Origin of the sequence: Corynebacterium sp., from assembly GCF_043426755.1 — a bacterium.
GTDB lineage: Bacteria > Actinomycetota > Actinomycetes > Mycobacteriales > Mycobacteriaceae > Corynebacterium.
The window spans coordinates 1-56,435 of sequence record NZ_JBHWRP010000087.1; the positions used below are offsets into that span (position 1 = coordinate 1).

Sequence of the window (56,435 nt, forward strand, 5' to 3'; positions counted from 1 at the left end):
ACCTCGCGGTAGCGGCTGGGATCTGCCTGGGAAGCAAACTTCGCGTCCTTGGACTTGTCGACGAGCACCGAGCGCACGCCTTCCACGAAGTCCGGTTCGCGACGAGACACCTCCCCCAAAGCGCGCTCATTGTCCAGGGACTCGGAGAGCGTCTTGGTGGAGTTAGCGTCGAAAAGCTCGGCTGCTGCCACCATCATCGACGGCGACGCCTGCGCTGTCAGCTCTTCCACCATGGTCTTCAAGTCACCCGAGAGGTTCGCTGAGATCTCCGGCCAGGAGCCGACGAAGGCTTCGTCGATATCCGCGTAAATCTTCGGCAGCTCGGCGTGGTCGGGCTCGATGGCGGCCTCTTCGATGGCCTGTGGGCCACGCTCGATGATCGCTTCGAGCAGCCCGTCGAAGGATTCCACCTGGTGGGTGGCAAGGCCTGTGGCCATCATGTCGCCGGCGGTGAGCCGGTAGCCCGTGATCGCCAGGAATTTACCCAGCGCGGTCGACGGGTGGCCGGGCAGGTTCTGGAACGTGTGGGACATGCCCACGTCCGTAATATAACCAATGTTCATCTCTGGCATGGACGCCCACGTGTCCGCGGTGATCACGCGGTGGGAGCCGTGTGCGGACACACCGAGACCCCCGCCCATGACAACGCCGTTCATCAAGGCGATATAGGGCTTCGGGTATTCGGCAATCTTCTGGTTCATGGAATATTCGGCAGCCATGAAGCGGTCGACGTCCTCGTGGTTTCCGGCCAGAATCGTGTCGCGGGCCCAACGAACGTCGCCACCGGAGCAGAAGTGCTTGCCTTCGGTGCGGATGACTACTTGCTGGATCCCGTCGTCGTCACGCCACTGCTCGAGTGCCTCGGCGATGATCGCGATCATTTCGGGGCTCAGGCTGTTGAGCGCTTTGGGACGATCTAAAGTAAGCACTCCGGTAGACTTTTCAACGGTAACAATCACTGGTTGGTTCATATCAGCCAGTGTTCCACATCACAAGAAAGTTGGCTATGAGTTCCCCTCGACTGGTGGCATTGGACATGGACGGCACGCTGCTCGACGAAGAAGGTCGCATCCCCGACGAGTTCTGGGACCTTCTGGGACGGGCCAAGCAACAAGGAGTGACAATTGCCCCGGCTTCTGGACGCCAGCTGGCCACCCTGCGGGACATGTTCGAGCTGACCAATGAGCGCCCCGATACATTTATCGCCGAGAATGGCACCGTTGTCTGGCACAAGGGTGAGATCGTCTCTGAGAAGCCGATGCGCAAAGACATCGTGACCGCGATCGTGGACGCGCTTGAAAACGTCGACTTCCCTGTCCACATCGTCCTGTGCAAGGCACAAGCCTCCTATACCGACGAGAACCTGCCCGCTGACGTGACTGCCGAAGTGGACAAGTACTATCACGCGAATCAGCATGTGGCGAGCCTGCGAGATGTCGTCGATACGCACGTCGTGAAAATCGCACTGTATGTGGAGACTGACGCCGAGCGCGATGCCCTACCCGTCGTGCGTGAGGTGGCACAGGACTACACCCTGGCGGTAAGTTCCAAGCACTGGCTGGACGTCATGGCGCCGGGTGCAAACAAGGGTGTTGCTCTGCTGGATCTTGCTAAGGCCTTGGGCGTGAAGCAGGAGGATACCGCGGCGATCGGCGATTACTTGAATGACTACGAGCTCCTTGAGGCCGCCGGCACCGCCGTGGCCATGGAGAACGCTCATCCTGATTTGAAGGCGATTGCCGACGAAATCACGGCCTCCAACATCGATCATGGCGCACTGAAAACGCTGCGAAAGTGGTTGAGCTGACCTGTCTGTGATTGATTTTTCCGCCCCAGCAGACGAGGTCGCCCCGCAGCTCTTGGGATGCTTCCTCACCCATGCCGGCGTGACCATCCGCATTACTGAGGTTGAGGCTTATCTTGGTGCTGACGACGAAGCGTCCCACACCTACCGGGGCAAAACCGACCGCAATGCCTCCATGTTTGGCCCGCCCGGACGTATGTACGTCTACATTTCCTACGGGATCCACAGGGCGGGCAATATCGTGTGCGCGCCGGAGGGCATTGGACAGGGGTGCCTGCTTCGCGCTGGTGAAGTTGTCGCCGGTGAAGAGGCTGCGCGCACGCGCCGTGGTGGGACTGACTTCCATAACCTGGCGCGGGGGCCGGGCAACCTTGGATCAGCGCTCGGCCTTGATCTTTCTGACAACGGGCAGGCCGTGACGGGGCCCGTCATCACGCTGCAGCCACGGGAAACCGAACCGGAATGGGTCCGAGGGCCACGCATCGGAATCAGCAAGAATGCGGACGCGCCCCTGCGCTTTTGGATCCCATTCGACCCCTCAGTGTCAGGCCGCCGTGGGTATCCGCAGGGGCATCGTCGTTAAGCTTTCTTCTTCTTTTTCTTGCCGTTTTTGGACTTCTCCAGCTGGGCGGCATGGTCGGGGACGTAGCGGAACTCCCCGCGCGGTGGGCGCTGGTAGTCGCCGGCCTCTGGACGCTCCGGAATCTCCGGTAGGGGGCGCTCGATCTTCTCGTGCGGAATCGTGGACAGCAGGTGCGAGATCACGTTGATCCGTGAACGCTTCTTGTCCTCCGACTCCACGGTGTACCACGGCGCGGAAGGAATGTCGGTGTGGATGAACATCTCATCCTTCGCGCGGGAGTACTCCTCCCAGCGGGTGATCGATTGCAGGTCCATCGGCGACAGCTTCCAACGACGCAGCGGATCCTCCAAGCGGGACTGGAAGCGGGCATACTGCTCTTCATCCGACACGGAGAACCAGTATTTGCGCAGCATAATGCCGTCTTCGACGAGGAGGCGCTCAAAAATTGGTGCCTGGTGGAGGAAACGGCGATACTCCTGCGACGTGCAGAAGCCCATCACGCGTTCGACGCCAGCGCGGTTGTACCAGGAGCGGTCGAAGATGACGATCTCGCCGGCCGTCGGCAGCTTTTCAACATAACGCTGGAAGTACCACTGGCCCTGCTCACGTTCGCTAGGCTTAGGCAAAGCCTCAACGCGACAGGTGCGCGGGTTCAGATACTGCGTGATGCGCTTGATCGCCGATCCTTTACCAGCGGCGTCGCGGCCCTCCATGATGATGACCACGCGCGCGCCGGTTTCGACGACCCACTGCTGCATATCCACCAACTCTGCCTGCAGCCTCTTGAGTTCGTCCTCATAGGCCTGCTTGGACAGTTTTGGCGGCTTTTTCGTCTTATCAGATCCCATAAAAAATACGGTACCTGAGCTGCTAAACGAATGGAAAGTGGGGTTACTTGACTTGGAACTCTGCCATCTCGTCCCACTCGGTCTTGCCCTCGATCAGGGTGTTGATGATCTGTGGGGTCTCAGTGAGCAAGGTGGGGAACAAATCCTGAGCAGCCTTGAAGTGCTCCGAGTTCACGTGGGCCTCAGCGGCGTCGTCCTTGAAGCCCTCGACCAAGATGTACTCATTGGGGTCATCGGTATTGCGGAACCAGTCGAAGAACAGGCAGCCATCTTCCGCGCGGGAAGCCTCAGTGAAGTCAGCAACTTTCTCGCGGAAGTCCTCGACGTGCTCTGGAAGTGGACGGAAACGAACGTTAATCAAAATCATGCCACCAATTGTACGCGTGGTGGCGGATTCTGTCTGCGCAGGTCAAGAGCTTGATGTCAATTCAGCGGCGAAGAGTACGGGGGTAAACGTGACCCCCAAGACAAAGTTTGCTTTTCATTGATCCAGATCACATATACACTTTGCCCTACCCGAATTGTTCAACAATATTCTGGAAAGTGAAACGAGATGAGCGCGACAATCGACTTAAATGCCGACCTCGGCGAGTCCACTGCAGGCAATCCCGTTGCAGATGACGCTGCCATGTTAGAAATGGTCTCAAGCGCCAACGTCGCTACAGGATTCCACGCCGGCGACCCTCACTCAATTGCAGGGACCTTACGCCAAGCAGCCAAAGCAGGTGTGGTCATCGGCGCGCATCCTGCATACCACGACTTAGTAGGGTTCGGTCGCCGTTTTATCGACTACACACCCAGCGAGCTTGCCGACGAAATCACTTACCAAATTGGGGCCCTCGACGCTCTCGCCCGCTCAGCTGGCACCCGGGTCAGCTACGTCAAACCGCACGGCGCGTTGTACAACGCCATTGTGCACAACGCAGAGCATGCTCAAGCGGTTGTCGACGGGGTCCGTTCTTTCGGGGACCTCCCTCTCCTCTTCCTACCCGGCGGGAAGGCCGTCGAACTCGCAGAACAGGCAGGATTGCGTGTCATCCGTGAAGCTTTCGCCGACCGCGGTTATAACCCGGATGGAACCCTTGTCAGCCGGCGCGAACCAAATGCAGTCCTGCACGATGCCGAGCAGGTTGCACAGCGCGTGTTCCAAGTGGCCGACTCTGGGTCAGTTACAGCCGTCGATGGCACCGTGCTGCATGTCGATGCCGAGTCAGTATGTATGCACGGTGATTCACCAGGCTCCGTTGCGTTGATGCGAACTGTTGTGGAGCGTCTCAACAATGAGGGAATTACTGTAAGGAGCTTCCTGTGATCCAGACTGTTGGCTCTAGAGCACTCATTGTCGATTTACCGGATTTGGACACTGTCATGAACTGGCACGCGTCCCTCGTAGCCGACCCCCTACCCCACCAAACCGATGTGATTGCCGCGGCCAGAACCGTACTGATCACATTCGATTCGCCCAGTGCTACGCGGCAGGCAATGAAAACACTCGAGTCTTTTAGCGCAGAGGATGCCGAAAAGAATGCTCCGCGCGACATTGTGATCGACGTTCTCTACGACGGTGAAGATCTCGATGATGTCGCCGACGTATTGGGAATCTCGCGCGAGGCTGTCATTGACTGGCACACGTCCACCACCTGGGTCGCAGCATTCGGTGGCTTCGCGCCAGGTTTCACCTATTGCGTCGCAGAAGACGATGCGGATGCTCGCTCCATCCCACGCAGAAGCTCTCCGCGCACGGAAGTTCCAGCGGGCTCAGTCGGTTTAGCGGGGGAATTTTCCGCTGTATATCCGCGGCCCTCTCCCGGCGGATGGCAGCTGCTTGGTAGGACTACTGACCCCTTATGGGATTCAGCGGCTACCCCACCTGCCTTGGTGATGCCCGGTGACCGCGTTCGCTACAACCCAGTGTCCACGTTGGACACTTCGCACGCACCGAGCAGGTTCACCATGGACCGTCCGCCTCGGCGTCCGCTTTTCACAATCGATGACATCGGGCTACAGACGCTGTATCAGGATCTTGGGCGCCAAGGCAATGGCAATCTCGGTGTGACTACTTCCGGTTCTGCTGATCGCGCCGCTGCACGCACGGCCAATGCTGCAGTCGGCAACAAACGCAACGCCACCCTCCTCGAAAACATTGGCGGCATGCAGCTGACTGCACTGGCTGAAGCAGTCATCTGCATCACTGGTGCCGAAGCAGAAGTAACTGTCAACGATCGTGGTGTGCCTCTGGCCACGCCACTAATCATTCCGGCCGGCGCAACCGTCACAGTTGGTCCCGCCACCCTGGGAATGCGCAACTACCTCGCAGTTCGAGGCGGACTGATCGCAGATACTGAGCTGGACTCAGCCGCGACCGATCTGCTCTCTGGGCTGGGGCCGGCACCGCTACAGCCAGGAGACACCGTAGCAGCATCGCTGTCGCGCCCCGATTCTGCGAACGCTTTGCTGAGTAACCCACTACGTGTGGAGAAAAAGGACGGGGTCACTCACGGCACCCTGCGCGTCATTCCAGGTCCACGCGATGCATGGTTTGGAGACGGCCTGCAGAAATTCCTTGAGACCACATGGACCGTGACCGCCGAATCTAATCGAGTGGGGCTGCGTCTCACCGGCCCAGAGCCGATCCAACGCACCCGTGACGGCGAACTTCCAAGCGAAGGAATGGTCGCAGGTTCGATTCAAATCCCTCCGAATGGTCAACCCGTGGTTTTCCTGCGTGACCATGCTGTCACCGGCGGATATCCCGTGATCGCCACTGTGCTCCACGAAGACGTGGATATCGCGGCCCAACTTCCACCTGAATCCCAGGTAACTTTCGAACTATATTCCGAAGGGAATGAATAAATGACTTTGAACACTGTCCTCATCGCCAACCGTGGCGAAATCGCCGTCCGTATTGCTCGTTCAGCACGCGACCTTGGTATTCGTTCCATTGCGGTGTATTCGGAAGCAGACACCGGCGCGCTGCACACGCAAGTAGCCGACGAAGCATATCTGCTTCCTGGAAAAACGTCGGCTGAAACGTACATGAATATTCCGGCTTTGCTAGACATCGCCCACCGGACTGGTGCTGATTGTCTCCACCCCGGCTATGGATTCCTCTCGGAAAATGCCGACTTCGCGCGTACCGTCCAACAGGCCGGACTCACCTGGATCGGCCCTTCCCCCGAGGCGATTGAACTTCTAGGCGACAAAATCGCCGCTCGCCGGGTCGCTACTGAGGCTGGTGCCCCGCTCGCGCCCGGTACCCCGGATCCGATCAGCGACTGGGAAGAAGCTCGCGCTTTCGCTGAAGAACATGGGATGCCGATTGCCATTAAAGCGGCTTTCGGAGGAGGCGGACGCGGACTTAAAGTTGTCACGGATGAAGCAGATATCGAGGGCGCGTTTGCCTCTGCTGGCCGCGAAGCCAAAGAAGCTTTTGGGCGTGCCGAGTGCTACGTAGAAAAGTTTCTCACCCACCCGCGCCACGTCGAAGCCCAGGTTATTGCGGATAATCATGGCAATGTCGCGGTGCTGGGGACCCGTGACTGCTCGACGCAACGTCGCTTCCAGAAGTTGATTGAAGAAGCTCCGGCTCCATTTCTGACGGAGGAGCAGCACACATCCATCATCGAGGGTGCACGGGAGATTTGCCGCAGTGCAGGATATACGTCGGCTGGTACCGTCGAGTACATCGTTTCAGAAGATGGAACGGTATCTTTCCTCGAGGTCAATACCCGCGTTCAAGTAGAGCACCCCGTCACTGAAGTGGTGACCGGTGTCGATATCATCGCTGAACAGTTCCGCGTAGCAGCTGGACAGCCCCTGAGTTTCACTGGCGATCCTCAGCTGAATGGCCACGCCTTCGAATTCCGTATTAACGCTGAAGATGTCACGAACGGTTTCGCTCCGTGCCCTGGCACGATCACCAACTTCGACGTACCTACCGGCCCAGGCATTCGCATCGATTCCGGTGTTCGGACCGGGTCGACAATCCCTGCCTACTACGACTCACTCATGGCGAAGCTCATTGTTTGGGCACCGGACCGCGATGCTGCTTTAAGACGAGCCCGCCAGGCGCTATCCGAGTTCCGTATCCAAGGGGTGCGCACAGTCCTGCCATTCCACAAAGACATGGTCGATGCACCTGAACTCAACGGCGATTCACTTGATATCTATACCGATTGGGTGGACCACAACTACCAGCCGGGAACCAACCATGAGGTCAGCGACATTGAACTGATCTATGCTGAGCGGACCTCATTCGCAATTGAGATCGACGGAAAGCTCCACGAAATCGGTATACCGACAGAATTGCTCAGCCTGGGTGGCGGCAACGGCGGCGCAATGGGCTCAGCAGAAGACAGCTCCGCTGGCGCAGGCGCTGTAACCTCCAAGTACGAAGCCACCATTGTGAAATGGCTGGTTAACGATGGCGAGAACGTTGATAAGGGAGATCCCCTCGCGACCATCGAAGCGATGAAGATGGAATCAACGTTGAAAGCTCCTCGGTCTGGGCAAGTGTCTTTGGCTGTGAAAGAAGGAGAAAGGGTGCAGGCGAACGCTGTGATCGCCACGATCTCGTAGACTAGCTCTCATGCTTGTCCACGCGGTCCTAGCCGAATTAAGGTACGCCATTTCCCGGGGCGAATTTCGCCCAGGGGAAAAACTCAATGAGGTGGCCGTTGCCAGCCACTTTGATGTCTCTCGCAATACGCTGCGAGAGGCATTCGCAGTGCTGTCTGCCGAAGGCCTGGCCCAGCGAATCCCCAACCGTGGCGTGTTTATTGCGGAACCAACACCAGCTTTCGTCGATGACCTCTACAGATCGCGAGCAGCATTGGAACCGGCTGCACTGCGATGGGGTGAGTTCCTGGACTTTTCGTCGTTACGCGCCACCGTCGATCATGCTGCACAGGTTCGTGATGCAGGGAACTTCGATGAGGTAGCTCTTGCTAACCAGCAGTTTCACCGACTCATTGTTGCTGGCATGGGCAGCGACACCCTCAGCAGCACTATGGACCAGTTGCTAGCACGCATGAGACTGGCCTTCCTCACAATCCAAGCAATGGTTCCTGATTTCCATAGCCCCTACGTGGACCACAACCGCGAACTGGTGAATTTGCTGGAGAACGACGAACACGCCGTTGCCGCGGATACTCTTCATGAGAATCTCGGGCATACGGCGCGGAGGCTAAAGGTACTTCTTGAACGTCAAAGCTAAGGGACTTGGTAGTCGATATCCCGCTTGTCTGTGACCAACATTTTGCCTGGCGCATGGCAGATCGCTAGTTCAGGTTTTGAAGCCATGACTACGGCCTGTGGTGTCACCCCGCAAGCCCAAAACACCGGAATCGTGCCTGCAGGAATATCTACTGCTTCACCGAAATCAGGGCGAGACAGGTCCTTAATCCCGATCTCTGCGGGATCACCAATATGAATAGGTGCCCCGTGTACCGAGGGATAACGCGATGTGATTCGAACGGCATCAGCGATCTGGTTCGCTGGTAGCGGTCGCATCGAAACTACAAGCGGCCCAGAGAAACATCCTGCTGGGGTAGTTGGAATCGATGTGATGTACATCGGTACGTTGCGGCCTTGCTCGATGTGAGCAACGGGGATTCCGTTGTCAATCAGCGCGGATTCGAATGTGAAGGAGCACCCGATCAGGAACCCCACCATGTCGTCGCCCCAGTATTGGGTCACGTCGGTTGTTTCCTCGACGAGCTCACCGTCGCGATAGACACGGTACTCGGGGATGTCAGTGCGGATATCCCCGCCAGGCAGAAGTTCAGAATCGGTCTGCCCTGCCTCAAGCACCCCGAGGATGGGGCATGGTTTCGGATTACGCTGGGCAAACAGAAGGAAGTCGAATGCGTATTTGGAAGGAATAGCGATGAGGTTCGCTTGGGCAAAACCGGCCGCGTAACCTGCGGTGGTTGTGACATTTTCGTGGCGAAACTTCTTGCGTGCTTTTCGTGGACTGAGTGCAGAATTCATCGTTTTAACCCCACAAAGCCGCAAGTCCGGAGATAGAGCGCACGCCGAGGAAGATTGTCAGAACAAGGACGATCAGTCCGGCGACCAGCAGCCACGTCGGGTACTTGTAGCCCTTCATCAAGTCGCGGCGACGGAATGCAACCCACATCACCATTGCGAAACCGACTGGCAAGATGAGTCCGTTGAAGGCGCCGGCGAAGATGAGCAATGCCTGCGGAGCAACGCCCAAGACCAAGTAGGCGATGGTGCACACCACGATGAACGCGACAGTGGCAATGTTGCGAACCCTTTGAGGAGTTTGCTGCGTGGTGACGAAGGAGATTGATGTGTACGAAGCGCCGATGACCGAAGACAAGCCCGCTGCCCACAGGACCAGCCCGAAGGCGCGCATGCCGAACTCACCAGCAGCATGGTAGAAAGCGTCTGCAACCGTGTTGTCTTGGGACAAAGTCACGCCAGTAGCAACCACACCAAGTACCGCAAGGAACAACAGGACACGCATGACACCTGTGATCAGGATGCCCATGACCGAGGTCGTCGAAATGTTCTTGACGTTCTCAACCCCGGAAATCCCCGAATCGATCAGGCGGTGCGCGCCAGCGAACGTGATGTAGCCGCCGACAGTGCCACCGATCAATGTTGTGATCACGAGGAAGTCAATCTCCTCTGGGAGCACCGTCTGTTTCAGAGCTTCGCCAACCGGGGGTTGGGACACGATGGCGACATACAACATCAACAGAATCATGATCGCGCCGAGTGCAACGACGATCCGGTCGAGCGCGATGCCCGCCCGTCGCGACAGGAAAACAAACACGGCAATAGCCGCTGAAAGCGTCCCGCCGATTTTAGGATCGACGCCAACCATGGCGTTCATGCCAAGGCCTGTGCCGGCAATGTTTCCGATATTAAAGACTAGGCCGCCAATAAAGACGAGGGCCGCGAGGAACCACCCCAGGCCCGGAAGTACTTGGTTTGCCAGTTCATTAGCGCGAAGACCAGATACGCCGATTACTCGCCACACATTGAGCTGGATAGCGATGTCGACGATGATCGAAATCAAGATGGCGAAAGCGAAAGCTGCGCCCATTTGAACGGTGAAGACACCGGTCTGGGTAAGAAAGCCTGGCCCAATCGAACTGGTAGCCATAAGGAACATGGCACCAGCCATTGCGCCGATGCCACGAGGTGGCTGCGCTGGTACGTCGGCCGCGGTGGAGCCGGAGGAGGCTGGTGTCGTGCTCTGATTGCGTGGATCACCAGTAGATGTATCGGATCTCACAGTTGCACCCCTTTCGTAATGTCGGTCAAACTCAAATGTGATGTGGCTCATTGTAGATTTCGTTCAACAATCCGTAAAGAATGTGTTGAACAATCCTCCGGCACCGCTACCCCCGTACGGTTTCATCACACCAAGCATTCCGCCATGGCGAAGTGAGTCTTAGCTCACTTAAGCAGGCGTTTTCGCTTCTGGCCTCCCCCAGAGAGCCCGCTTTTCGACGACGCACTACACACTTTTCGGGGGCAATCGCGCCGTCCTATCCACCGAGAGCGCGCGCCTGCTCCATCTGCGACTGCACCCGCTCAATGTCGGCACGGTCGAACCTGCCCGGTTCCGCGACGGCGGCAAAGCCAGGCACCATCGAATCCCCGTAGTTGTGGCCGTGGCCATCCAGCACGTTTTGGGAGACGGGAAGATCTGCCGAAAGCTGGAGGAATGTCACGATCGGCACCCAGCGCATGGCCGGCAACCTGTCATAACCTGGTTCTTCGATCAACCAGTCGGGCTCGCGTGCGATGAGTTCTGGGCTCCACCACGTCACCGGATCTGACGGGTGCTGCACGTAAAGCATGCGGGTTGGGCCCCACTCGTCGCCGTCATCCAGGTACCGCAGAATATCCTCGTTGCGGTTGGCGAAACGCACCACCATGCCACCGGAATACTCGGGTTGCACCTCGCGCGTATCCGGGTCACGGCGTTCGGTAAACACCGACCACAGTGGGTTGAAGTTCGGCGGTCCGGCCAGAAAAATCCCGTCGACCGAATTCATAATGTCGCGCATCCCCGAAAACGCAGACTCCACACCAGTGGAGCCGAGTGACTCACCGTAGAGGTAGAGCTTGGGCCGCGAATCCTCATCTAGCGTGTTCCACCAGTCGACGATCGGCGTGATGAAATCTCGGCCCGCGGTCTGCACCACCTCTCCCCCGGCGAGGAAGTGATAGGCCGATGGCACCGCGGAATACTGTTCGGAAATGACCGCTGTGTCACCGCCGTAGAGCAGTTCAAAAGCCTGGGCCGTAGCAGGGTTCACCCACCCGGTGCCGGTTGTCATGATCAGCAAGATCGCCTCACGTTCGACTGCGTTGGTGCGTTCCAGTTCGTCGATGATCACTTCAGCACGGTCCCGGTCTGTCGGTGCCGTAGCCAAGCCGGCGTAGAGGCGAATCGGTTCGACAGCCGGCTGTTCCGTCACTTCTTCCAGTTCGGCCGCGCTGGCACCCTCGTTGAGGAAACGGGACCCGTAGGCGCCCACATCTTCCCACTCCACCAGCGAGTCGGGCGAACCAGAACGTTCCGGTTGCGCAGGTTGGACGCGACCTTGCTCAGGATTGGCGTTGCGCGGTTCAAAGATCTTCTCGCCGGCCGCCACGAGTGTTCCGGGGATGGCCGTCTCCACGGCCCAGACCACCACCAAAAGCACCGCTACCCAGGACACACCCATCCGCAGCCGGTGATGGGCGGAGTCAGGAAACAACCTGCCAACCCATTGGGCGCCTCGTCGTATAGCCCTCCCCAGCCCGACGACGAGCAGTGCCATCACCACGCCCACCGGCGTAATCGCCAGAATCAACACAGTGGGCTGGATGTCCGCACCCGTCAGCTCCGCAAGCTCACCCTGCCAATTAATAGACAACACGGTCGTGATGATCATCCACACCACGACGATCGCCGCGACCACAGCGTCAATGATCGTGCGACGCCGCTGCGGGATGACGATGGGCCGCCAACGCGCGATCCGCACCACTAGCCAGTGCACCGCCACACCTACCCCGTAGCCGCAGCCCGCCGCCAGCCCAGAGACGACCCCCTGGTAGAACCAATCCCGCAGAAGCAGCGACGGGGTCAGCCCCAGGGTGAAAAAGATCGCGGCAAAAACAAGGCCCCACGGATGCAGCCGCGCCATTTAGCCCTCGAGCTTCTCTCCGAGCTCGAGCCACTCCATTTCGAGCTCCTCGTGTTCGGAACGCACGTCGTTAAGCTCCTCGTTCACCTGAGCCAACTTCGCAAAATCGGGGCCGTCGGAAGCAGAAATCGTCGCCAGTTCCTGCTCAAAGGTGGCGATCTTCTCCTGCAGCTTGCCCATCTTGCGCTCTGCCGCGTTCATCTGTTTGCGCAGTTCGCGCTCTTCCTGCGAGCTCAGCCCGCTAGGGGTTTCGACTGGCTCGGGCGCTTCCTCGCTGTATTCGCCCAGGTCCAGCACTCCGCCGGAGCCTTCCATCGCTTCACGACGAGCCAGGTACTCCCCAATCCCGCCGGGCAGGTTTGTCAGCTTCCCGTCACCAAAGAGGGCGTAGGTGTGGTCGGCGATGCGCTCGAGCAGGTAACGGTCGTGCGAAATCACCACCAGCGTGCCGGGCCAGTTATCCAACAGGTCTTCGAGCTCCTGCAGAGTATCGATGTCCAAATCGTTGGTCGGCTCGTCGAGAAGCAGCAGGTTCGGCTCCCCCATCAACACGCGCGTCAACTGCAGGCGGCGCCGCTCCCCGCCGGAGAGATCGCCGACGGGCGTGCGCTGGCGTTTCGGCGAGAAACCAAGGCGCTCCGCAAGCTGGGAGGCCGAGACTTCTTTGTTGCCTAGCATGACGTAATTGGCCACGTCTTCCACCGCGTCGAGGACACGGCGGGTGGGGTCAAGATCATCGAGTTCCTGCTTCAGCCAGCCGATGCGCACCGTCTGGCCTTCGATTCTTTTGCCGGCGGCCAGCGGATAGTCGCCGGCGATCGCGCGCAGCAGGGTCGTTTTGCCCGACCCGTTCACGCCGACCAGACCGATACGCTCGCCAGGGGCCAGCCGCCATGTGAGGTGGTCGACCAACACGCGTCCGTCGGGGGCGTCGATACGCGCGTCCTCCAGCTCCACGACGACGCGGCCCTGGCGTTGGCGCGAAAAGCTCATCAGCTCGACCTTGTCGCGCGGGGATGGAACGTCTGCGATCAACGCCTCAGCGGCTTCGATGCGGTAGCGCGGCTTCGAGGTACGAGCCGGCGCTCCGCGGCGCAGCCAGGCCAGCTCCTTGCGCGCAAGGTTCTGGCGGCGTTGTTCGATGGCATCGGCCTGCCGGGCGCGCTCGGCACGCGCGAAGGTCCAGTCATTATAACCACCTTCGTAAACGTCGACCTGGCCGTCGTGCACTTCCCAGGTCAGTGTGGCCACCGTGTCGAGGAACCAGCGATCGTGCGTGACGACGACAACCGCTATCTTGCGCGACAGAAGATGCTCCGCCAGCCACTGCACGCCTTCGACGTCGAGGTGGTTCGTCGGCTCGTCCAACACCACTAGGTCGAGATCTTGCACCAGAGCCGCGGCGAGGTTGACGCGGCGTCGCTCTCCACCTGACAGGTTGCCCACCGTGGAATCCAGACCTAGGTCCACTACTCCGGTTCCGGCAAGCACCTCGCGCACTTTGGCGTTGGAGGCCCACTCAAAGGTTTGCAGCCCGAGCGGCTCCACGACCACTTCCCCGATGGTCAGATCGTCGGCAAGATCAAAGCGCTGGGTGACCACGGCCATGCGCAGGTCCGAGTTGTGGGACACACGGCCCTCGTCGGGTTCTTCGATGCCCGTCAACACTTCGAGCAGGGTGGTTTTTCCGCCGCCATTGAGCCCGACTACGCCGATGCGGTCGCCAGTCTGCACCCCGAGGGATACCTTATCCAGCAGGGTTTTCAGACCCCACGTCTTGGACACATTTTCCAGGTTGATCAGATTTGCCATGATGGGTTCTTATTCTAGGTCACGGCCACGCTGCACCACATGGGCGCCACCGGCCGGCGATTGTGCGACGAAACCTTCAGAGGCAGGGGCATCGTCGGCACGCACTAGCGTATCGACGACCGCCTGTGCCTGCTCCTCGCTCTCGCACAACACGGCCAAGGTGGGGCCTGACCCCGATACGACGGCGGCCAACACGCCCAGCCTGCCAACTTCGTTCAGGGTGCGGCGCAGACTCGCGTGCATCGCCAGAGCCGCCGGCTGCAGGTCATTATGCAGTGCCGCGGCGACGTCGGCTGAGTCCCCGCCGATCAGCGCCTGACCGATCTCCTCGGTATTGAGGCGCGGGACCAGGGTGACATCGTCGTGACGCAGATCATCGAGGCGCTCGAAAACCCTACCCGTCGACAGCCCCTCGCTTTGGGCCAGGAATGCCCACCAGTACTGGCCACGCCCCATCATCGGGGCCAGCGCGTCCCCGCGGCCCGTGCCAAGCGCCGTCCCGCCCATGAGGCAAAACGGCACGTCCGCGCCTAGGCCGGCGGCAATTTCGTAGAGGTGATTGTCTTCGAGGCCGCGCACTCCGTGCACATCGAGAAACTCGTTCGTGGCCACCAAAGCGGCGGCGGCATCGGCCGATCCCCCGGCCATGCCACCTGCGACGAAGACGGTCTTGTCCACGCTGATGCGCACTTTCGGCAGGGTCGGCTGGTGCTCGCCGAACATCGCTTGGTGCTTATCGACGACCGCCTGCACTGCCCTCCACGCCAGATTGCCGGGCCCGTCGATGTTTTCCTCGGGGGAGTTGACGTGGAAGGTGGTCTCCATCGACTCCACTACGTTGGCGGGATCGGTCTGCTCGAAGGTGGGTGAGACGTGAAGGGTGACGGTCTCGGGCCTGTTGACTGACTGGAAGACGGTGACAAGCTCGTGATAACCGTCGTCACGTGCGTTGCCCACGCCGAGGTGCAGGTTGACCTTGCCGTAGGCGAGGGCGGTGAAAGTCATGGGGACGATGGGGGCCTGCATCTAGGACACCTCCGCCAAACGCACGTAGTCAGAGACATGGAGCTTTTCGCCACGCAGCTGTGGGTCGATGTCGGCTGCGCGCAGCGCCTCCTCGGCCGCGGCGGCAGAACCATACACACCCGCCAGGCAGGCGCGTAGCGTCTTGCGCCGCTGGGCGAAGGCGGCATCGACCAGGGGAAAAACCTGAGAGCGGATCTCGCGTGGGTAGGGGTCGCTGACGTCGATGCGGACCAGGCCGGATTCGATATTGGGGGCAGGCCAGAACACATTCTTGCCGATCACACCGACACGGCTCACGTCCCCAAAGAAGGAGGCTTTCACGCTGGGCACACCATAAATCTTTGAACCGGGTTCAGCAGCTAAGCGGTCGGCGACCTCGAGTTGGACCATGACGAGGACCCGACGGATCGTCGGAAAGCATTCCAAGAGGTGGAGCAGCACCGGCACCGACACGTTATAAGGCAGGTTGGCCACCAAGGCGGTGGGTGCTTCGGGCAGGTGTTCGTCGGAAAGCGTCAAAGCGTCCGTGTTGATGACGTCGAGGCGGTCGGCGAAGTCGGGGGCGCGCTCGGCGACGGTGCGGGGCAGGCGGTCGGCGAGGCGCGGATCTATCTCGACGGCGAGGACGCGCCGCACGGAGTCGATCAGCCCCAATGTTAAAGACCCCAAACCGGGTCCGACCTCGATGACGACGTCGTCAGCTGCGAGGCCGGCCGCCGCAACGATGCGGCGAACCGTGTTGGGGTCGTGGACGAAGTTCTGGCCGAGCTTCTTCGTCGGGGTGACATCCAGTTCTTCTGCCAGGGCCCGGATTTCTACCGGGCCGAGCAAGTGGGAGTCAGCAGTGGTCATAAACCACGAGTCTAGCCGGTGACTAGCGGATGCCCAGCTTCGCGGTGCAGGCAGGCCATGCGCCCCAGCCCTGGGAGGCCTGGGTCTTCTCTGCGATGGCGATCTGCTGCTCACGTGTTGCCTGGTCCGCGGTTGGCGCGTACGCCGTGCCGCCGTAGGCAGCCCAGGTGGACTGGGAGAACTGCAGACCACCGTGGTAGCCGTTACCGGTGTTAATGGACCAGTTGCCGCCGGACTCACACTGAGCCAGCGAATCCCAGACCGAGCCGCCGGCCACAGCTGGTGCCGCGGCACCTGTGTTTCCGCCGCCCGTGTTGCTTCCACCGGCGTTACCGGAGGTGGTCACCGCTACCGCAGGGGTGACGGTGTGCTGCGGGGCCTTGGTGCCACGCGCGATGGTGGCAGGTTTTGCTGCGCGCACCTCTTCCGCGGCCAGCTGCTCTTCGGATTCGACCTGGCCGTTGACATAGGTGACGCGGTTGACCACACGCTTCTCGCCGGCCTTGCCTTCCTCGCGGACCTCTTCGGTGCCCTGCTCCAGGTTGGCGTCCTCGACGTAGTTGACGGGTGCATCGACAGGAACGATCTCCACGTTGTCGCGCACGTCAACGCGATCGATGCGGATCTCCTGGTTCGGGGTGACCGGCGAATCCAGCGAAGGGGTGACGCGGTCAAAGGAGTCAACGGTGACACCGCGGGCCGCGAGCAACTCGCCCACGGTCTTCTTAGCGATCGAGGTGTAGGTGGTCTGGCCACCATCATTGATCGCGACGATCTTCGGGGTGGTCACGTCCAGGGTCATGCCCTCGGTGACAGGTGCGTTCGGGTCCGCATTGTAGGACGACCCCGGGTTGACTGCCTCCAGCTCCTCCACCAGCGCCTGAACAGTCGAGGCGGTAGAGGTGACGTTCTGCTCTTCGCCATCGACGATGACGGCGACAGGCTTGGAGGTCTTTACGGTGATGACGTCACCGTTGGCGAGCTTCTCCGACGGAGCCGGGTACACCAGATCCTCAGTGCCGACGGTGACACCCGCGGCCTCGAGAGCGCCACCTACATCACCGGAGAAGGTCGACAGCGACTGCTGCTGACCGTTGATATCGACGGTGACGTCCTTCTGCGAAGCGCCCGCTACGGCCACGCCGCCGACGACGAGGCCGCCCAAGACGGTGCCGGTGGCAACCTTCATGGGAAGGGAAGTGGACTTGTTAATCCGCTGAGCTGACATAAATACTCGGTGTCCTCACAGTATTGGAAGTATCGGAATGACTTTCGATAACGATACGGTAACACAAGCGTTTTTACCAGAACGTTATTCGGCGGCGCGCCACACTATTCACACCTATAACGCCTGTCCCTGCGGAAACGTGATGCCTGCACAAACTCGGAAGTGATATTCATCACATATTTGCTGTCTGAAAAACGCGATCGAAAGTTCCACGTACCTCGTCGGCAAGCTCTGTCACCTCCACGCCACGTGCCTGCGCCACGCACAGCGCCGTGTGCCCCACCAAGGCCGGCTCATTGCGCGAACCCCGGAAAGGCTCCGGCGTCATGTATGGCGCATCCGTCTCGATGAGCAACTGTCCGGCCGGGGCCTCGGCGGCGGCCTGACGCAACTCCTCGTTGCGCTTAAACGTGACGTTGCCGGCAAAGGACAGGACGTACCCGCGCTCGATCGCTTCGCGTGCCACCTCGATCGGCGAGGAGAAACAATGCAGCATCACTTCACGTGGGCGTGGCGCATCGGCCAAAATTCGCATCATGTCCGCATCACCTTCGCGGTTGTGGATCATCAACGCCTTCCCCGAATCCACCGCCAGCTGAATATGCCAACGAAAGGCCTCTTTCTGCACCTCAAGCGGGGCCGTGCGGTCCGGGTCATGCTGCAACCAATACGTATCGATGCCCGTCTCCCCTACCGCCACGCACCGCGGATCCTGCGCCATCTCTGTCAAACGGGCGCGGGCATCGTCGTCAAGCTCATGCGCACGCGTCGGGTGAATCGCACACGCAGCGAATACGCGCTCGTTGAAATGCGCTGCCTGCAGCGCCAACTCCGCCTCCGCCAGCCCATCACCGACGGTGCACAGCCGCTCCACACCAGCATCCACCGCGCGGGACACGATCGCATCCACCTCATCCTTGGTGCGCGCCTTCGCGCTGGCCAGGTGCGTGTGCGCGTCGATCAGGCCGGACAGGCCGGGCGCGGGAACGGGCGTGGGACGTGGCTTCTTCTTAGACATGAGGCTTATTGTAACGGCCGCCGTAGGATGGGCTCCATGAGCTTTTCGCCTATCGACGACGCCACCCGCACCCAAATCACTGCCGACCTCGCCGAAGCCGCCGTGCGCGGCATCAACGGCGCGACTGACGACATCGTGGCCAGCTTCGAGCGCGACCTCGGCCACTACTTAGGTCTCCACCCCGACCTGCAGCGTGAGTTCCCCCGCGGCGAGACCGCCCGCATCTACGGCACCGCGCTCGGCGAGGCTTTGTGCCGCGAGCTCGACTTAAGCTGGCAGATGCTTGCCGACGACTATGGCACCGACCTTGTCGTCGCCGACGACGCTGGCGAGCACTACGCAGCCCCGCTGGTGGTCGTCATGTCGCGTTTCGACGACGAGGAAACTGGCAAACTCACCGCGTTCGTGAAGCAGTTTCGGGCACGCTAAAGCTTTAGGCCCCACCCGCCGCGATCGCTAAAGGCATCACCTCGGTCGAAAATTGTTGCGCCAGGTCCGCGCCGGCCACCGTAACGGACCAGCCCGTATCCACAACATCGGTCACCAACAGCACCGGCCCTGCGGACACATGCACTTCGCTGTAGCTGAAATGGTCATGCAACGCGTTCACCCGGAAGGCTGAATTGTGGGCGGTGACTTCCTCGCCACGCGTGCCGACGACACCGCCGAACTGCATCTTCCCCACCTCGGCCACCGCTTGGGCAACTGCCAGCACCATGTCGTGGCGCGCGGGATCCTCGCTGCCTAAGGCAACAACAGTGCTCGGGCGGGTCTCCCACTCCCAATCGGCGAGCACGGCGACAACGCGGCGTAGCCAGTCATCATTGTGCCAATCGCTGCTGGGCCGCCAGGCGTTGTGCGCAAGCAGTTCCGCTAGCGCTGGGCCGCGGGCGACATCGTTGAGCCGACCCAGTGCGCGCCCAGGAAGCACCCCGTGAATCTTGCCCTTGCGCGCTGACCCGGTCGGCCACATCTTGCGCTGGGTCAGGCGCACACCGGGGCTACGCAGGCGCTCGTCGACATGCTGCGCCACCGTCGGATCCACTGCCGTGGAATAGGGCTTCCCGGTGCAGTTATCGCAGCGCCCGCAGGTCTCGCCAGGTTCCACGGTCGGATCATCAAGCTGGTTACGCAAGAAGACCATTCGGCAGGAGTCTGTCCGTTGATACTCGATCATCGCATCTTGCTCCGCCTGGCGGGCAGTAGCCAGACCTCCGTAGCGGGCGCGGTCATACTCCCACTCCACGCCCGTGGACACCCACCCGCCACGCACACGGCGGACTGCCCCGTCAACGTCCAGCACCTTTAGGGCTTGATCAATCCGCGAGCGCGAGAGGTCCACCACGTTTTCAAGCTTTGGGGTTGAGGTGGGGTTTTCGTCGTCAAGCGCGCCGATGAGCTGGTACACGGTGGACTCATCCGGCATAGAGACTGAGGCGAAGTAGTCCCAAATCTCCTTGTCCTCGGGGCCAGGTAGCAGGATTACCTCCGCGTGATCGGTACCGCGGCCCGCACGCCCGACCTGCTGGTAGTAGCTGATGGGGCTGCTCGGCGCGCCCATGTGCACCACAAAACCAAGATCTGGTTTGTCGAAACCCATGCCCAAAGCGCTGGTGGCGACGAGTGCTTTGAGCTCATTGTTGATCAGTGCCTGTTCGAGCCCTTCGCGTTCTTCCGATTCGGTGCGCCCGGTGTAGGAGGCCACGTTCCAGCCGACGGTCTCCAACGCCTCTGCCAGGTCCTCGGCGGCTGACACGGTGAGGCAGTAAATGATGCCTGAACCGGGCAAAGCCTCCAATTGCGAAGCAATCCAGGCAGCGCGCTGGGTGGAATCGGGAAGTTGAACCACGCTCAGTGCCAACGACTCTCGGTCCAGCCCGCCGCGCAACACACCGGTGCCTTGGCCTAGTTGGGCGGTCACATCGTTGACCACGCGGTCATTGGCCGTGGCCGTGGTGGCTAACACCGGGGTGTTGGCGGGAAGCTCGTCGAGAAGCGTGCGGATCCTGCGATAATCCGGGCGGAAATCGTGTCCCCAATCCGAAATACAGTGTGCCTCATCGACCACGACCATGCCCACGGTCCGCGCCAGCTGCGGCAGGACCTGGTCGCGGAAGTCTGGGCTGTTGAGGCGCTCTGGGCTGATCAACAACACATCGACTTCGCCGCTGGTGACTTGTTGCTGGATCTGTTCCCACTGCGTCATGTTCGCCGAATTAATCGTGGCCGCGCGGATCCCCGCGCGGCTTGCGGCGGCGACCTGGTTGCGCATCAAGGCCAGCAGCGGCGAAATGATCACGGAGGCCCCTGCCCCGCGTGCTCGCAGCAGTTTCGCTGCGATGAAGTAGACGGCTGATTTGCCCCAGCCTGTGCGCTGTACGACGAGCATTCGGCGGTGCTGGTTGACCAGTGCGTCGATGGCGGCCCACTGGTCGTCGCGTAGCGTGGCGTGTTCCCCCGCGATCAGTTTCAGTAACTGATCGGCTTCACTGCGTGTGGCCTGTTGTGTGATCCCCTGAGTTGTCATGATGCCCACGCTAGCAAGTGGGTCGGACATCGGTTGTGCGTTAGTTCTGAGCAGCTAATTCGTCGTCGATATACACGTTGCGGGACGCGGCGATTCCCGTGATGCCAAGCAGCAAACCGAGGACGATGAGGACGACCAAGATGGGTTGGAAGGAACCGGTGAAGTCATAGGCAATGCCGATCAGCAGGGGCACGACAGCGGCGACAATATAGCCGTAGGGCTGGACGAACCCAGAGAGTTTCGCCGTGACGAAAGGTGAACGGGTGCGGGCCGGAATCAACGCGATGGCCAATGGGAAACACCAGCCGCCTACGCCGAGGATCGTGGCCCACAGTAACGGTGCCGCCGTTGGGGCTAACAGCAAGGCTAGGTAGCCACCAGCGCACAGTGCACCGAAGGTGAGCACCCACGGGGTCAGAGTGCGCGACCGCTCGATGACGGTAGGCATGAGCAAACCGCCGACCACGCCGGCGAAACCGATGATGGACAAGGCAGTAGCTGCGACAGCTTCGCTGACACCTGCGTCGATCAAGATGGCGGGCAGCCAGCCCATCTGCACATAGCCGTTCATGGACTGCAGCCCGAAGAACAGCATCAAGGCAACTGCCGTCTTGGAGCGCCACAGGCTGCCGCTCAGCTCACCTTCCGCTGCAGAGGCGTTGGGGATATCCACCTTGGTGAAAGCACCGACATAGAGCCACACCAGGACCTGCAGGATGGCCGGGATCGCCCACACCACCAGGGAGCCCTGCCACGTGTCGGTGATCATCGTCGACAAGGGGCCGACTGCGCCGGACAGACCGAGGACCGCGGAGTAAATCGTCGTTAAGGCGACGATGTGGCGGCCGCCGTACATCTTGATCCACGCCGGTAGCAGCACGTTCGCCACCGCGATACCGGCAACTACACCGACGGTGCAGACGATGAACAGGCTGATCGTTGGCGAAAACGGCCGGGCGGCGATACCTACTGCGGTCAAGATCGCGCCGGACAGGACGGTCGGCGTCACGCCAATCTTGCGCGCCAAGGGCACAGCACCCAGGCCCATAATGCAGAAGAAAGCACCCGGCAGCGCGGTAATGATCCCGGCCAGCGAGGCTGGCGCATCATAATCGGCAAGCACCGAGTCGAGTACAGCACCGACCGATGAGATCCCGGCACGCAGGTTGATCGCGGCGGTCAGCACCGCCACAAACAACGCAATAACAGGCATTTATTGCACCGGAGCCCATTCTGGGCCGGTCTGCCCCAACTCCGGTTCCAGCTTGGCAATGAGCGGCTTTGGCTTCGCCAGCTCGGTGCCCGGCTCCACGTCAATGCGCTTCCACACAGCTTGCTGCTGGGTGTAGTCACCGGTGATGACGGGATAGGTTTGACCCTTCTCGGGGAGGCCCACACCGACGAGATCGAAGTCCGCGTCATCGACCACTTCGCGGATTTCTGGGGTGGCGGCCCACTGGCCAGTACGTCCCAGGGTTTCGTGGACGGCCTGCGCAGTGTGTGGCAAGAACGGGGTGAGCATGGTGTTGCAGTCGCTGACAACCTGGAGGGCGGTCCAGAGCACGGTCGCTAGGCGCTCACGCTGGGACTCGTCCTTGGCCAGCTTCCACGGCTCCATCTCGGCGATATAGGCGTTCGCCTCGCCGACGACGTGCATCACCTTGGAAATCGCGTTCTTGAACTTCGCCAGTTCCAGATCGGCTCCGGCCTCGTCGAAAGTCTTCGCGGCCAGTTCAAGGATGGCGGTGTCTTCGTCGGCAAGCTGCGCTGGCTGCGGAACCTCGCCGAAGTTCTTGTGTGCCATGGACACGGTGCGGTTGACCAGGTTGCCCCAGCCATTGGCCAGCTCGTTATTCACGCGGCGGACGAACTCTTCCCAAGTAAAGTCCGCGTCATTGTTTTCAGGCCCTGCTACGGCGATGAAATAACGCAGCGGATCTGGGCCAAACTCCTTGAGGAAGTCCTTGACATAGATGACCACGCCTTTCGACGAGGAAAACTTGGAACCAGACATGGTGAGGAACTCCGAAGAGACCACCTCGGTGGGCAAGTTGAGCTCACCAAGAGCGTGCTGCTCGCCGCCCTTGGAGCCCTTACCGGCGTAGCCCAGAAGTTCGGCAGGCCAGATCTGGGAGTGGAAGGTGATGTTGTCCTTACCCATGAAATAGAAGCCCTCGGTGGCGGGGTCCTGCCAGAAGGTTTTCCAGGCGTCCGGGTTGCCGGTGCGCGCTGCCCACTCGATGGAGGCAGACAGGTAGCCGATGACTGCGTCGAACCACACGTAGAGCTTCTTCGATGGGTTGTCCTCCCACCCCTCCACGGGGATAGGGATGCCCCAGTCGATGTCACGAGTCATGGCGCGTGGGCGCATATCCTCCAGCAGGTTCAGCGAGAACTGCAAGACGTTCGGGCGCCAGTCCTCGCGGCCTTCGAGCCAGGACTTCAGCGCATCGTGGAGCGCTGGCAGGTCCAACATGAAGTGCTCGGTCTCGATGAACTTCGGAGTTTCGCCGTTGATCTTGGAGACAGGGTTGATCAGGTCGATCGGGTCCAGCTGGTTACCGCAGTTATCGCACTGGTCGCCGCGCGCACCGTCCGCCTTACAGATGGGACAGGTGCCCTCAATATAGCGGTCCGGAAGAGTACGCCCAGTCGACGGTGAGACCGCCCCCTGAGTTGTCTCCTTGATCATATAACCGTTGGTGTGCAGGCCTTTGAACAGTTCCTGCACTACGGCGTAATGGTTACGCGTGGTCGTGCGTGTAAACAGGTCATAAGACAGTCCCAGGCCCGCCAGATCCTCAACGATCTGACGGTTGTACTTGTCCGCCAGCTCCTTGACCGTAACGCCTTCCTTGTCCGCCTGGACCAGAAGCGGGGTTCCGTGTTCGTCGGTGCCGGAGACCATCAGCACGGTATTGCCGCGCATTCGCTGGTAGCGGGCGAAAACATCCGACGGCACGCCGAAGCCGGCGACGTGGCCAATGTGGCGCGGGCCGTTGGCATAAGGCCACGCTACACACACAAGAATATTCTGGGAGGTGGTTTCAGTCATGGTCTCTAGCATAAGTTATGCCTCTAATCCGGGTGGATTAGAGGCATAGTCGATCGTCGTAAAGCGTTACTTCTGCTGGTTTAGCACGTTTCGACGACGATTCTTCTGCTGCTCTCGATACGTCTTCTCGCGGTGCAGACGGCGTTCGATCGCCAGTTTCTGGGCGAACTCCTTCTGCTCGCGGGCATCGAGGTAGATGACATCGTTACGCAAATCCTTGACGATGGCGAACATCAGCAGAATGAGGATCACCAAGAATGGGCTGGCTGCCACGATGGTAACGGACTGCAAGGCGTTCAAAGCGTCGTCGCCACCTGCGATGAGCAAGGTCATGCCGACGAGCGCGGTACCAAGACCCCACAGAGCGGAGAGCCATGGCTTCGCGTCTGCCACGCCGTTCTGCGTCATGGAACCCATCACCGTGGAGGCCGAGTCGGCCGAAGTGATGAAGAAAGTACCCAGCAAGATGATGGCGAAGATCGACATGATTCCGCCCAGTGGCAGGTTCTGCAGCAAGTTGAACAGCTGCTCCTCGCTGGAGCCGCTGCCGTAGATCGACTGGCCGTTCTGCTCCATCCAGATTGCGGTGCCACCGAAGATGGCAAACCACACGGTCGACAGGCCAGCTGGCACGAGCAGGATGCCCAGGCAGAATTCGCGGATGGTACGGCCGCGGGAAATGCGTGCCAGGAACATACCGACGAATGGCGACCAGGAGATCCACCATGCCCAGTAGAAGATCGTCCAGCCACCGAGCCACTCACCGGCGGTACCGTCAGCGGATGCAGCGGTGCGCGATGCCATCTCGGCGAACTGGGCGACATAGGAACCCAGGGAGGTCGGCAGCATGTTGAGCAGGTTCACGGTTGGGCCAACGATGAACACAAAGATTGCCAGAGCGGCCGCGATCACCATGTTGAAGTTCGACAGGTACTGAATGCCCTTGCCCACGCCCGACATTGCCGAGAGGAGGAAGGCCAAGGTCAGCACTGCGACGATGCCAACGATCAGGGCATTCGAAGAGCCCTCGATCCAGCCAGCGGCCTCCAGGCCAGCAGTAATCTGCAGTGCACCCAAGCCAAGGGAACACGCGGTACCGAAGATGGTGGCAAACACGGCCAAGCCATCGATGACCTTACCTAGCCAGCCATCAGCGCGACGCTGACCAATCAAGGGGACGAACGCACTGGAGAGCAACTGCTTGCGGCCTAGACGGTAGGACGAGTAGGCAATGGCCAAGCCAATAATGGCGTAGACGGCCCACGGGTGAAGCGTCCAGTGGAACATGGACTGCGCCATCGCGGTGCCGACCTCTTGCGGTTGATGGGCCGGTACGCCCTCGCGGTAGAACGCCAATGGTTCCGAAGCGCCGTAGAACATCAAACCGATGCCCATGCCGGCGGCGAACATCATGGCAATCCAGGATGAGGTGCGGAACTCGGGTTGCCCGTCAACCGGGCCGAGGCGGATCGATCCGAAACGCGATAACGCGATAATCAGAACAAAGATGACGAAGATGGTGCCGAAGAGCACGAACGCCCAACCGAAGTTGTCCATAACAAAGGAGAAGGAGGCGTTAGCAAAATTGGAGAAGCTCTCCTGCGCCGTCAGGCCCCAGATAACCACGGCCGCGACGATGGCGACCAAGGGGATGACGATTGCCCAGTCAATGGGTGCATCCTTGCGCTCGGAGAGCATTTCAACTGGCTCTTCCGGCTCGGCGACAGGCGTCGAGCCGTCTTCAATCATGGCAGCCAGCTGGCTGGTCGCGGACGCCGAATCGAGGTGGTCTTTCACCGTCTCGTAATCAGTGTTGCCGCGATCAGACTTGCTACCGGGAAAAGTTTCGGACACAAGCCCCGACTCGTTGTCGGGGCCTGTGTCTGCGGAACGATCAGCAGAAAGATCATGGTCATGAGTGGACATGGCTAAACAGAGTGGTCCACCTTGCCAGCTCTTTCAAAGTAATTCGGCAGTTTCTATCCATTTCAATCAACCTGCCATCAGCACCGTTACACTTTCGTTACATTGCATATATGCAGCTCACCACCACTGCCCGCCCGGAGAAAGTAACGAAAGTATAACTTCTTTCTTTTTCGTGGGGCATCTCATGTTATTTAATGCCGCCTAGCGCTTCTGCGCACGGTTTTTACGTGCAGCTTTCTCCTTCATGTGCTGCTCATGGCGTGCGGCCAGCTCTTCACGCCGCTGGAGATCACGCACCGCCCGACGCTCACGGGCCAACTTGGTCGCAAACATTTGCTGGTCCTGATAGTCCTGGTAAATCAAGTCCTTGCGCATGTCCATCAGGGTGGACACCATCAGGCCAAGCATGATCACAATGAACGGGCTAGTGGCCACGATGGTCACGTTTTGTAGATTGCTCAGTGAGTCAGAGCTAGGCAGCAGCAAGATCAGCGCTACCACAGCAGTGAGCAGACCCCACAATGCGCTGAGTAGTGGGCTCGCGTCGGAACGCCCGTTCTGGCTCATGGACCCCATCACCGTCGCTGCAGAGTCCGCCGAGGTGACGAAGAAGGTGCCAAGCAGCACCACAGCAAGAACGGCGAAAATAGTCCCACCAGGCAGCTCATAGAGCAGGTTGAACAGCATGTTCTCGGCAGAGCCATCGCCCCACACGGACCGGCCCTGCTGTTCAAACACGATGGCAGTGCCACCCATGATGGAGAACCACACCACCGACACCGCGGAAGGCACGACCAGCACACCAAGGCAGAATTCGCGCACGGTGCGGCCACGAGAAATACGCGCAAGGAACATGCCGACGAATGGTGACCAGGAGGACCACCACACCCAATAGAAGATGGTCCAACCACTGAGCCACTCCCCCGCTGTGCCGTCGGCGCTCATCGCGTTGCGGCCGGCCATTTCGAAGAACTGATCAAAGTAGGCAGCAAATGAACCGGGGATCAGGTTGAGAATCGACACGGTCGGTCCGACGACGAAGACGAAGATGGCCAGGATTGCCGCCAAGATGATATTGAAGTTCGACAAGTACTGGATACCTTTACCCACGCCCGAAATAGCGGATGCCAAGAAGGCGATAGTGAGTACACCGATGATGGCGACCAGCAACCAGTTGGTGGTTTCGTCGACAAGCCCGATGGCCTGCAACCCAGCGCTGATCTGCATAGAGCCCACGCCCAAGGATGCTGCGGTGCCGAAAATCGTGGCGAACACCGCGAACATGTCGATCAGTCGGCCCGGCCAACCGTTGGCCGCGCGCTGCCCGATTAACGGGACGAACACGCTGGACAATAGTTGCTTGCGCCCCAACCGGTAGGTCGAGTACCCAATGGCTAAGCCCACAATGCCGTATAGGGCCCATGGGTGCAGCGTCCAGTGGAACATGGCGTTGGCCATAGCCGCGCCCACCTCGTTCGGCTCGCGCCCAGGCACGCCTTCACGGTAGAAGCTCAGCGGTTCCAGCGCGCCGTAGAACATCAGACCGATGCCCATGCCGGCCGCAAACATCATGGCAATCCATGAAATGGTGCGGAACTCGGGGCGTTCATCGTCGCCACCCAGCCGGATCCCGCCGAAGCGTGAGATAGACACACCAAGGATGAACACCACATACAAGGTGCCACACAGCACGAACGCCCAGCCGAAATTATTCAGCAAAAACTCCATCGAGCTCGATGCGAACGTGGCGAACTGGTCCTGAGCCAGTAGGCCCCAGAGCACCACCGCAGCGACGAGGGCGACCACGGGGATGACAATCCACCAGTTGATCGGTGCGCTCTTGTTCTCAAATTCCAGAACGGGGCGCTGCTCTGAGAAGTCCAAGTCTGCGCCGGACTGTTGGGTTTCCAGCATGTCCACCAGCTCTTCGGTGGCCGTGCGGTTTTCCAATTGTTCGTCGACGGTGAGGTATTCCTCCTCGGCATAAGGGCCGGAGTACACCTCTGATTCTTTCTTTTCTTGATTGGTCACGGTGCAAGCGTAGAGAAACCTGTGTGCGAACCCATCATGGTCAGCGGCTCTTCAGCGGCCTTGAGACCTAGAATTCTCTTTTCGACGAGAAGGAAAGTCCAGATGAACAAACGAATATTCAACTACACAACGATCAGGTAACAACTCCCGCGAAAGTGGCTCAGATTACTCCTTGGGACGCGCGGCCAACGCCTCGTCGTAAAGCTCACTGACCTTCACGCCATGCGCGTGCGCAATCTCCTTCGCCGCATCCTTCAAACGCGTGCCACGAGCTTCCAGCGCAAGAACCTGGGCGACCAAGTCTGCCGGCTCGGCGCTCGCTCCCTCCCCGCCTTCGATCACCACCGTGATCTCGCCGCGCACGCCCTCCTGCGACCACTGCGCCAGCTCCGGCAGCGTGCCGCGGCGCACTTCCTCATAAGTCTTCGTCAGCTCACGGCACACGGCCGCGCGACGCTGATCCCCCAGCACCTCCGCCGCATGTTCCAGAGTGGCGGCAAGCCGGTGCGGTGACTCGAAGAAACACACAGCCCGCCGCTCGGCGATAAGGGATTCCAACCACGTCTGGCGGGCACCATGCTTGCGCGGGGCGAAGCCATCGAAGATGAAGTGGCCCACGTTCAAACCCGACAGCGCCAACGCCGTCGGCACCGCGGACGGCCCCGGAAAACAGGTCACGGGCACCCCGGCATCGTGGGCGGCAGCGACCAGCGAATGGCCCGGATCAGACACCACAGGCATGCCTGCGTCAGAAACGACCAGGACTAACGACGAGCGACCCGCCGCAATGAGCTCGTCGACACGCTTGTCCTCATTGTGATCAAAATTGGATACCACCCGGCCCTGCATCTCCACGCCCAGCGCCGCCGCGAGCGAACGCACTCGGCGCGTGTCCTCTGCCGCGACTACCGCTGCACGCTCGAGGGCGGCGACAAGGCGCGGGGAGGCATCATCGACATTGCCTAGCGGGGTTGCCGCGATCACGATGCCGTGGGAGGGAAGTTCAACCGAGGTATCCATGTAGCCCAGCTTTCCACACTGCGCCGGGTTTCAGCACGTTGCACGCAATGTCGGGACCACCGGCTAGTATTTAGCGCGTGAGTAGCACCGTCCGCGCATCGTCCGCCCGCCCCCAGGGCAGTGGGGCCATTGCCACGCCACGCCCCGGCACTCCGATCACGGTTCCGTGGTCGCGCTCTGACACGTGGGCGACGCTGTCTGTGGCGGTCCTTGCGCTGGTGACTCGGTTTCTTGGGTTGAACTCAACCACCGCCAGCGGGACACCGATCTTCGACGAGAAACACTACGTGCCGCAAGCCTGGGACATGGTGCGCAGCTGGTTTAACCCAGTGCTCGGCGGTATCGAGGTCAACCCCGGCTACGGGCTGGTTGTCCACCCGCCGCTGGGGAAGGAACTGCTCGCATTGGGCGAGATGCTTTTCGGATACACCCCGCTGGGCTGGCGTTTCATGACCGCGCTCAGCGGCACCGCCGTCGTCGTTTTCACCATGCTGCTCGCGCGCCGGTTGACCCAGTCGTGGCAGGTCGGACTCTTCGCCGGCCTGATCGCCGTCTGTGATGGTGTCCTGCTGGTCACCTCTAAGTTCGGCATGCTCGATATCTTCCAGGTCCTCTTCATCATCGCAGCATCCTGGACCTTGGCCGGAGACATGCGCCAGGTGCACACGCGTTTCGACGAGGCGTTCCACGACGGTCGCTTCATCGAAGCAGGGCCTTTCGGCCCGCGAGTGGGTTTCCGGTGGTGGCGCTTTGCCACTGGTGTGCTGCTGGGGCTCGCGCTGTCCGTGAAGTGGTCCGGCCTGTACTACATCGCCTTTTTCGGCCTACTCAGCGTGTTTTGGGACCTCTACCTGCGTCATCGCTACGGGGCGCGCCGGCCAGTCGTCGGAACGCTGATTCGCGATGTGCCAGCCGCGCTCGCCTCGATCGTTCTGGTCCCTGCACTGCTGTATATCTGGTCCTGGCGCGCGTGGTTCGCCTCAGAGACATCTGTGTACCGGCATGCGGCCAGCGACGGAACAATCCCGGATGACTCGCCTCTGCATTTGCTTCCGGATGCCTGGGCGGGATGGTTCCACTACCACTTTTCCGTGCTGGAATTTCACTCCGAGCTCACGAGCTCGGGTGGGCACTCGCACCCGTGGGACTCGAAGCCGTGGTCCTGGCTGGTCGCGGCACGGCCCATTTTGTACTTCTCGTCGACGGACATTTCGTGTGGCGATACCACCTGCCGTCGGATGATCTTCTTGTTCGGCACCCCGGCCATTTGGTGGCTCACCGTCCCCGTGTTGCTCTGGGCAGTCTGGGTGTGGGTGATCCGCCGCGAACTGCGCGTGATCCTGCCACTGGTTGCGTTTGCTGCAGGTTTCGTTCCGTGGCTGATCGCTTTCGATCGCCAGATGTACTTCTTCTACGCCACCGGGCTTGTGCCGTTCACGATCGTGCTGATCGCTATGGCGTTGGGCTACATGACGCGGCGCGGCAAGGTCATCCAGCTGCCCTGGGTCCGACAGATCGCTGGAATGCCGTTGAGGTGGGGGCACCTCGCGGTGGTCACATATCTCGCCGTGGTGGCGGGAATGTTCCTCTACTTCTCCCCCATCCTGTACGGCTACATGATCCCCGAATCCATCTACCAGCAGATCATGTGGTTGCCGAGCTGGCAGTAACGTCCCGGGTACGGCACGTTGGCCAACGTTTATGTCGGTTGGGCGTTCAAACTGTGCCACATGCGCCTGAACTCGTTGCCACGGTCCGCGAACCACGTGGCACCGAGCAGCACACAACTGATAAATAGGGAGCCCATTTCGCCCCAGTTCTCGGCGGTGCCCAACACGAGGTAGTCGCGCACCGCGAAACCCAGCGTGAAAGCGAAGACAGTTCCGGCGATCATGGTGACCCCCGGGATTTGTGAAGGCTTCCACGCGCACAGGAACAGCGCCAACGCAAAGCCGAAACGCGCACTGGCAGCTTGAAGCAACAGTGCCCCAGTTTGCGGGTCTGCGCCCACGTCCAAAGCCACATCGGCGCTAGTCGTTCCCAGCAGCGGGCCCGATTGTGCCACGGTCAACATCGCCCACACCAGGAATAGCGCGCCCATGACGACCAGCCCGATCCGACCGATCGACAACATCACCTGCCGGCGGCGCGCAAACCGACGCCACTCCGGTTCCACCCCTGCCAGTATGGAGTCGCTGAGGTCTTTCGGAGGGGCCATTCCCCCATCAACATCTACAAACGCAAGAGTGCGGGACAGCGACAATGCTTTATCCCAGTAGGCCTTGCAGTCCTCGCAGCTTGCCAGGTGTGCGTCGATCACCGCATCGTCGAGACCGGTGGGTTCGCCGTCGATACGCGCCGACAGCGCCTGCTGGATCTGTACGTGATCAACCACGGTTCAGCACCTCGTCCAAGCTGATGCGTCCAGCACCAAACACGACGATCACCAGCAAAGTCACCACCAATACCAGCGGATACTCCACACCGCCATCATGGACGAAAAACCCTTGGTCCAAATGGACAAAGTAGGCCGCAGCAGCCACAAGCAAGGCCAAAATTCCTGCCATGAGCGTGGTCAGCAGCCCAATCAACAGCAGCGCCCCAGCAATCAATTCGACAGAGCCCGTCAGATACGCCGACAGTTTCGGCTGTGGGATCCCCCGGCGCGCAAAATCTGCTGCGACCGCGCCCATGCCTTCGATAAACCAGTGTTGATAACCGCGCGCAACAAAGACCACTCCCAGTGCGATGCGCACCAAAAGGAGTGTGATGTCACGAAGCACGGGCCCATTCATGCTTGTTAGACTACCTGTTCCCCGTCCCATCCTCATTCACAAGGACACGGTTGTGTTGATCTGGCATTCCTTCGACTCCCCCATCGGCCCGCTCTCGTTGGGGGCGACCGACCGCGGTTTGGCTCGCGTGGCGTTCGCTTCGGACGACCCGCCCGCGCCCAGCACGGCAACGGGTGCCACCAGCGAGGTGTTGGGCGCGGCCTGTTCCTGGCTGGAGGCCTACTTCGACGGGGCCATCTTGCCTGTGACTTTTCCGCTTGACCTTAACGACGACACCTTTACCCAGCGTGCCCAATGGGCGCTTGCCACAATCCCTGCGGGTGAAACGCGCAGCTACCTCTGGCTGGCTGCCGCGGCCGGCTCCCCCAACGCGGTGCGCGCCGCGGGTACAGCCTGCGCCACTAATCCCCTTCCCCTTGTTCTGCCGTGTCACCGGGTGGTGCGCGCCGACGGCACGATGGGGAACTACCGTGGCGGGCACGAGGCGAAAGCGTGGCTTTTGACGCACGAACGGAACCTTTCGCCGTCCGGAGGAGTCTAAGAGGGTATGAACGAAACAAACACAGATTTAGTCATCGGCGCCGACGGAAAAGCACGACCACAGTGGGCCACCACAAATGAGTTGTTACGCACCTACTACGACACCGAATGGGGCATGCCCGTACGCGACGAACAGGGCGTGTATGAACGCCTATGCCTCGAAGGTTTCCAAGCCGGCCTTTCCTGGCAGCTGGTCTTGCGCAAACGCGACGCGCTGCGCGAGTACTTCCATGGTTTCGATCCGGACCAAGTTGCAGAGATGGATAGCATCGAGCCGGCGCTTAACGACGAACGCCTGATCCGTAACCGGCTCAAACTCAGCGCGGTGATCACGAATGCTCGGGCGACCATCGCGCTGCGCGATGATCCAGAGGTAGACGGAGACTTGGCGGACTTCATCTGGTCTTTCCAGCCCGCCACGACCCCGCGGCCACGAACCATTGATGAGGTGCCCACCCAGTCCGAGGAATCCCACGCCATGGCAAAAGCGCTGAAAAAGAAAGGCTTCAAGTTCGTTGGCCCCACCACGTGCTTTGCGCTCATGGAGGCGCTGGGAATCGTCGACACGCACCTGATCGGTTCGTGGCGGCGTGGCTCTTCCGGAGTGTGGGAGGACTAGCTTCCGGAAGCTAGCTCACACGGCGCTGTGGGGGCTGGGGCGCGGGCGACGGGGAATCGTCATCATCCTGCTGCGCCCGAGCGTATGTCACTGGTAGGTGATCGAAGTCGGGAGAATCATCATCCATCTCGACGATGATCGCACCAGGCCGGCGCAGCTCCGGCGGCACCGGGGCCTCCTTATCAGAGGAACGCACACCCATCCGGGCACGACGCAGCTGACGCACCCTGCGGGCCCGCAACTCCTGCTCCTGACGCACCAGGTTCCGCAGAGCGACCAAGTACCAAGCGATCAACGCTGCGACAACCACTGGTGCTGTCCACGCCCATCCGCCGACGATGAGGGCGAAAACAACACCGACGATCAGCGCGGCGCACAGCCCAATAAAGGTCCGCTGGCGACGCTGGTAGCGAGTCACACTGTGAGTTTTATCGGCCACCGGGTCCCAGCTGCCACGGCCACGGCGCGACGCGGCAAACTCGATTTCTTCTTCGGTCAGCTCGACGTCGTCTTCTTCATGGTCGTCATAGGTTTCGTCAGCCGCTGGCTCGGAGCTGTCCTCAGGCTCATCGGCGGCCTCATCGACCATCGAAATAACGGTCGATCCCGACTGCTCGTAGCTCTTGGAAGCTTCGTAGCCTAGGTCCTCCGGACTGAGGTAGGATTCGTGCGTTTCGTAGGTGTCCTCTTCCTCGTCGGTGCCTTCACCGTTCTCGAGGAGGAGGTTCATGCTGTAAGAGACGCCTTCGCTTTCGTCGGCGACCTCGTCGTCAGCGATGTCTTCATCTTCGTTGTCTCCGGCGACAGCGTCGCCATCGACTACTACTTCTCCGTCGACGGTGTCCGGCTTGCTCGCTAGGTCGTCGATAAGCACGGTTGAACCGGAAGCCTCGTCCTCGTGCTCCGCATCGACGATTTCAAGATCACGAGTGTCATCCTCGTCGTCGTAACGCACGTCAGCGCGAGTGAGCTTCGGGCGACGGCGCGGCTGCACTGGCTCGGTCCCGCCTTGGTGCAGCACACGAGTCTCATCATAAGCCTCACCGGAACGACGGATCGGCTTGCTATTTCCGCCGAAAACCAACGGTGCAAGCACAAACAACCACACGACGACGATGAGGACGATCATCAGACTGCCGGACATGATCGCGCCACCTTCCCATTTGAAAACACTTTCTCAAGATTTCAGGCTATCCGCAGAAACTAATCGAGCCACGTGCCACGCCGAACAAAAAACTAGGAATCACCTTAAGAATCCGGCAAAACTCTGCCTGCTTCGATGAGCCGGGCAATGGCAGATTCGGGATGGTCATCAACATTCTGCGCCACGAAATGGTGATCCTGCCAGCGTCCGTCAATGTGTAGATTTCCCTTCAAAAACCCCTCGGAACGGTAGCCGACCAACTCCAGCACTCGGCCGGAAGCCGGGTTATCCGGCAAAAAGGTTGCCGTCAACCGATGCAGGCCCACCCGCGAAAAACCATGATCCGTGCCTAGCGCACAGGCCGCGGTGGCCACCCCCTGCCCCATGTGCGGTGAGGCCACCCAGTAACCGATCCACGCCTCTCCGATCGAGCCGTGCTGAATATTACCGATGGTGACCTGGCCGGCGAACTCGCCATTCAGTTCGATCACGAACGGAACCACCACACCCTTGGTTGCCCACCCGCGCAAGTTACTGAAATTGGTTCGCCACGCCTCCGCATTATGCGCGGTATCCCACCGGCCGGCCACCGTCGGCTCAACGGGACGGAGCCATTGCTCGTCGAGAATGCGCAGCTGGCTCCACACAGCCCCATCCGAGGACAGCAACGGGCGCAGCCGAAGACGCGCACCGCTGGGAAGCCGAACTACGCGGGTCGCTTCTGGCCACCCCGGATGAATGGGATGGCGCGACCCGGTCGCGGGGGTCACGAAACGTCGGGACGCAAAGCCGAAAAAATCAAACATGCTGTCGCAGACTCACCAGTTAGGACCGCTGTTGCATGAACAGCACGTCAACGACATCCCCGGGACGAACCTCTGTGACATCTTCTGGAATGCGGATCATGGCGTTCGATTCAGCAAGCCCGGCCAGCAGGTGCTCCCCACCACCCCGCGTGCCGACGAGCCCCTCGACCAAGTAGTCGCGAGTTTCCGCGTCGCGCATCAACCGTGCACGAACATAACCACGCCGTCCACGCACAGAAGAAATATGGCCCAAGGCGCGGGCCTGCACGGAACGTCGCTGTGGGACTCGCTTTCCCAACGAGGTGCGAATCGCAGGCCGCACGATCACATCGAAGACGACAAGGGAGCTCACCGGGTTTGAGGGCAGCAGGAAAACCGGAACGCGGTCTTCACCCAACAGCCCGAAACCTTGAGTTGATCCGGGGTGCATGGCCACGCGCGTGGTGTCAATCTCCCCAAGCTCCGCCAAGACTTCCTGGACGGCCTCGGCACCCGAGCCACCAACCGCGCCTGCGATCACGACGAACTCGCTGCGCGAGACTTCGTTGGCGATCAGCTCACGGAGACGCCGCGGCTCTGCGTTGGCGATACCCACGCGGTGCACATCCGCCCCCGCTTCCTTTGCCGCGGCAGCCAGCGAGTAAGAGTTGATGTCGAAGACTTGGCCAAGGCCTGGGTCACGGTCGATATCGACGAGCTCTAGGCCAAAGGACATGATGGTCACGCGTGGACGCGGATATACCAGCACCTTGTCGCGCCCAGCTGCGGCGAGCAACCCGATCTGCGCCGGGCCAAGCACCACACCGGAGGACACTGCGACATCACCAGGCTGAATGTCGGCGCCTTCCTTCCGAATGAAATCGCCCGAGCTCACGGGGTGATGTGCAGTCATGCGTTTGCGTCCACGATCCGACCACTCCAGCGGCAACACGGCATCTGCCAGAGTAGGGATTGGGGCACCGGTGGCAACACGCACCGCTTGGCGGGGCTGCAAACGCAAAGGTTTTTGTGATCCCGCGGCGACCTCCCCGACTACAGGGAAAGAGCGCTCAGCTAAAGGAGTGTCGTCGCGCTCCCCTTTTTGGCTGCTGCCGAGGCCCCGTGTGCCGCCGACATCTACGGAGCGGACCGCATAGCCGTCCACCGCAGCCTGGGCAAAGCCCGGCACCGTACGGGTGGCTACGACCTCTTCGGCGCACATCAGCCCGAGGGCATCAGTGATACCGATCCGGACGGGCTCAGGAGTCGGGGCGGCATCCACCACCATTGCTAGTTGATCGTCGACACTGCGCACAACAACTCCTCCCTTCCGTGCACCAGACTAGCGATTCCTAGCGATTTTCCGCCTCAAAATCGGCCATAATCTGCTTAACCGCCCTGTAAATCGCCGGCCCATACTCGGGATGGCGAATACCGAAATCAACATTTGCCGGGATATAACCAGCCGGGTCGCCCAAGTCGTGGCGCTTACCCTCATGGATCACGATGTGTACGGGATGACCTTCTTGGATCATCAGCTCAATGGCGTCGGTCAGCTGTAGCTCGCCACCCTTGCCAGGGGTAATTCGTCGCAATGCATCGAAAATCCCACGGTCGAGCAGGTAACGCCCCGCCGCGACCAGCGTCGATGGCGCATCCGCAGGGTCCGGCTTTTCCACCATGCCGCGTACAGATTTCACGCGCGCGGCCGGCAGCGAAGAATCTCCATCAATCTCTTCGACGTCAAAAACGCCGTAGTTGAACACTTCCTCGCGCGAGACGTTGAACGCGCACAGGACGCTGCCGCCCAGCTCCGCGCGCACCTGTGCCATCTTGCCCATCACATCAGTTGGGAGCACAATATCGTCGGGCAGCATGACGGCAACAACATCCTCGTCGTCGTCAAGCACCGACTCCGCCAAACCCACCGCGTGCCCCAAGCCCAAAGGCTTGTCCTGGGTAACCGCAACGGCGTTGATCAGGGAATGAGCTCGCGCAACCTTCTTCACCTGCTCATCTTTACCGCGGCCGGACAAGGTGGAGCAAAGCTCCTCGAATGGCGCGAAGTGGCGCATGACCTCGCTCTTTGCCGGTGCGGTAATGACTGCGAGTCGCTGTGCGCCCAGCTCCGCGGCCTCTTCAGCGATCAATTCGATACCTGGCGTATCGACGACCGGCAAAAGTTCTTTAGGCACCGTCTTTGTGGCAGGGAGGAACCGCGTGCCCATGCCTGCTGCTGGCACAACTACGGTTTTCACTCCTTGGGAGAGTTTGTCGTTCGGCTTCCGCATAACGGCCAAGTCTACCCCGCCTCTCTACCAAAACCGGAGACCACCCCTCTATGGTTGTGTTATGCCTGAGATTCAGAAGCGGAAAGACGAGATTCGCGCTCGCTTGCGCGCTGCCCGCAGCGCGATGATCGCTACGCGTCAAGAAAAAAGGCGCGCTGACGCCTCCATCGTGGCCTATGCGGCCGCCTATGTCCGCGCGTTGAAGAATCCCCATCCGCGCGTCGCCGCCTACTCGCCGCTTCCCGACGAGCCCGGCAACGATTTCCTCCTCACCGCCCTAGCATCACAAGCCGCATCCATCTTGCTGCCGATTTCTCTGGACAACGGCGAGTTGGAGTGGGCAACTTACCGTGGCCAATCGGACCTCGAATCGGGGGCCCTGGGCATCTGGCAGCCCACCGGTCCACGCTTCGGAAACGAGGCCTTAGCTTCGTGTGATGCTGTTTTCCTCCCCGCCCTGGCCATCGACACCGCGGGTAACCGCCTCGGCAAAGGCGCAGGTTATTATGACCGCGCACTCACCGCTATCGCGGGGCACGTGCCGCTGATCGCCTTGGTCTACGATCACGAGCTGATCGACGAGATGCCCTTTAATGACCTCGACGTTCCCGTCGACCTGGTCATCACACCTTCCGGCGTGAAAGAGCTTCACCGCTAACACCCTTTTCTCAATGTGCGGGAACCGCGACGGCGCATACGCAGTCTAAAAGAGTATGGATGACATTCTTAGCCGCTTTTCCCAGACCCGCTCAGCCCTTACAACACCTGGTTACCGCCGCGCCCACACACTGCGCCGTCTCGTTGCGGCAGCGTTGTGCGGTGCCGCCTTGATCAGCGGGGTGTCGTCGTTACGCGCGACGGACCCGGCGATCGTTACGTTTAGCGCCAATGTTCCGGCCGGAACGGTGCTTGCCGACGAGCACCTGCAGCTGACCCACCTGCCCGCCAGCGCGGTTCCTGCTCAATCCACGACTGATCTAGATGATGTCGTCGGAAAGGTGGCGGCGGCACACGGCTCGCCTGGACAACCGGTAGCTCTCAATCAGCTCCTCGGTGAGGAACTCACGGCAGCCTATGTGGGGGTAGACACATTAGAGGGTGAAAGTGTGACGATGACCATGGTTCCGGTACAGCTTGCGGAACCTGATATCATCCCGCTACTGCACCCTGGGGACGAAGTCAGCGTCATATCGGCAGCGGACGATGGACCCCAGCCAAAGGTCATCGCGGCAGGTGGGAGGGTCATTCTTGCCGGCGCATCTGATGGTTCCGCGACAGACTCGGTACTGATCTTAATGAAAGAAACCGATGCACACGCGGTCGCCTCTGCGTCTCTCAACCTTCCTCTCACAGTAGTCTTGACAGGTGAGCGAGCGATGCGCGAATAGCTTGGGCTACGCCACGGTTGTAAAGTGCTACCGGTAACTGATACACCAGAATGATTTTTACTACGCCATCACTGGCGCAATAGCAAGGAGAGCATCATGCTGCAAGGCTTCAAAGAATTTATCATGCGTGGCAACGTCGTCGAGTTGGCTGTCGGCGTGGTCATCGGTGCCGCGTTCACCGGTATCGTCACCGCGTTCTCGGACAACCTGATCAACCCGCTGATCGCCGCGCTCGGCGGCGCAGATTTCTCCGGCCTAGGCTTCCACGTTATCCCAAATAACGAGGCCACCTTCTTGGACTTCGGCGCCGTGATCACCGCAGCGATCAACTTCTTGCTGATCGCCGCTGTCGTCTACTTCGTCATCGTCGCACCGATGAACAAGTTGAATGAGGCACAGGCACGCCGCAAGGGCATCGAAGAAGATGAGCCAGCACCAACCGATGTTGAGCTGCTCACCGAGATCCGCGATCTGCTGCAGGCACAGAACGGCACCACGGACGCCACCAGCAGCACCGGCAGCACGAGCACTCGTCCGACCGATACCGTCTAGTTAGGCACTCGCTAAAGCGAGCACGAAGGCGATAGAGCCGGCCCGAAGCATTTTCCTGCTTCGGGCCGGCTCTTTTCACTGGCACCTCAACCGCCGTGATGGGGAGGGCGCTCATTTCGATAGAATTCTTCACCCAGCAATGTGTCAGAGCTGGATTCGTCGTCAAGCTCCACGGTACGAACTTCATCGCTACTCGACGCCACTTGGGTGCCGGGGGCATCCATAGACCGGTCGTAATCACCTGCGGGTGACTTCTTGACGACCCGCCGCCCCCGCTTACGCGGACCTAGTGTCCCAGAAGAATCGGACGATTCAGTCACTGCACTTCCCTACTTTTGCTTTCAGCGCGCAGGCTACTGGACGCTGTACTTGTTCAATTCGCTGAGGAGATGCAACACCAGCGGAGTCGCGGTGGCGATGCCATCACGGACAGCCTTACGCGAGGCCGCGAGGTTCAGCACTACGGTACTGCCGGACACTCCACAGATTCCGCGCGAGGTAGTTGCGTCCACCGCACCGACTAATTGGCCTGAGTTACGCACCGCTTGGCCGACACCTGGCACCAACTGGTCGATAACGCTGCGAGTTGCCTCCGGTGCCTTGTCGCGCGGGCCGACGCCTGTGCCACCGACGGTGAGCACCAAGTCCACTCCTCCGACGACGGCGGTTTCAATGGACTTGCGGATATCCGACTTCTTCGACCTCACGTTGACAACACCATCGACCTGGAATCCCGCTTCGGTGAGCAACCCGAAGACGAGGTCGCCTGTCCCATCATCGCCTTCGTCGTACTTGTGGTCCGAAATCAACACGACCAGAGCGCGGCGGACGCGGGGCAAATCATCTTCGAGGTCGGCGGCCCTCAAGTAGGCATCATCCGGCTCCACAAACTCCAGCGCATCGAGGGTCTTACTCACGGCTTCTCCTTTAGCAAAAGGTTTATAGGCAGACTCTTATTTAAGGTCTACTGGTAATTTACTCGGAACTAAGAGTTACCTCTACCTCTCGGGTCTCATCCGAGTCTCGGGGGTGGACCAGGAGGGTAACGGTATCACCAAAGCCCTCCGAGCGCGTCGCTGCGATTAAGGCATCCGCAGTATCGATTTGGCGGTCATTCATCTGCACGATCACGTCGCCTTCCTGGATACCTGCCTCGGCCGCGGGACTGCCCTCGGGGACACCGACGACGAGTGCGCCGTCCACCGGGTTACGACTATCAACCTGCACACCCAACATTGGGTGGGTTACCTCCCCCTCCTGCATTAGCTGGTCTGCCACTCGCTTCGCAAAGTTCGACGGGATAGCAAAGCCCAAACCGATTGATCCTGCTGAATCCGAACCAGTGGCCAGGGAGGCGATGACCGAGTTCATCCCGATCAGATTGCCATTCATATCCACCAGCGGTCCGCCGGAATTACCCGGGTTAATGGCAGCGTCCGTCTGAATCGCGTCGATCAGCGAGCTTTCACCACCACCCTGAGCGGCACGTACTGGTCGATTCAGGGCGGACACAATACCGCTGGTCACCGTGGCCGACAATCCGAGCGGCGAACCGACAGCGACCACCTCTTGGCCAACTGATAACTCATCTGAATCGCCGAACTGCAGCACCGGCAGCCCCTCGACGCCGCGGATCTTGATCACCGCAATATCGGTGTTAACGTCCGAAGCGACGTAGTCGGCCGGATGCTTTTCACCGTTGTTCAGAGTGACTTGGATTGCGCTGTCGCGCCCCTCCGGGACCGACACGACATGGTGGTTGGTCAGCACGTATCCATCCGAGGAAATGATGGAGCCTGATCCGTCGGCCACGCCAATCTCTGACGCCACTTGAATCGACACCACAGCAGGAAGTACTTGCTCTGCTACCTGCTCGACAGACCCTTCTGGGGCTGGATCAGGCGAAGAAACGCTGGGATTTTGCAGGCTGTTATATGTTTCAGCGCTGCCAGAGTTGCCCAGTTTACCGCCCACGTAGCCAGCGCCACCACCGACGAGAAGAGAGATGATCGACGCCAAAGCGATTGCGGTACCAACCCCCAGCCCCTTCTTCTGCATCGCTGGCTGCTGGTCTGCTTGTGGGACGGGCTGTGTGTAGGCTCCCGATCCTTGAGGGGAACCAAAGCCCTGGCTCTGAGAATAACTTTGTGTGCCCTGATTACCGCTGCCGGAGTTCGGCGCTCCATAGGGATAGTGCGGGGTCCCAGAAGGCTGTGGCTGGGGAGTTTCACCGCTTCCGGAGTTTTGTCCAAACTGTCCGAACTGCGGGTCTCGATTATCAGGGTTGTTCATAAGCGGTAATTATGCACCTTCGCACTGTGGAATTACTTGTTCTGTACAAATACAACGCGTAGCACTAACTGAATGTTCCCTGTTTGCCCTGAGCTGGGTTATCCACCCGGCTTGCCTGGGAATACTACGCGGAAGCGCGCACCCCCGTCGTCGGATTCTTCGACGTCGATGTTGGCACCGTGGCGATCAAAAACCTGCTTACTAATCGACAGTCCAAGCCCAGAGCCCGGCATTGCTCGGGACTCAGCAGACCGGTAGAAGCGCTCGAACACTTTCTCCCGCTCCTCCTCCGGGATTCCCGGGCCGGAATCGTCGATCAGCAACACGGCATTGCGTCTCCCAGCCTTCAGGGAAATACGTACGGTGCCTCCTTTCGGAGACCATTTTCCCGCGTTATCCATAAGGTTGAGCGTTGCCCGCGACAAGGCGTGGCTGTCGCCTTCGATGATCCAGGGATCGGCGTGAAATTGGAAGTCCACATCCATACGGCGGCGGCGCACGCGCTCCAGCGAGTTCTCCAGCACGTCGTCTAACTCGACTGGTTCGAAAGCGTTGTCAGGCGACTCCTCCCGGGCTAAGTCAACCAAGTCGCCGATCAGCGTGGACATTTCTTCCATCTGAGCCAGCACGTCGCGCTCGAGGTCCCGGCGGTCCTCCTCTGAAATCTGATCCTGCTGGCCACTGCGGTAGAGCATCATCAGCAGCTCAATATTGGTGCGCATTGAGGTCAACGGAGTCTTCAACTCGTGGCCCGCGTCGGCGACCAGCCGCGCTTGACGCACACGAGATTCCTGCAAAGCCCCCAGCATCTCATTGAAGGATTCGGTCAGCTGCGCCAACTCGTCGTTGCCTGCCACCTCAATGGGCTTGAGATCGTCGGTACGCGTCACGTAATTCACCGCACGCTGTAACCTTGTCAACGGGCGCAAGCCAGCGGTCGCTACCACCATGCCCACGGCGATTGCCAGCAAGATGCCCAAGCCAGCGATGACCAGAAGGACGGCCCCTAGCGCACCGATCAAGTCCTGCGTCGGCTCCATATCTTGGGCGAGCACGACGGTCGCGCCAGCCGCGTTGCGCTTGGTCAGGATGCGCTCATTGCCTACGGTGCGAACGGAGGTTTCCTCACCGTTACCGGAGCTACTAAAGTCGCCGCCGACCGGAATGGTATCGCCGACAAAAAGCTGCCACGCCGGAGGAGACACCGAGATGCGGATATCTGGGTTGTACGTCTTGAACCGGTCAACCTCGTGGCGAAGATTATTTTGATAGAGCGGATCAAAGGTGCGCGTGATTAGCGAGGAAGCTTTGTCATCAAGGTCTTGGTCCACCGAGGCCGTCAAGGATTCGGACATTGTCCAGTAGGTCACGGTGGTCATAGCACCCACGGCAATGGCCACCATCACCGCGGTCATCAGCGCAAGCTGCCACCGCAGTGAGGTACCTTTGCCAAAAAGGGTGAGACTACCGAGGTCGGTAGGACTACCTACGCGGTAGTCCTCGCCCCCGGCAGGCTGTCGCAGGATCACGGAGCGGTATCCCGCAGAACGTATCCAACGCCGCGCACAGTGTGAATCAGCCGGGATTCGTCGCCAGCCTCCGTTTTGCGGCGAAGATAGCCAATATAAACCTCGAGCGCATTACCCGACGTCGGGAAGTCATAACCCCACACCTCTTCCAGAATTGTCTGGCGCGATAGCACGCGGCGTGGGTTCTGCATTAGCAGCTGCAGCAGCGCAAACTCGGTTCGCGTCAGCGAAATGGAGCGGTCACCTCGGCGCACGTCGCGGGTCTCTGGGTTCAGGGAGAGGTCCTCGAACACCAGCTCCCCTTCACCTTTACCGTTATTGTTGGAATCGGCCACTGTACGACGCAGCAGGGAGCGCACGCGGGCCAGCAACTCCTCCAGCGCGAAGGGTTTCGGTAGGTAATCGTCGGCACCTGCGTCTAGGCCAGCAACGCGGTCAGATACGCCGTCACGCGCGGTCAGGATCAGGATTGGCAGGTCATAGCCCGACGAGCGCAGGGTGCGACAGACACCGAGTCCATCGAGTTTCGGCATCATCACGTCGAGCACGATGAGGTCGGGTTCCTCCCGTTTGATCGCAACGAGTGCCTCTTCCCCATCCTCTGCAAGGCTGACATCATAGCCATTAAAACGTAGGGACCGCCGCAATGATTCGCGGACGGCATGCTCGTCGTCGACTACTAAAACTTTCATGACTCTATTATGACCTACCGATCTGACAAAAGTTGGAATCTGCGTGGAGTCAGTTTCCGTTTCAACTCCACAGTCACTCTATCCTGCAGTTCTCTAAGAAGTTAGACGGGGGCCTGTTCTCTCGTCGTGTGCATTTAATTCGACCTAAAGGAATAAGGCGACCCCCGACTGTGCCGGGGGTCGCCTAAAAGTTGTTGAAAGCCTAGCACAGAAGCGCCTGGCTTCACGTCCTAGCGCTCTTTAGAACTGCTCGACGTCGATCAGGCCCTGCTGCGCTGCCTTGACCAGGCGGCGTGGGATACGAACGGTCTGGCCGTCGATCTTCACTTCCTGCAGCTCGACCTTGTCAGCTTTCCACTGGGAGCGACGCATGCGGGTGTTCGCGCGCGACATCTTAAACTTTGGGGTTGCCATTGTGTGCTTTCCTCCTTCGACCTATTAATCGGCGACGACGTCGCCCTACTCTGCGGACTTCTTCTTGCGACGAGCCATGCCGCCGAAACGCTTGTTGAACTTCTCAACACGGCCAGCAGTGTCCATGACACGCTGTGCGCCGGTCCAGAATGGGTGAGACTCACTGGTCACGTCTACGACGATCAGTGGGTACTCTGCGCCTTCATATTCAACGGTGCGGTCGGAGGTAGCGGTGGAGCGAGTCAGGAACTGGAAGCCAGTACCTGCGTCCTGGAACACTACCGGGTGGTAATCCGGGTGGATATCCTTCTTCATCTTGATTCGTTTCCCTCAGGTTTGAGACTACGGGTCGGTTCGCCGGCACTAAAAAGGCCGAGGATCGTGCCCGAGTTGGGTGCGAAAATGTACTCTTATCCTGCACGGATCGACGCTTAACGACGATTCCTTGCGGACAACTCGACTCATCTTACAGGTCAAGGCCACTTTTCTGAAATCATCACGCATCAATTTTGCCGCCGCCGCCCTATGCCCATTGTTTTCATCTATTTTTGGAAGCAACCTGGCGATTAGGAATTATGGGAGCAAACGGGTAGTGTTGTGTCTCGCTGTTGTCGAAGTACACGTTTACGCCCCGTCAACCGGCACCCCGTGACGCCCTTGGGCCCAGGCCAACCTCACTTTCCGGCCTATCCTCACTTGTCCAAGCGCGGTGTTACATCAAAGGGGAGGCCATGTCGTGGGCGGCAAGGAGAAAGAAGCACACCCATGTCGGCTATTTGCCAGGTCACGGGACGGAAGCCGCAGTTCGGCAAGACCGTCTCGCACTCGCACCGCCGCCACTCGCGCCGTTGGAACCCCAACGTGCAGCGTAAGCGGTTTTACCTGCCCTCCGAGGGCCGTACCATCACTTTGAACGTTTCTACTAAGGGTCTGAAGATCATCGACCGCGACGGCATTGAGTCTGTCGTGGCCGCGATCCGCGCCCGTGGGGAGAAGATCTAACAGATGGCACGTAATGATATCCGCCCGATCATCAAGCTGAAGAGCACTGCGGGCACCGGTTACACCTACGTAACCCGTAAGAACAAGCGCAACAATCCGGATCGCATCACTTTGAAGAAGTACGATCCAGTAGCGAAGAAGCACGTCGAATTCCGCGAGGAGCGATAATTTATGGCTAAGAAGTCTATGATCGCTAAGAATGAGAAGCGCAAGGAGATCGTCGCTCGTTACGCTGAGCGTCGCGCTGAGCTCAAGGCAATCATCAAGAACCCCAACACCTCTGATGAGGACCGCTTGGATGCACAGTTCGAACTGAACAAGCAGCCACGCGACGCCTCCCCAGTCCGTGTTCGCAACCGTGACTCCCGTGACGGCCGTCCACGCGGTTACCTGCGTAAGTTCGGTTTGTCTCGTGTCCGTATGCGTGGCATGGCTCACCGCGGTGAGCTGCCAGGCGTTCGTAAGTCCTCGTGGTAAAAGGGAGAGTGTCTCTACATGAAGCGTAATAATCGCAAGCCACGGGTTGAGCAGTCCCGTCGCCCAAAGAAGAACCCGCTCAAGGCTGAGGGCATCGAGAAGGTGGACTACAAGGACATCAAGACCCTTCGTCTGTTCATCTCCGATCGTCACAAGATCCGCTCGCGTCGCGTCACCGGCCTGACGCCACAGCAGCAGCGCCAGGTCGCTACCGCTGTGAAGAACGCCCGCGAAATGGCTCTCCTGCCGTTCACCAGCCGCTAAGCACGGTTGTTCGGACGATAGCAGCATAGAGTTCGAGAAAGCGCCCGCCCACACAATGTGGACGGGCGCTTTTCACATTCCTAGAACCAGTTCCCTACTGGCACGCCGCCAACGGTAGCTCATGGGCAATCGTCGATACGCCATGTGCTAACTCATTTGCCATCGCCTGTGCGGTGGCATAGGAGCCGTCAGATGGTGAAGCCGTCAACGCGATAGCAACATCCCCCTGAGGGGTGGAAAAGCGGCCGAACTGGCGGATATCGTACAGCCCAGAGGTATCAGGGCCCCAACCGCCCTTGAAGCGCGCCCCCGGCAGCTGGCCAATCCCGTAGGACTGCTCGGCCACGACCTGGCCCATCAAATCCAACACCGGCTGCGCACCATCGACACAGGCCAGGTTCGCTGCAAATCGCGCCTGCTGGCTAGGCGACCACGATGTCTGACCGAAAGTCGACACCCCGGGGCGGGTTGGAACCGCATTGACTGAGATTGGGGCTTCCGCCTCTGCCAACACTGCCTCCACTAGCGGCGGGGTCACAGAATTCCACAACACCTCCGCCGCTGCATTGTCAGAGGATTGAATAGCTGCAGCCGCGGTGGGCGCGAGGGATGGATCCTGGCGCAGGGCCGCGATGGCGATCGGTACCTTGATCGTTGACCACGCTGGCAAGGCTGCATCGTCTCCCCCGATCAGTTCATTCGTGCCATCAGACACCGCGACAGAAGCGTTGCCACCGTAGCGGGCGATCACCTCGTCGACGATGTTTTGTAGTGGGAGTGAAGCGGGCTCTGCAGCAGGAGGCGGTGAAGGCTCAGGTGGGACTGTGGTCGTGGACGTCAGCGTTACCGTTCCGTCCAGTGGCCCACCTGGGCCGGCGTCACCACCGGCCGAGTCTTTGGGCGCATCGACATCACCGATCGTGCACGCTGATCCCAGCGCGAGGACGAGAACGAGGCCAGTGGATGTCAGTAGTGGCCGACCAGGCTTGAGGTTCATCGCGAAATATGGACGAGTGCGTTGTTACCGCCCGCGCAGGCAACGTACGAACCGTAGTCAGCGCAGGACATCGTATATGTCACGCCGGTGACCGGACTATAGGCTGAAATTGTTCCGCTGGTCCTGCCTGTGCGGTCAACATGTTCCCGGAAAGCATCGCCCACAGAGCGGGCAAATGGGTCACTTGTTTCCGCAGTAGCCGCGTATTGCGTGGGGTAGTCCGAACCCCGCGGCCGGTCCGGCTCTGGGCTGCGCTGCGAACGAGAAAACGTCGTGGTCGGCTCCTGGCGCTCGCTACTGGACTCGCGGGTTTCTGAATCCCGTTCACTACTGCTTTCCGACGAAGACTCCGAAGAGGTTTCGGTGACCAATTGCACAGTCGTTTCTGGGCCCGAAGCGGAGCGCCCACCAAAAAGCCCGAAGCTCCAGGCGGCAAGACCAGCAACGGCAAGCAGGAGGAGCACGATCGCAACGACCAACCCCACGATCAGGCCGGTATTGCGGGAGCCTGACTGCGCAGCAGATGCTTGGTCGTACATCGGGTGCTGCGGTGGCGGCCCACCGTACTCAGAGGAATTCTGCCAGCTATTCGGGCTCTCCCCCCCCCAGTTATAGCTTCCCTGCTGCTGCGGGAAATGCTGCTTCGGTTTGTCTTGACCTGGGTTGGTATCCCCATCGGAACCGCGGTACGTCATGCCTCATCCCCTAGATTTACGTATCAAGTTAGGGATTTACTCTAGCATGGCGATCGTCTCGTGCGGCCCGACGAAGCTGGCGATCTCACTAATATTTAGTGCGCGAAGTGGCGAGTACCGGTGAGATACATGGTCACGCCCGCCTCCTTGGCGGCAGCAATGACTTCTTCATCACGAATGGAGCCACCTGGCTGCACCACGGCGGTGATTCCTGCGTCGGCAAGCACCTGGAAACCATCGGCGAACGGGAAGAACGCATCCGACGCGGCGACAGCACCGTTGGTCCGGTTACGTCCCTCGTCGAGAGTATTCGCACGTTCTACCGCAAGCTTTGCCGAATCGACGCGGTTGACCTGCCCCATGCCCACGCCCATCGTGGCGCCGTCGCGAGCAATGAGGATGGCGTTGGACTTAACGCAGCGGATTGCATTCCACGCGAACTGCAGGTCTGCCAAGATCTCCTCAGAGGCAGCCTCGCCTGAAACGAGCTCCCAGTTCGCAGCATCATCACCCTCAGCCTGGAGGAAGTCCCGTTCCTGGACCAACAGCCCACCGGAGATCTGCTTGAACTCATTGCCAGTGCGCGAAGGCGCCTCGGCCTCCAGCACGCGCAGGTTCTTCTTCTCCTGCAGGATCTCCAAAGCACCCGGCTCATAACTTGGGGCGATGATGACCTCAGTGAAGATTGGCTTGATCTGCTCGGCGAACTCTACGGTCACCTCACGGTTCGACGCGACCACGCCACCGTACGCGCTCATCGGGTCACACGCGTGCGCCTTCTTGTGCGCCTCTGCGATCGACTCATTTGAGACACCGATTCCACATGGGTTAGCGTGCTTGATGATGGCCACACACGCACGCTCATGGTCCCAGGCTGCGCGCCACGCAGCATCAGCATCCTGGTAGTTGTTGTAGCTCATCTCCTTGCCATTGTGCTGGGTAGCACCAGCCAGGCCAGTGCCCTCGGAGTAGAGCTTCGCCTCCTGGTGCGGGTTCTCTCCATAACGCAATGGGGTTGCGTCCTCGTAGGTAGCACCGAAGAAGTTATCGTCGTCAAGCTGCTCGCCCAACCATGCGGAGACCGCGACGTCGTAGCTTGCCGTGTGACGGAAGGCCTCGAGTGCCAAATGCTTCCGCTGCTCAAGATCGAATCCGCCACCCTTGACTGCGGAGATGACATCGTCGTAACGCTTCGGCGAGGTCACCACAGCCACGGACGGGTGGTTCTTTGCCGCCGCACGCACCATGGAAGGGCCGCCGATGTCGATCTGCTCAACGCACTCGTCATAGCTCGCGCCGGAGGCCACCGTCTCCGCAAACGGATACAGGTTGACGACGACCAGCTGAAATGGCTCTACCTCAAGATCAGCAAGCTGATCGAGGTGATCCTGTTTGCGTGTATCGGCCAGAATTCCAGCGTGGACGCGCGGGTGCAAAGTCTTCACACGCCCCTCAAGGCACTCTGGGAAGCCGGTGAGCTCCTCCACCTGGGTGACCTTCACGCCTGCGTCAGCGATGCGGGCTGCGGTCGAACCAGTGGAAACGATTTCCACACCAGCTTCCCCCAGCGCCTGCGCTAGCTCTTCAAGTCCGGTTTTGTCGTACACGCTGATCAGCGCGCGCTTGATTGGGGTGCAGTTGTTAGCCATGAAACTAGAAACTCAACTTTCCATCTGGAGTAGAAATCGACATTGAGCGTAGCACCTCAACAATCAGTGCACGCTCAACCACCTTGATCCGCTCATGCAAGCTCGCCTCATCATCACCTGGCAGAACCTCCACGGGCCGCTGCGCGATGATTTGGCCGGTATCCACGCCACTATCGACGAAATGCACTGTGGAACCGGTGACCTTCACGCCATAGGCCAACGCGTCGCGGACCGCATGAGCGCCCGGGAATGACGGCAGCAGCGCCGGGTGCGTATTAATTGTGCGTCCTTCAAACCGAGCCAGGAATTCGGCACCCAGGATCTTCATGAATCCGGCAGAGACCACCGCGTCCGGGTGCGCCTCGCTGACGGTGTCCGCCAGCTGCTGATTCCACTGTGCGCGATCCGGAAGCATGGGCACGCAGCGAGTGGCTATACCCGCGGCCTCCGCGCGCTCCAGCGCGGGACAGTCCTTGTCTGCAACGACAAGGACTATGCGATACGACGAATCTTGATTGTCAAGGATGGCCTGCAATAAGGTCCCACTCCCTGACACCAAGACGGCAACAGAATAAGGCTGCGGATTAGTCACGCGCCCAACATTAGTCCTTTGTTTCAGTCTCCGCGGAATCTTCCGGTTCAGGCTTATCGACGACCTCCTCCGGCTCGCCTGAGTCTTCAGATTCATCTGATTCTTCAGACTCTTCAGCGTCTTCATCGACTTCAGAGTCTTCTAGCCTCTCATCCTCTGAATCCTGCTCCGCAGGCTCCGGATCCTCAACTACGTCTGCTTCTACAGTTTCTTCTTCGGCTGGGGTGTGATCCTCTGGTGCGACCTCCTCGACACTTTCCTCAACGCCTTCCTCGACGCTGCGATTGCGCAGCACCGCAATCCCCCATGCGACTCCAGCAATCAGGCCAACCCATGCGGTTGCCAGAACCGCAATGAGCCAGTGGACAGGGCCGCTATAGCCGTACCCACCGAGTTGCCCCGAGGCGAAATAGACCGCGACAAGCGCCCACATCCCTGCAAAGACAGCGGTTGCAGCAACCATCTGGCCATCCCATGCGCGGGTGATTACGTAATGAACGACTACTGCAAATGGGATCAACAGCAGCACCGGCGCCCAGGCTTCCACTGTTCCGGGGATCGCCGCGAATAGTGGGAACACCGGAAGAGGGACCAGATCGATAGCAAACAGGCTCACGCTGCCTGCCCCGATCGACACCTGTCCGCCGAAGAGTACAGCAAGCGTTCCGACGATCGCGTTCGGAAGATAAAGCAGGCACACGACGACCAGTCCCACCACGCCGAGACCAGACAAGACCGGGTAGGCGGCCGCGAGCTCACCGAGTCGTTCATGCCCGGCGATGAACACAGCGAGGTACACGATGAGGGCTGTCGCAGAAAGCCGGAGCATGAGTTGATGGGCGCGGGTGGCGCCGTCGACAAGCACTTCAGCAAAACCGAATCGGCGGGCGAGCGCCTTCCATAGGGATGGGCCCATACCGATGATCAAGCCGATGAGATGGATGGCAACGGGGTGCAGGATTGTTAGGCCAACTGAGGGCGCCTCGAGGGGGAAAACTTTTGCCGCATCCCAGACCATAAACCAGGCAATCCCAGACAATGTGAGAGGAATCACAATTATGGCCCCGAGGATGGTGGCGAGGTCAAGAATGCTCACCTTATTTTTGACAGCCCGATTCACACTCGAAGCGATCAGAGCGATCACGCCGAGCGCCGGAACTAGCGGCAAGACACCGAGTGTCACACCTTGGAAACTCACCGGCACCAGATGGGCGACAAACCATACTTCAGCGATTGCAGCTGGCAAGGCGGCGAAAGTTTCTCCGGCGAAAAGGACGCAGGCGAATGCCACCACGATTACCGCAAGGACCAGCACCAAGTTAGGGATTCCGATGACGGTGAGAAACCGTCGGAGGCGCTGCTGCGCAGTCACGTTTTCGGGATCCTGAGGCGGGGTCGGCGACGCAACATTTGCGCGGGGACGACGCACGCCGGAGCGAACCGAAGTCGGCGCCTTGCGGGAGGGCCTGGACCGAGGACTAGACTTGTTACTCATCCTGTCCCAGTGTTCCATGAACGCTTCGAGACAGAGCCGAAAGACACGGAGCGATCACCCTAGGACACGATTTGATAACGAATGTAACGCCGGCTTAATTCGACACAATTAATTCTTTTCGCGAAAATGGGTTGCCGGTCCCCCGCCGACTCGCTATTGTTATCACTCGGCAGATAACAAGATGGTTACGATCTCGATACAGAACGGATCGTAAACAGTTTTGGAAAAAGAGGATTCATGCTTAACACGACTACCCGCGCGGGACGCACCGGTGGAAAGCACCGTAAGCAAACCCCTAACAAGGGCCGCGTAGCACTCGTTGCAGTAGCAACTGGCGCGATCTCCACTGCTGGCGCCGGCGGCGCAGCTGCCGCCAACTTGCAGGCATCACACCAGAGCACTCCTCGAGAGGCTAACGTTGATTACACGCTGGCCAATGACAGCGACGTGATCGAGCAGACTGACACTACAGTCGAAGAGGCTCCACAGATCCTCGCAATCTCCGAATACAAGCCCACCGCGAACCTGGATGAGCAGCTGGGGAAGGCTGTTCAGTACTCCACCGAACTCGCTGAGGCAGACCAGGCAATGCGTGGCCCGGCAGTGGTCAAGCCTGCTGAAGGCGCATTCACCTCCGGGTTCGGCCCACGCTGGGGCACCATGCATAACGGCATTGACATCGCCAACCTGGTGGGCACCCCCATCCTGGCAGTCATGGACGGCACCGTGATCGACTCCGGTCCGGCTCAGGGCTACGGCCAGTGGATCCGCATCCAGCACGACGACGGCTCCATCTCCGTCTACGGGCACATGGAGACCTTGGACGTTGCCGTGGGCGAGGCCGTCATCGCAGGCCAGAAGATTGCCGGCATGGGCAACCGCGGCTTCTCCACCGGCTCCCACCTCCACTTCGAGATCCACCCAGCAGGCCAGGGCCCGATTGATCCTCAGCCGTGGCTGGCACAGCGTGGCATCAGCCTCTAACTTTTTCTGTCGAATCACCCGCTTCGCAGCGTTGCTGCGGGGCGGGTTTTTCGTTGCCTATTGACCACGCGAAGGTTACCCAGTAACTTTATGGTTACCGAGTAACCAAGCTCGATATCCAGACCAAGGACTCCGCCTATGTCAATCAGACACTCCCTCTTGGCCTTGCTCACAGAGCAGCCACGGACCCCGGCCGAACTCCGCCATTCCTTCCACGAAGCCACCGACAACCTCTGGACCCTCAACATGGGGCAGGTCACCCAAACTCTGACCCGGCTTGAGCGCGATGGGTGCATCACCCCTGTGGGAACCACTCTGACCCCTACCGGGCACGAGGCTGTCAGTTATGCGCTTACCGACGAAGGCCGTGCAGAAATCGCAGCATGGTGGACCGACCCAGTACTGCGCCCCGCCACGGAGCGCGACGAACTTGTCATCAAAGTATCCCTCGCAGTCGATCGGCCAGATGTTGAGTTTCTCGAAGTTTTAGACACTCAGCGCCGCGCAGTGCTCGCCCAAATCCAAGAGGTCAACAAGCAACTACGTCAGACAGATTCGTCGTTAAGCGCACAGCGACTTGCCGCCGAACGCCGCATCTTCGACCTCGAATCCGATGCCCGCTTCCTCGACCGCGTCGAGGCCATGATGAATAACTCCTCCCGAAAAGGACCCAAGCCATGACCTACCCACTCGAAATGATTGACGTGACGTGCGTTTTCGGCGACGGGAGCCGCACAGTCACCGCGTTGGACAGCGTAAACCTGACGGTGCAACCTGGCGAACTAGTCGCCGTGATGGGTCCCTCTGGATCCGGAAAATCGACCTTGCTCAACGTCGCGGGGCTCCTGCAGCCAGCCACCAGCGGCCGCGTCCTGCTCGACGGGGTCGAAGCCTCCAGCATGTCCGCACAGAAGGCCGCGGAGTTAAGGCGCAGGAAGGTCGGTGTAGTCTTCCAACACTACAACCTGGCACCGACACTGACTGTCGGTGAAAATGCCTCGCTCCCGCTCGAGCTCGACGGAATGCGTCCTGCGGACTGCCGGGATGCCGCAACCCACGCCCTGGACGAGGTGGGTCTTGCCGGCCTGGACGGCGCCTACCCTGATGAGATCTCCGGCGGGCAGGCCCAGCGTGTGGCGATAGCCCGCGCCTTGATCGGCCAGCGAACATTGTTGCTTGCCGACGAACCCACCGGCGCTCTCGACACTGCTACCAGCGATGATGTGATGAACGTTTTGCGTGCACGCGTCGACGCCGGGGCTGCAGGGCTGCTGGTTACTCACGAACCGCGATTTGCGGGCTGGGCCGATCGCACCATCTTGATGCGTGATGGGCGGGTAAGTTAGCCATGAGCACTTTCACCGCCTTAACCCGCCCCACCCGGCGCGATATGCGCCGCCACCCGTGGCGCACGCTTGCTGCTTTCCTCATGATCCTGGTGCCAGTCGCACTGCTGACTGGCCTACACATGGTGGATGAATCCACGCAGGCCCAAAATGCTTTGCGCGAGCAGCGAAACACTATCTTTGTCAGTGGTTCGGAAGAGTGCACGCAAACGGCAGAGGAACGCGGGCCGGCATGCACAGGCCCCAACCCACAGTTGCCGGTCCAGCGCACTTTGGAAGCGGCACTGCCAGATTTTAAGATCGCGTCCACGGTAGACTCGACGGTCGAGCTATCTGCAGGTAACCTCACCGCGTCGCTCAATATTTTGCAGGTCAACCACTCCCCGGCCGCGACTCTGCCTGGTCCCGGCGAGGTGTATCTCCCGACCGAGATTATGCAACGCCTCGGACTGGAGATCGGCGACACAGTGACCGCCAAGGACCATGGCACGTGGACCGTTTCGGGGCGTGCAGCGACCTACCAGGCTGTCGTAGCCGCACCGACGCTGCTCGACCCGGCAACAGTTACTACCGACGATGCACTGGACGAGGCGGGTGTGTTTGTCACCTGGCACGCGGTCGGTCCGGAGCCCATGACGTGGGAGGATGTGCAGCTCCTCAACGCGCAGGGCTTTATCGTGGAGTCGGAGGATCTTCATCAACATTCGGCGCCAAATGACCAGATCTTCTTCGATGTTCTCGCATGGGCCACCCTGATGGTGGCGATGATCTTCCTGTTCCTCTTCATCACTCCTGTGTTCTCCCTTGCTGCGGGAAAACAGGCCCGAACTTATGCCCTGATGCGGTCGCAAGGTGCAACGCAAGGACATCTTCGGCAGTCAGTTGTCGCCTACGGATTATTCACTGGCCTGATCGGCGCCACTGCAGGCGTGCTGCTGGGCATCGGGGCCGCCAGCGCGTACTGGTTGGTGCGTTTCCCCAAGTGGCCACTCGCGATCGATGCGACGACCACGGGTGTCATCTGGCTGGGAGCGGTAATCGGCGCTCTGGTGGCAGCGTTTATCCCCGCGATAATTTCTAGCCGCATGCCCTTGGCCGCAGCGATTGCAGGTGGCGCGCCCGATAAGATGTTGCGGTTCAGGCCGTGGATGCTCGCGGGGCTGGTAATTCTCGCAGTCGGTATCGGCCTGTCTCTGCTGACAAACGTTGATGGAACTGCCTTGCATTTTAGCGAACTCGAAACGCGATCCCGGCCGGTTATTCTTCTTGTCCTTATCGCACGCACCTTGTCATGGCCCTTGGTGGTGGTTGGGCTAGCCGGTTGTGTCCCTTTGCTCGTGTGGCTGGTATCGCAGGTGGGATCGTCGTTAAGTACTGTCCCTCGTCTTGCCATGCGCGATGTGGCACGCCAATCCCTGCGCTCGATCCCGGTCGTGGCTCTGGTCCTGGTGACCACGTTCATTACGGTCTCGGCAATCACAGGGGCTATGGCAAGTAGCGCACGTTCCGCAGACCTTAACAATGCCACCTTCAACTCCAGGACAATGTTTCTCTTCGACCGCTCCAGCGATGCTCGTCCCGACGACGGGCACGGCCCAGCGATCGCGACCGTAGAGCAGGTTGCTGGCCCGACCTCGCGCTATCAGCTCACCCAGGTCACCACCGACCTGAACGCAGTCGCTGACGCGACGTGCGGCCCCGATTCGCGTGACGACGAAAATCCCGCAACAGCACGCCAGTGTTACCCACGGCACAAGGTGGACTTCGTTAGTCTGCCGTGGCACCAAACATTGGTAGCGGACAAAAACGCGCTACGCGCCTTCTACTTTGCCACCCCAGAAGCGGAACGCCGTGCACTTGACGCGCTGGAGGAACCGGCGGTCTTGGTCGCCGAGGGCACAGCGCCCCAAGGTACCGGTGCTGTGTGGATGGCGCCCAAAAGTGACAACACAGGAGGAGAAAGGAGCAATCTGACATTCCTTGACGTGCTCCCCGCCCACATGGGCCAGCCCCTGGTCACCACCGCGCTTGCGGAGCAATTGGGCCTTGAGACAGAACCCGGACCCCTGCTATTTGAAGCGCAAGAACCACTGAACGACAAGCAGGCCACTGCCCTTTCGGATTACTTCTCCGACCCCGCCAACGCGTATAGCTTCACCGCCGCGCACCGTAGCGGGCAGCCGGATTACCTACCTGCGAGCGCGGGGGCTGCGGTCATGATGCTCATCCTCATCATGATTGCGTTGACCCTGGCACTGTCCACAAACAGTACGAACCGTCAGTTCGCGCTTCTGCGCGCGGTCGGGGCCGACCCCGCCATGCCGCACAGAATCACCGGGGTCTTCGCGTCCGTCCTAGTGCTGCTTGGCACGGTTGCCGGCACCCTAGCAGGCCTGATCTCTGCGTGGGTCACCGCTTCCCCCGACCATGTTGATGCGGCCGGAAATCTGCTGCACACCGGAACACGTAGTTTTCTCGAAGTGCACTGGGACCTTCTCGGTATTCTCCTGCTACTTACCCCGGTGTTGGCGTACGCGGTGGCGACTCTGTTCCACCGTGATAGGCAGATGGAGATCCAGCACCGGCAGTAACGTACCCCCGCTTCACCCCTGCCACCCCTTATGTCATATAAATAACATTCGCCCCACTGACACCTTGCGTTTCGATGGGGTGAGCTGGCTTTATGAAAAGATTTTTACACAGATATTCGCCATATCTGCACGTCAAGGGCGTGATAGGGCATTGCTAGGCCCTCTTTCCGCGACTATGTTGAATACGTTTAGTGAACAACTCGATGCTTTGTGAATAAGGACTACTCAATGAAACGTCGCTTGCTTGCCGTTGCCACCGCGTGTGTGGTTGCGCTCTCCCCGACCGCCCACGCCAACGCGCTGACCGTGAACCTCGATGGCGCGGAAATTACCGATTACGGTGCCGCTCTTGATTCTTTGGTCAAGGTTGCTGAGTCGATCACCACAGCGGGAGCG

The 56,435-nt window shown here is 60.0% G+C and carries 56 protein-coding genes (1 of these 56 running past the window's edge); 22 read left to right on the forward strand and 34 right to left on the reverse strand.

Features of this window, described 5'->3' with window-relative positions:
* The coding region (locus ACHFGA_RS08545) for a 3-hydroxyisobutyryl-CoA hydrolase (protein WP_394281970.1) at window positions 1-971 on the reverse strand (971 nt) is incomplete at its 3' end.
* Window positions 972-1,006: 35 nt separating this feature from the next.
* Here ACHFGA_RS08545 and ACHFGA_RS08550 point away from each other — a divergent pair.
* Both ACHFGA_RS08550 and ACHFGA_RS08555 read left to right on the forward strand, forming a co-directional pair.
* On the forward strand, window positions 1,007-1,807 hold the full coding sequence (locus ACHFGA_RS08550) for an HAD family hydrolase (protein ID WP_394281971.1): 801 nt from the start codon (window positions 1,007-1,009) through the stop codon (window positions 1,805-1,807).
* 7 nt (window positions 1,808-1,814) lie between these two features.
* A complete protein-coding gene (locus ACHFGA_RS08555; protein ID WP_394281972.1) occupies window positions 1,815-2,387 on the forward strand; it encodes a DNA-3-methyladenine glycosylase in 573 nt (190 codons plus the stop codon).
* On the opposite strand, the gene ppk2 is transcribed toward ACHFGA_RS08555, so the two are convergent.
* Together ppk2 and ACHFGA_RS08565 are read right to left on the reverse strand one after the other, a co-directional pair.
* Window positions 2,384-3,235 (reverse strand): polyphosphate kinase 2, encoded by an 852-nt coding sequence (ppk2, locus tag ACHFGA_RS08560; RefSeq protein ID WP_394281973.1) that lies wholly within the window; start codon window positions 3,233-3,235, stop codon window positions 2,384-2,386. The two genes, ACHFGA_RS08555 and ppk2, sit on opposite strands and share 4 nt — an antisense overlap.
* Window positions 3,236-3,278: 43 nt before the next feature.
* Window positions 3,279-3,602 (reverse strand): putative quinol monooxygenase, encoded by a 324-nt coding sequence (locus ACHFGA_RS08565; RefSeq protein WP_394281974.1) that lies wholly within the window; start codon window positions 3,600-3,602, stop codon window positions 3,279-3,281.
* Window positions 3,603-3,788: 186 nt separating this feature from the next.
* On the opposite strand from ACHFGA_RS08565, the gene ACHFGA_RS08570 reads away from it, so the two are divergent.
* The 4 genes from ACHFGA_RS08570 to ACHFGA_RS08585 are packed head-to-tail and all read left to right on the forward strand — an operon-like array spanning window position 3,789 to window position 8,450.
* Entirely contained in the window at window positions 3,789-4,547 is a 759-nt protein-coding gene (locus tag ACHFGA_RS08570; RefSeq protein ID WP_394281975.1) for a LamB/YcsF family protein, read from the forward strand.
* A complete protein-coding gene (locus tag ACHFGA_RS08575) occupies window positions 4,544-6,088 on the forward strand; it encodes a carboxyltransferase domain-containing protein (RefSeq protein ID WP_394281976.1) in 1,545 nt (514 codons plus the stop codon). The genes ACHFGA_RS08570 and ACHFGA_RS08575 overlap by 4 nt, the downstream gene beginning before the upstream one ends.
* Window positions 6,089-7,813 (forward strand): acetyl/propionyl/methylcrotonyl-CoA carboxylase subunit alpha, encoded by a 1,725-nt coding sequence (locus ACHFGA_RS08580; RefSeq protein WP_394281977.1) that lies wholly within the window; start codon window positions 6,089-6,091, stop codon window positions 7,811-7,813.
* A 10-nt stretch (window positions 7,814-7,823) separates the two neighbouring features.
* Window positions 7,824-8,450, forward strand: coding sequence for a GntR family transcriptional regulator (locus tag ACHFGA_RS08585; RefSeq protein WP_394281978.1), 627 nt, complete (start codon window positions 7,824-7,826; stop codon window positions 8,448-8,450).
* Here ACHFGA_RS08585 and ACHFGA_RS08590 read toward each other — a convergent pair.
* The 8 genes from ACHFGA_RS08590 to ACHFGA_RS08625 form a co-directional block, all read right to left on the reverse strand.
* Window positions 8,447-9,226 carry a putative hydro-lyase gene (locus ACHFGA_RS08590; RefSeq protein ID WP_394281979.1) on the reverse strand — a complete coding sequence of 260 codons (780 nt, stop codon included), beginning with the start codon at window positions 9,224-9,226 and terminating at the stop codon, window positions 8,447-8,449. The genes ACHFGA_RS08585 and ACHFGA_RS08590 overlap by 4 nt on opposite strands.
* 4 nt (window positions 9,227-9,230) lie before the next feature.
* A complete protein-coding gene (locus ACHFGA_RS08595; RefSeq protein ID WP_394282036.1) occupies window positions 9,231-10,394 on the reverse strand; it encodes an NRAMP family divalent metal transporter in 1,164 nt (387 codons plus the stop codon).
* Window positions 10,395-10,761: 367 nt separating this feature from the next.
* Window positions 10,762-12,411, reverse strand: coding sequence for an alpha/beta hydrolase (locus ACHFGA_RS08600; protein WP_394281980.1), 1,650 nt, complete (start codon window positions 12,409-12,411; stop codon window positions 10,762-10,764).
* Window positions 12,412-14,223 (reverse strand): ABC-F family ATP-binding cassette domain-containing protein, encoded by a 1,812-nt coding sequence (locus ACHFGA_RS08605; RefSeq protein ID WP_394281981.1) that lies wholly within the window; start codon window positions 14,221-14,223, stop codon window positions 12,412-12,414.
* Window positions 14,224-14,232: 9 nt separating this feature from the next.
* Window positions 14,233-15,249: a 4-(cytidine 5'-diphospho)-2-C-methyl-D-erythritol kinase gene (locus tag ACHFGA_RS08610; RefSeq protein WP_394281982.1), complete on the reverse strand. Its 1,017-nt coding sequence runs from the start codon at window positions 15,247-15,249 to the stop codon at window positions 14,233-14,235.
* The gene (gene rsmA, locus ACHFGA_RS08615; protein ID WP_394281983.1) at window positions 15,250-16,101 is read right to left on the reverse strand and encodes a 16S rRNA (adenine(1518)-N(6)/adenine(1519)-N(6))-dimethyltransferase RsmA; all 852 of its coding nucleotides are present in this window, start codon (window positions 16,099-16,101) and stop codon (window positions 15,250-15,252) included.
* Between the two features lie 22 nt (window positions 16,102-16,123).
* On the reverse strand, window positions 16,124-17,329 hold the full coding sequence (locus tag ACHFGA_RS08620) for a transglycosylase family protein (RefSeq protein WP_394281984.1): 1,206 nt from the start codon (window positions 17,327-17,329) through the stop codon (window positions 16,124-16,126).
* A 172-nt stretch (window positions 17,330-17,501) separates the two neighbouring features.
* On the reverse strand, window positions 17,502-18,347 hold the full coding sequence (locus tag ACHFGA_RS08625; RefSeq protein ID WP_394281985.1) for a TatD family hydrolase: 846 nt from the start codon (window positions 18,345-18,347) through the stop codon (window positions 17,502-17,504).
* A gap of 36 nt (window positions 18,348-18,383) precedes the next feature.
* On the opposite strand from ACHFGA_RS08625, the gene ACHFGA_RS08630 reads away from it, so the two are divergent.
* Window positions 18,384-18,776 (forward strand): DUF3806 domain-containing protein, encoded by a 393-nt coding sequence (locus ACHFGA_RS08630; protein WP_394281986.1) that lies wholly within the window; start codon window positions 18,384-18,386, stop codon window positions 18,774-18,776.
* A 4-nt stretch (window positions 18,777-18,780) separates the two neighbouring features.
* Here the strand turns inward: ACHFGA_RS08630 and ACHFGA_RS08635 are convergent, their stop codons facing one another.
* The 6 genes from ACHFGA_RS08635 to rsmI all read right to left on the reverse strand — a co-directional run bounded on the left by ACHFGA_RS08635 (window position 18,781) and on the right by rsmI (window position 28,906).
* Complete coding sequence (locus tag ACHFGA_RS08635) at window positions 18,781-20,874, reverse strand: RecQ family ATP-dependent DNA helicase (protein WP_394281987.1); 2,094 nt, start codon at window positions 20,872-20,874, stop codon at window positions 18,781-18,783.
* Between the two features lie 40 nt (window positions 20,875-20,914).
* The gene (locus tag ACHFGA_RS08640) at window positions 20,915-22,087 is read right to left on the reverse strand and encodes an MFS transporter (RefSeq protein WP_394281988.1); all 1,173 of its coding nucleotides are present in this window, start codon (window positions 22,085-22,087) and stop codon (window positions 20,915-20,917) included.
* On the reverse strand, window positions 22,088-23,941 hold the full coding sequence (metG, locus tag ACHFGA_RS08645; RefSeq protein ID WP_394281989.1) for a methionine--tRNA ligase: 1,854 nt from the start codon (window positions 23,939-23,941) through the stop codon (window positions 22,088-22,090).
* 54 nt (window positions 23,942-23,995) lie between these two features.
* Window positions 23,996-25,855: a BCCT family transporter gene (locus tag ACHFGA_RS08650; protein ID WP_394281990.1), complete on the reverse strand. Its 1,860-nt coding sequence runs from the start codon at window positions 25,853-25,855 to the stop codon at window positions 23,996-23,998.
* Window positions 25,856-26,056: 201 nt separating this feature from the next.
* Window positions 26,057-27,769 carry a BCCT family transporter gene (locus tag ACHFGA_RS08655; protein ID WP_394282037.1) on the reverse strand — a complete coding sequence of 571 codons (1,713 nt, stop codon included), beginning with the start codon at window positions 27,767-27,769 and terminating at the stop codon, window positions 26,057-26,059.
* 282 nt (window positions 27,770-28,051) lie between these two features.
* Window positions 28,052-28,906, reverse strand: coding sequence for a 16S rRNA (cytidine(1402)-2'-O)-methyltransferase (gene rsmI, locus ACHFGA_RS08660; protein WP_394281991.1), 855 nt, complete (start codon window positions 28,904-28,906; stop codon window positions 28,052-28,054).
* Between the two features lie 77 nt (window positions 28,907-28,983).
* Between rsmI and ACHFGA_RS08665 the strand changes: the two genes are divergently transcribed.
* Complete coding sequence (locus ACHFGA_RS08665; RefSeq protein WP_394281992.1) at window positions 28,984-30,576, forward strand: dolichyl-phosphate-mannose--protein mannosyltransferase; 1,593 nt, start codon at window positions 28,984-28,986, stop codon at window positions 30,574-30,576.
* A gap of 29 nt (window positions 30,577-30,605) precedes the next feature.
* Here the strand turns inward: ACHFGA_RS08665 and ACHFGA_RS08670 are convergent, their stop codons facing one another.
* Window positions 30,606-31,301 (reverse strand): zf-HC2 domain-containing protein, encoded by a 696-nt coding sequence (locus tag ACHFGA_RS08670; protein WP_394281993.1) that lies wholly within the window; start codon window positions 31,299-31,301, stop codon window positions 30,606-30,608.
* Complete coding sequence (locus ACHFGA_RS08675) at window positions 31,294-31,701, reverse strand: DoxX family protein (protein WP_394281994.1); 408 nt, start codon at window positions 31,699-31,701, stop codon at window positions 31,294-31,296. The genes ACHFGA_RS08670 and ACHFGA_RS08675 overlap by 8 nt, the downstream gene beginning before the upstream one ends.
* 52 nt (window positions 31,702-31,753) lie before the next feature.
* Here ACHFGA_RS08675 and ACHFGA_RS08680 point away from each other — a divergent pair, with 52 nt between their 5' ends.
* The gene (locus ACHFGA_RS08680; RefSeq protein WP_394281995.1) at window positions 31,754-32,242 is read left to right on the forward strand and encodes a methylated-DNA--[protein]-cysteine S-methyltransferase; all 489 of its coding nucleotides are present in this window, start codon (window positions 31,754-31,756) and stop codon (window positions 32,240-32,242) included.
* A gap of 6 nt (window positions 32,243-32,248) precedes the next feature.
* Window positions 32,249-32,860, forward strand: a complete 612-nt coding sequence (locus ACHFGA_RS08685) for a DNA-3-methyladenine glycosylase I (protein WP_394281996.1) — start codon at window positions 32,249-32,251, stop codon at window positions 32,858-32,860.
* Between the two features lie 10 nt (window positions 32,861-32,870).
* On the opposite strand, the gene glpR is transcribed toward ACHFGA_RS08685, so the two are convergent.
* The 4 genes from glpR to ACHFGA_RS08705 form a co-directional block, all read right to left on the reverse strand.
* On the reverse strand, window positions 32,871-34,004 hold the full coding sequence (gene glpR, locus ACHFGA_RS08690; protein WP_394281997.1) for a gephyrin-like molybdotransferase receptor GlpR: 1,134 nt from the start codon (window positions 34,002-34,004) through the stop codon (window positions 32,871-32,873).
* Between the two features lie 104 nt (window positions 34,005-34,108).
* Complete coding sequence (locus ACHFGA_RS08695; RefSeq protein ID WP_394281998.1) at window positions 34,109-34,810, reverse strand: GNAT family N-acetyltransferase; 702 nt, start codon at window positions 34,808-34,810, stop codon at window positions 34,109-34,111.
* 19 nt (window positions 34,811-34,829) lie between these two features.
* A complete protein-coding gene (glp, locus tag ACHFGA_RS08700) occupies window positions 34,830-36,104 on the reverse strand; it encodes a gephyrin-like molybdotransferase Glp (protein WP_394281999.1) in 1,275 nt (424 codons plus the stop codon).
* Between the two features lie 37 nt (window positions 36,105-36,141).
* Complete coding sequence (locus ACHFGA_RS08705) at window positions 36,142-37,080, reverse strand: UTP--glucose-1-phosphate uridylyltransferase (RefSeq protein ID WP_394282000.1); 939 nt, start codon at window positions 37,078-37,080, stop codon at window positions 36,142-36,144.
* Window positions 37,081-37,141: 61 nt separating this feature from the next.
* Between ACHFGA_RS08705 and ACHFGA_RS08710 the strand changes: the two genes are divergently transcribed.
* The 3 genes from ACHFGA_RS08710 (at window position 37,142) to mscL (ending at window position 39,020) form a co-directional block, all read left to right on the forward strand.
* Window positions 37,142-37,738, forward strand: a complete 597-nt coding sequence (locus ACHFGA_RS08710; RefSeq protein WP_394282001.1) for a 5-formyltetrahydrofolate cyclo-ligase — start codon at window positions 37,142-37,144, stop codon at window positions 37,736-37,738.
* Window positions 37,739-37,793: 55 nt separating this feature from the next.
* A complete protein-coding gene (locus ACHFGA_RS08715) occupies window positions 37,794-38,468 on the forward strand; it encodes an SAF domain-containing protein (RefSeq protein WP_394282002.1) in 675 nt (224 codons plus the stop codon).
* 96 nt (window positions 38,469-38,564) lie between these two features.
* Complete coding sequence (gene mscL, locus ACHFGA_RS08720; protein WP_394282003.1) at window positions 38,565-39,020, forward strand: large-conductance mechanosensitive channel protein MscL; 456 nt, start codon at window positions 38,565-38,567, stop codon at window positions 39,018-39,020.
* A gap of 353 nt (window positions 39,021-39,373) precedes the next feature.
* Here the strand turns inward: mscL and ACHFGA_RS08725 are convergent, their stop codons facing one another.
* From ACHFGA_RS08725 to ACHFGA_RS08750, 6 genes are all read right to left on the reverse strand, one after another.
* A complete protein-coding gene (locus tag ACHFGA_RS08725; protein ID WP_394282004.1) occupies window positions 39,374-39,937 on the reverse strand; it encodes a molybdenum cofactor biosynthesis protein B in 564 nt (187 codons plus the stop codon).
* Between the two features lie 58 nt (window positions 39,938-39,995).
* Window positions 39,996-41,078, reverse strand: coding sequence for a S1C family serine protease (locus tag ACHFGA_RS08730; protein ID WP_394282005.1), 1,083 nt, complete (start codon window positions 41,076-41,078; stop codon window positions 39,996-39,998).
* A 332-nt stretch (window positions 41,079-41,410) separates the two neighbouring features.
* The gene (locus ACHFGA_RS08735) at window positions 41,411-42,841 is read right to left on the reverse strand and encodes a sensor histidine kinase (RefSeq protein WP_394282006.1); all 1,431 of its coding nucleotides are present in this window, start codon (window positions 42,839-42,841) and stop codon (window positions 41,411-41,413) included.
* Window positions 42,838-43,533, reverse strand: a complete 696-nt coding sequence (locus ACHFGA_RS08740; RefSeq protein ID WP_394282007.1) for a response regulator transcription factor — start codon at window positions 43,531-43,533, stop codon at window positions 42,838-42,840. Before ACHFGA_RS08740 ends, ACHFGA_RS08735 begins: the two co-directional genes overlap by 4 nt.
* Before the next feature lie 240 nt (window positions 43,534-43,773).
* Window positions 43,774-43,947: a 50S ribosomal protein L32 gene (rpmF, locus tag ACHFGA_RS08745; RefSeq protein WP_018581100.1), complete on the reverse strand. Its 174-nt coding sequence runs from the start codon at window positions 43,945-43,947 to the stop codon at window positions 43,774-43,776.
* A 45-nt stretch (window positions 43,948-43,992) separates the two neighbouring features.
* Entirely contained in the window at window positions 43,993-44,262 is a 270-nt protein-coding gene (locus ACHFGA_RS08750; protein WP_092258679.1) for a type B 50S ribosomal protein L31, read from the reverse strand.
* Window positions 44,263-44,712: 450 nt separating this feature from the next.
* On the opposite strand from ACHFGA_RS08750, the gene rpmB reads away from it, so the two are divergent.
* The 4 genes from rpmB to rpsR are packed head-to-tail and all read left to right on the forward strand — an operon-like array spanning window position 44,713 to window position 45,690.
* On the forward strand, window positions 44,713-44,949 hold the full coding sequence (gene rpmB / locus ACHFGA_RS08755; protein ID WP_018581098.1) for a 50S ribosomal protein L28: 237 nt from the start codon (window positions 44,713-44,715) through the stop codon (window positions 44,947-44,949).
* A 3-nt stretch (window positions 44,950-44,952) separates the two neighbouring features.
* Window positions 44,953-45,117 (forward strand): 50S ribosomal protein L33, encoded by a 165-nt coding sequence (gene rpmG / locus ACHFGA_RS08760; protein WP_018581097.1) that lies wholly within the window; start codon window positions 44,953-44,955, stop codon window positions 45,115-45,117.
* Window positions 45,118-45,120: 3 nt separating this feature from the next.
* Complete coding sequence (gene rpsN, locus ACHFGA_RS08765) at window positions 45,121-45,426, forward strand: 30S ribosomal protein S14 (protein ID WP_394282008.1); 306 nt, start codon at window positions 45,121-45,123, stop codon at window positions 45,424-45,426.
* A gap of 18 nt (window positions 45,427-45,444) precedes the next feature.
* The gene (gene rpsR, locus ACHFGA_RS08770) at window positions 45,445-45,690 is read left to right on the forward strand and encodes a 30S ribosomal protein S18 (RefSeq protein WP_394282009.1); all 246 of its coding nucleotides are present in this window, start codon (window positions 45,445-45,447) and stop codon (window positions 45,688-45,690) included.
* A gap of 94 nt (window positions 45,691-45,784) precedes the next feature.
* On the opposite strand, the gene ACHFGA_RS08775 is transcribed toward rpsR, so the two are convergent.
* The 5 genes from ACHFGA_RS08775 to ACHFGA_RS08795 all read right to left on the reverse strand — a co-directional run bounded on the left by ACHFGA_RS08775 (window position 45,785) and on the right by ACHFGA_RS08795 (window position 51,118).
* On the reverse strand, window positions 45,785-46,687 hold the full coding sequence (locus ACHFGA_RS08775; protein ID WP_394282010.1) for a hypothetical protein: 903 nt from the start codon (window positions 46,685-46,687) through the stop codon (window positions 45,785-45,787).
* On the reverse strand, window positions 46,684-47,382 hold the full coding sequence (locus ACHFGA_RS08780; RefSeq protein WP_394282011.1) for a hypothetical protein: 699 nt from the start codon (window positions 47,380-47,382) through the stop codon (window positions 46,684-46,686). Before ACHFGA_RS08780 ends, ACHFGA_RS08775 begins: the two co-directional genes overlap by 4 nt.
* A gap of 95 nt (window positions 47,383-47,477) precedes the next feature.
* Window positions 47,478-49,031, reverse strand: coding sequence for a bifunctional phosphoribosylaminoimidazolecarboxamide formyltransferase/IMP cyclohydrolase (gene purH, locus ACHFGA_RS08785; RefSeq protein WP_394282012.1), 1,554 nt, complete (start codon window positions 49,029-49,031; stop codon window positions 47,478-47,480).
* 4 nt (window positions 49,032-49,035) lie between these two features.
* Window positions 49,036-49,623, reverse strand: coding sequence for a phosphoribosylglycinamide formyltransferase (purN, locus tag ACHFGA_RS08790; protein ID WP_394282013.1), 588 nt, complete (start codon window positions 49,621-49,623; stop codon window positions 49,036-49,038).
* Window positions 49,624-49,633: 10 nt separating this feature from the next.
* The gene (locus tag ACHFGA_RS08795; RefSeq protein WP_394282014.1) at window positions 49,634-51,118 is read right to left on the reverse strand and encodes a DUF6350 family protein; all 1,485 of its coding nucleotides are present in this window, start codon (window positions 51,116-51,118) and stop codon (window positions 49,634-49,636) included.
* Window positions 51,119-51,355: 237 nt separating this feature from the next.
* On the opposite strand from ACHFGA_RS08795, the gene ACHFGA_RS08800 reads away from it, so the two are divergent.
* The 5 genes from ACHFGA_RS08800 to ACHFGA_RS08820 form a co-directional block, all read left to right on the forward strand.
* A complete protein-coding gene (locus tag ACHFGA_RS08800; protein WP_394282015.1) occupies window positions 51,356-52,102 on the forward strand; it encodes a M23 family metallopeptidase in 747 nt (248 codons plus the stop codon).
* Between the two features lie 138 nt (window positions 52,103-52,240).
* Window positions 52,241-52,783, forward strand: a complete 543-nt coding sequence (locus ACHFGA_RS08805; protein ID WP_394282016.1) for a PadR family transcriptional regulator — start codon at window positions 52,241-52,243, stop codon at window positions 52,781-52,783.
* The gene (locus ACHFGA_RS08810) at window positions 52,780-53,448 is read left to right on the forward strand and encodes an ABC transporter ATP-binding protein (RefSeq protein ID WP_394282017.1); all 669 of its coding nucleotides are present in this window, start codon (window positions 52,780-52,782) and stop codon (window positions 53,446-53,448) included. Before ACHFGA_RS08805 ends, ACHFGA_RS08810 begins: the two co-directional genes overlap by 4 nt.
* A gap of 2 nt (window positions 53,449-53,450) precedes the next feature.
* Window positions 53,451-56,039 carry an FtsX-like permease family protein gene (locus ACHFGA_RS08815; protein WP_394282018.1) on the forward strand — a complete coding sequence of 863 codons (2,589 nt, stop codon included), beginning with the start codon at window positions 53,451-53,453 and terminating at the stop codon, window positions 56,037-56,039.
* A 228-nt stretch (window positions 56,040-56,267) separates the two neighbouring features.
* On the forward strand, window positions 56,268-56,435 hold the start of the coding sequence (locus ACHFGA_RS08820) for a M23 family metallopeptidase (protein WP_394282019.1). Its footprint extends 519 nt past the window's final position; 168 of the gene's 687 nt are visible here — the first part of the coding sequence; its start codon is at window positions 56,268-56,270; the stop codon falls past the right edge of the window.

Excerpts from the sequence above, each read along its gene's own strand:
- ACHFGA_RS08550 (WP_394281971.1), top strand. The coding sequence starts at position 1,007 with ATGAGTTCCCCTCGACTGGTGGCATTGGACATGGACGGCACGCTGCTC.
- ppk2 (WP_394281973.1), bottom strand. The coding sequence starts at position 3,235 with ATGGGATCTGATAAGACGAAAAAGCCGCCAAAACTGTCCAAGCAGGCC.
- ACHFGA_RS08565 (WP_394281974.1), bottom strand. The coding sequence starts at position 3,602 with ATGATTTTGATTAACGTTCGTTTCCGTCCACTTCCAGAGCACGTCGAG.
- ACHFGA_RS08570 (WP_394281975.1), top strand. The coding sequence starts at position 3,789 with ATGAGCGCGACAATCGACTTAAATGCCGACCTCGGCGAGTCCACTGCA.
- ACHFGA_RS08580 (WP_394281977.1), top strand. The coding sequence starts at position 6,089 with ATGACTTTGAACACTGTCCTCATCGCCAACCGTGGCGAAATCGCCGTC.
- ACHFGA_RS08585 (WP_394281978.1), top strand. The coding sequence starts at position 7,824 with ATGCTTGTCCACGCGGTCCTAGCCGAATTAAGGTACGCCATTTCCCGG.
- ACHFGA_RS08590 (WP_394281979.1), bottom strand. The coding sequence starts at position 9,226 with ATGAATTCTGCACTCAGTCCACGAAAAGCACGCAAGAAGTTTCGCCAC.
- ACHFGA_RS08595 (WP_394282036.1), bottom strand. The coding sequence starts at position 10,394 with ATGGCTGGTGCCATGTTCCTTATGGCTACCAGTTCGATTGGGCCAGGC.
- ACHFGA_RS08600 (WP_394281980.1), bottom strand. The coding sequence starts at position 12,411 with ATGGCGCGGCTGCATCCGTGGGGCCTTGTTTTTGCCGCGATCTTTTTC.
- ACHFGA_RS08605 (WP_394281981.1), bottom strand. The coding sequence starts at position 14,223 with ATGGCAAATCTGATCAACCTGGAAAATGTGTCCAAGACGTGGGGTCTG.
- ACHFGA_RS08610 (WP_394281982.1), bottom strand. The coding sequence starts at position 15,249 with ATGCAGGCCCCCATCGTCCCCATGACTTTCACCGCCCTCGCCTACGGC.
- rsmA (WP_394281983.1), bottom strand. The coding sequence starts at position 16,101 with ATGACCACTGCTGACTCCCACTTGCTCGGCCCGGTAGAAATCCGGGCC.
- ACHFGA_RS08620 (WP_394281984.1), bottom strand. The coding sequence starts at position 17,329 with ATGTCAGCTCAGCGGATTAACAAGTCCACTTCCCTTCCCATGAAGGTT.
- ACHFGA_RS08625 (WP_394281985.1), bottom strand. The coding sequence starts at position 18,347 with ATGTCTAAGAAGAAGCCACGTCCCACGCCCGTTCCCGCGCCCGGCCTG.
- ACHFGA_RS08630 (WP_394281986.1), top strand. The coding sequence starts at position 18,384 with ATGAGCTTTTCGCCTATCGACGACGCCACCCGCACCCAAATCACTGCC.
- ACHFGA_RS08635 (WP_394281987.1), bottom strand. The coding sequence starts at position 20,874 with ATGACAACTCAGGGGATCACACAACAGGCCACACGCAGTGAAGCCGAT.
- ACHFGA_RS08640 (WP_394281988.1), bottom strand. The coding sequence starts at position 22,087 with ATGCCTGTTATTGCGTTGTTTGTGGCGGTGCTGACCGCCGCGATCAAC.
- metG (WP_394281989.1), bottom strand. The coding sequence starts at position 23,941 with ATGCTAGAGACCATGACTGAAACCACCTCCCAGAATATTCTTGTGTGT.
- ACHFGA_RS08650 (WP_394281990.1), bottom strand. The coding sequence starts at position 25,855 with ATGTCCACTCATGACCATGATCTTTCTGCTGATCGTTCCGCAGACACA.
- ACHFGA_RS08655 (WP_394282037.1), bottom strand. The coding sequence starts at position 27,769 with ATGCTGGAAACCCAACAGTCCGGCGCAGACTTGGACTTCTCAGAGCAG.
- rsmI (WP_394281991.1), bottom strand. The coding sequence starts at position 28,906 with ATGGATACCTCGGTTGAACTTCCCTCCCACGGCATCGTGATCGCGGCA.
- ACHFGA_RS08675 (WP_394281994.1), bottom strand. The coding sequence starts at position 31,701 with ATGAATGGGCCCGTGCTTCGTGACATCACACTCCTTTTGGTGCGCATC.
- ACHFGA_RS08685 (WP_394281996.1), top strand. The coding sequence starts at position 32,249 with ATGAACGAAACAAACACAGATTTAGTCATCGGCGCCGACGGAAAAGCA.
- glpR (WP_394281997.1), bottom strand. The coding sequence starts at position 34,004 with ATGTCCGGCAGTCTGATGATCGTCCTCATCGTCGTCGTGTGGTTGTTT.
- ACHFGA_RS08695 (WP_394281998.1), bottom strand. The coding sequence starts at position 34,810 with ATGTTTGATTTTTTCGGCTTTGCGTCCCGACGTTTCGTGACCCCCGCG.
- ACHFGA_RS08705 (WP_394282000.1), bottom strand. The coding sequence starts at position 37,080 with ATGCGGAAGCCGAACGACAAACTCTCCCAAGGAGTGAAAACCGTAGTT.
- ACHFGA_RS08710 (WP_394282001.1), top strand. The coding sequence starts at position 37,142 with ATGCCTGAGATTCAGAAGCGGAAAGACGAGATTCGCGCTCGCTTGCGC.
- ACHFGA_RS08715 (WP_394282002.1), top strand. The coding sequence starts at position 37,794 with ATGGATGACATTCTTAGCCGCTTTTCCCAGACCCGCTCAGCCCTTACA.
- mscL (WP_394282003.1), top strand. The coding sequence starts at position 38,565 with ATGCTGCAAGGCTTCAAAGAATTTATCATGCGTGGCAACGTCGTCGAG.
- ACHFGA_RS08730 (WP_394282005.1), bottom strand. The coding sequence starts at position 41,078 with ATGCAGAAGAAGGGGCTGGGGGTTGGTACCGCAATCGCTTTGGCGTCG.
- ACHFGA_RS08740 (WP_394282007.1), bottom strand. The coding sequence starts at position 43,533 with ATGAAAGTTTTAGTAGTCGACGACGAGCATGCCGTCCGCGAATCATTG.
- rpmF (WP_018581100.1), bottom strand. The coding sequence starts at position 43,947 with ATGGCAACCCCAAAGTTTAAGATGTCGCGCGCGAACACCCGCATGCGT.
- ACHFGA_RS08750 (WP_092258679.1), bottom strand. The coding sequence starts at position 44,262 with ATGAAGAAGGATATCCACCCGGATTACCACCCGGTAGTGTTCCAGGAC.
- rpmB (WP_018581098.1), top strand. The coding sequence starts at position 44,713 with ATGTCGGCTATTTGCCAGGTCACGGGACGGAAGCCGCAGTTCGGCAAG.
- rpmG (WP_018581097.1), top strand. The coding sequence starts at position 44,953 with ATGGCACGTAATGATATCCGCCCGATCATCAAGCTGAAGAGCACTGCG.
- rpsN (WP_394282008.1), top strand. The coding sequence starts at position 45,121 with ATGGCTAAGAAGTCTATGATCGCTAAGAATGAGAAGCGCAAGGAGATC.
- rpsR (WP_394282009.1), top strand. The coding sequence starts at position 45,445 with ATGAAGCGTAATAATCGCAAGCCACGGGTTGAGCAGTCCCGTCGCCCA.
- ACHFGA_RS08775 (WP_394282010.1), bottom strand. The coding sequence starts at position 46,687 with ATGAACCTCAAGCCTGGTCGGCCACTACTGACATCCACTGGCCTCGTT.
- ACHFGA_RS08780 (WP_394282011.1), bottom strand. The coding sequence starts at position 47,382 with ATGACGTACCGCGGTTCCGATGGGGATACCAACCCAGGTCAAGACAAA.
- purH (WP_394282012.1), bottom strand. The coding sequence starts at position 49,031 with ATGGCTAACAACTGCACCCCAATCAAGCGCGCGCTGATCAGCGTGTAC.
- ACHFGA_RS08795 (WP_394282014.1), bottom strand. The coding sequence starts at position 51,118 with ATGAGTAACAAGTCTAGTCCTCGGTCCAGGCCCTCCCGCAAGGCGCCG.
- ACHFGA_RS08800 (WP_394282015.1), top strand. The coding sequence starts at position 51,356 with ATGCTTAACACGACTACCCGCGCGGGACGCACCGGTGGAAAGCACCGT.
- ACHFGA_RS08805 (WP_394282016.1), top strand. The coding sequence starts at position 52,241 with ATGTCAATCAGACACTCCCTCTTGGCCTTGCTCACAGAGCAGCCACGG.
- ACHFGA_RS08810 (WP_394282017.1), top strand. The coding sequence starts at position 52,780 with ATGACCTACCCACTCGAAATGATTGACGTGACGTGCGTTTTCGGCGAC.
- ACHFGA_RS08815 (WP_394282018.1), top strand. The coding sequence starts at position 53,451 with ATGAGCACTTTCACCGCCTTAACCCGCCCCACCCGGCGCGATATGCGC.